Here is a 57,671-nt window from a genome sequence, read left to right on the forward strand (position 1 = left end):
CCGGGACGCGGCCGGCCGGCTCCCGTCCCGCAGGGCGAGCACGGCGGCCAGGACGATCTCCCGTTCGCCGCTCTCCTCGGCGACCCCGGCCGCCGCCCGCTCGTACAGCCGGGCGCCCTCCTCCAGGACCAGCTCGGTGTCCTGGCCCGCCGGAATCTTGATCCGGGCGTGGTGGCGCCAGGTGGCGACCGGATCCGACCAGGCCTCGACCGTGTACGTCCAGTGGCCGGGCTCGCCCGGGGTCACGGTGGCGCCCCACCGGTCGGTGCCGGGCGCCAGCTCGTGCATCGGTGTCCAGGGACCCGGGCGGCCCTGTGGATCGCGCAGGACGACGTTCGCGGCCACGGCGTCGTGGCCCTCGCGGAACACGGTGGCGGTGACCTGGAACGACTCGCCGGTCACCGCCTTGGCGGGCCTGCGGCCGTGCTGGACGACCGGCCGGACGTCGAGCACGGGGATCCGGCCGACGGCGGTGGCGTGGCCGACGGGGTCCCGCTCCGGCGTCGCGGCCGGATCCGGCGACGCGCTCGCGTCCGCCGCCGAGGTCCGGGCCCGCTCGGGGGTCGGGGCCACGGTGTCGGCGCTGCGGGGGTGTGCGCTGCTCGTGCTGGTGGTCGGGGGTGGTGCCGAGTGGTGCGTGGCGGGCATGACCGCTCCTGTCCGCGTCAACGAGGGTGTAGGGCGGATATGTGTGGGGAGGTGGGTCCTGCGGGTCTACTGTCGGTTGTACCGGAGGAGCCTTCCCACCCTATTCGGGTGAGCAATCCGGCACTTTGTTAACTACTCACGCGTATGTCCACACACAAAGTTGGCCTCGTCTTGGCCCGCTCGTCAGGCGCGGCCCCAGCGGCACCCGCACCGGCACCGGTACGGTTTTGTGTGACGGGGCGCACAGTGCCGTGCGTCCTTCCAGCGAAGCGCACCGTGCCGTGCGTCCATCAGCGAACGCGCCGAGGTGGAAAGAGTGAAGGCGATCCGTCGGTTCACCGTCCGTCCCGTTCTTCCCGAGCCCCTGCAACCCCTCAGCGAGCTGGCCCGCAATCTGCGCTGGTCCTGGCACGCCGAGACGCGCGACCTCTTCCAGTCCGTCGACCCCGAGCGCTGGGCCTCCTCGGGCGGCGACCCGGTACGGCTCCTCGGCAGCGTGCGTCCGGCGCGGCTGGCCGAGCTGGCCGGTGACCGCCGCTTCCTGCGCCGGCTGACCGCCGCCGCGGACGACCTGCACGACTATGTGACCGGCGACCGCTGGTACCAGGGCCGCTCCGACGGCCTGCCGGCCGCCGTCGCCTACTTCTCGCCGGAGTTCGGCATCACGGCCGCCCTGCCGCAGTACTCCGGCGGCCTCGGCATCCTCGCCGGCGACCATCTCAAGGCGGCCAGCGACCTCGGCGTCCCGCTGATCGGAGTGGGCCTGCTCTACCGGCACGGCTACTTCCGGCAGACGCTGTCCCGGGACGGCTGGCAGCAGGAGCACTACCCGGTCCTCGACCCCAACGAGCTGCCCGTCACCCAGCTGAGGGATGCCGACGGCAGCCCCGCCCGGGTCTCGCTCGCCCTGCCCCGCGGCAGGTCCCTGCACGCCCGGATCTGGGTGGCCCAGGTCGGCCGGATCCCGCTGCTGATGCTGGACTCCGACGTCGAGGAGAACGACCTCGGCGAGCGCGGGGTGACCGACCGGCTCTACGGCGGCGGCAGCGAGCACCGGCTGCTGCAGGAGATGCTGCTCGGCATAGGAGGAGTGCGCGCGGTCCGGACGTACTGCCGGCTCACCGGGCATCCCGAGCCGGAGGTGTTCCACACCAACGAGGGCCACGCCGGGTTCCTCGGCCTGGAACGGATCGCCGAGCTGTCCGACGCGGGGCTGGACTTCGACGCGGCCCTGGAGGCGGTGCGCGCGGGCACGGTCTTCACCACCCACACGCCCGTCCCGGCCGGCATCGACCGCTTCGACCGCGAGCTGCTCGCCCGCCACTTCGGGCCCGACGCCGAGCTGCCCGGCATCGATGTGGAGCGTATCCTCCGGCTGGGCATGGAGACCTACCCGGGCGGCGAGCCGAACCTGTTCAACATGGCGGTGATGGGGCTCAGGCTCGCCCAGCGGGCCAACGGCGTGTCTCTGCTGCACGGGAGCGTCAGCCGGGGGATGTTCTCGGGGCTGTGGCCGGGATTCGACCCCGACGAGGTGCCGATCACCTCGGTGACCAACGGCGTGCACGCCCCGACCTGGGTGGCGCCGGAGGTGTTCCGGCTGGGCGCCCGGCAGATCGGCGCGCAGCGCACCGAGGACGCGCTGTCCGTGGGCGGCTCCGACCGCTGGGACGCGGTCGCCGACATCCCCGACGAGGACATCTGGGAACTCCGCCGCGAACTGCGGGAGCAGTTGGTCGTGGAGGTGCGCAAGCGGCTGTGGGCGGCCTGGCGGCAGCGCGGCGCGGGGACGGCCGAGCTGGGCTGGATCGACGGCGTGCTGGACCCGGACGTCCTGACGATCGGCTTCGCGCGCCGGGTGCCCTCCTACAAGCGCCTGACGCTGATGCTGCGCGACCGCGACCGGCTGATGGACCTGCTGCTGCATCCCGAGCGGCCGATCCAGATCGTGGTCGCGGGCAAGGCGCACCCCGCGGACGACGGCGGCAAGCGCCTCATCCAGGAACTGGTCCGCTTCGCCGACGACCCGCGGGTGCGGCACCGGATCGTCTTCCTGCCCGACTACGGCATGGCGATGGCGCAGAAGCTGTACCACGGCTGCGACGTGTGGCTGAACAACCCGCTGCGCCCGCTGGAGGCGAGCGGCACCTCCGGGATGAAGGCGGCGCTCAACGGCTGCCTCAACCTCTCCGTGCTGGACGGCTGGTGGGACGAGTGGTACCAGCCCGACTTCGGCTGGGCCATCCCGACCGCGGACGGCATCGGCTACGACACCGAGCACCGCGACGACCTCGAGGCCGCCGCGCTGTACGACCTGCTGGAGCAGCGGGTGGCGCCCCGTTTCTACGAGCGGGGCCGGGGCGGGCTGCCCGACCGCTGGATCGAGATGGTCCGCCGCACCCTGACCCTGCTGGGTCCGAAGGTGCTGGCGGGGCGCATGGTCCGCGAGTACGTCGACCGCCTGTACGCGCCCGCCGCCCGTGCCCACCGCGCCCTGGACCCGGAGGCGGCGCGGGAACTGGCGGCCTGGAAGGCGCGGGTGCGCGCGGCCTGGCCCGAGGTGACGGTCGACCACGTGGAGACCTCCTCCCCGGTCGCCGAACGCGCGGAGGCACCCTCGTCCGCGGCCTCCGCCGAGTTGGGCTCCACCCTGGGCCTTCGGGTGCGGGTCGGTCTGGGCAGCCTCGGCCCGGACGACGTCGAGGTCCAGGCCGTCTCCGGCCGGGTCGACGAGGAGGACCGCATCACGGACGCCACCACGGTCCCGCTGAAGCCGAACGGCGCCCCCGACGCCGACGGCCGCTGGGTCTACGAGGGCCCCCTCTCGCTGGACCGCACCGGCCCCTACGGCTACACGGTGCGCATCCTGCCCACCCACCGCCTCCTCGCCTCCAGCACGGAACTGGGCCTGATGACGGTGCCCCCCGAGGACACGGGGGAGGCAGCAGGAGTACTCCTGCGCTGACCACTCCTGCGCTGACCGCGGCGCCCGCCCGGCCGGTACCTCCCAGGCTCGGACGTGCCGGGTCCCGGGGCCCGGATTCGCCAGGCCCCTGGGTCCCGGGACCGGGCCGGGTCTCTCCGGTCCCGAGGCGAGTCGGGTCTCCTCGGCTCGGGACCGGCCGGGCTTTCGCGCCTGGGGGCCGGTGGGTCTTGTCGCCCCGGGAGAGAGGCCAGGTTCTTTCACCCCGGGGCAGGCCGGATGGGTTGCCCGTCGGGCCGGACGGGCCTGCCTTGCCCATGGCCTGGGCGGGCCTGCCTTGCCACACGGGCCGGCCGGACCGCCCCTGTTCCGGGCCCCGCCAGGCACCTCGGCCCCCGGATCGGTCAGATCTCTTCGAGTCCGGCGCAGAGTCTGCGCAGGACGGTGCCGCAGCGGCGGGCGTAGGCGTGCTGGAAGCCGCGGGCGGCGGGGCCGGCGGCGCGGGCGTACCACTTGGTGGGGCGGCTGAAGGCGGTGATCGTCAGCCAGACCGTGCCGTCGCCGGTGCGGTCGACGACGAAGGACTCCTCGCCGGTCTCCGGGTGGCCGGGCAGGGTGCCGTAGGCCCAGCCGGCGCGGCGGGGTTCGTCCAGCGTCCACACGATCCGGCAGGGGGCCTTGATCATGCCGGCCAGGGTGAGCGTGACGTCGGCTCCGGGGACGGCGCGGTCGGCGGTCGCGTCGACGCCCACGCCGACGGCGCGGTGCAGCTCCCAGGTCAGCACGGCCTCGGCGGCGCGCCGGAACACCTCCTCGCCCTCGCCGATGCGGGTGCGCACGTGCAGGGGGTGGAAGCCGGGCGGGCAGTGGCCCCGCTCGCGGGTCGCGCCGACCTCCTCGTAGGTGAAGTCCTCCGAAGACATGGGACCCAAGCCTAGGGGGTGTCTTTCAGGGGTCCTTGCACTATGCCCGCCCGGGTCGCGCGGCCTGGCACCGCACCTCGCCGCGTTGCCGAAACGCCCAGGTAGCTCCGCTACCAGGGCGCTCCGGCGCCTTGCGATGCTCTCCCACTGCCTGAACGGCGTGGGAGGTACCCCCAGCACCAGACCACGCGACCTGATCGGACGCTCATAGCGCAAGGACCCCTAAGCGCCCGCGTGGGGCGGCACCCGGGGGGAGTCGTCCCCCGGGTGCCGCCCCACGTCAGCTGCCCCCTGTTCAGTTGACGTTGACCGCGGACCAGGCAGCGGCGACCGCGTTGTACTCGGTGCTGCCGGAGCCGTACAGGGCCGACGCCGCGCTCAGGGTCGCCGTGCGGGCGGCCTTGTAGTTCGTCGTGGACGTCATGTACGTGGTCAGCGCCTTGTACCAGATCTGCAGCGCCTTGTCCCGGCCGATGCCGGTGACCGTGGAGCCGTTGTACGTCGGCGAGTTGTAGCTGACGCCGTTGATGGTCTTGGCGCCGCTGCCCTCGCTCAGCAGGTAGAAGAAGTGGTTCGCGACACCGGACGAGTAGTGCACGTCCTTGCTGCCCACGCCGGAGGACCAGTAGTCGGCGGAGGCGCCGTCCTTGCTGGGCTTGTCCATGTAGCGCAGCGGGGTGCCGTTCCCGTTGATGTCGATCTTCTCGCCGATCAGGTAGTCACCCGGGTCGGAGGGGTTGCCCGCGTAGAACTCCACGCCGGTGCCGAGGATGTCGGAGGTGGCCTCGTTCAGACCGCCGGACTCACCGCTGTAGTTGAGGCCCGCGGTGTTGGAGGTGACGCCGTGGCTCATCTCGTGTCCGGCCACGTCCAGCGAGGTCAGGGGGTGGGTGTCGCCGGAGCCGTCGCCGTAGGTCATGCAGAAGCAGCTGTCGTCCCAGAACGCGTTGACGTAGCTGCGGCCGTAGTGGACGCGCGAGTACGCGGCCTTGCCGTCGTTGCGGATGCCGCTGCGGCCGAAGGTGTTCTTGTAGAAGTCCCAGGTCTCCTGGGCGCCGTAGGCGGCGTCGGCGGCGGCCGTCTGGTCGGAGGAGGAGCTGGAGGCGGTGCCGGTGCCCCACACGTCGTCCGTGTCGGTGAAAAGGGTTCCGGTGCCGCGCGTCTTGCGGGCCAGGTTGTACGTCTTGTGGCCGCCGCGCGAGGTGTCGTACAGCTGGTACGTCGACCCGGACAGGTAGGTGCCGAGCGTCACCGTGCCCGAGTACAGGGTCTTGCCGGTGCCGGTCTCGATGCCCTGGTACTCGAAGAGCTTCTTGCCGGTGGCGGCGTCGGTGATGACGTGCAGCTGGTTCGGGGTGCCGTCGTCCTGGAAGCCGCCGACGACGGTCTCGTAGGCGAGGACCGGCGTGCCGCCGCCCGCCCAGATGACCTTGCGCGGGGCCTGGTCGGCGGCGGTCTTCGCCGAACCGGCGTCCTGGGCGAGGCTCAGCGCCTGCTTCTCCGCCTTGGCGGGGGTGACCTTCGGCGTGAGGGAGGCCACCTTGATGGCCGCCTTGGTGGCCTTGGTGACGCCTGCGGTCTTCCCCGACCCGGTGGTGTGGACGATCAGGTCGCCGCCGAGGACCGGCAGGCCCGCGTAGGTGCGCTCGTAGCGGGTGTGCACCGTGCCGTCGGCGTCCTTGACCACGTCCTTGACGACCAGCTTCTCCTTGGCGCCGAGGCCTATCTCCCGGGCGGTGTCGGCCGCGCCGGACCGGGCCTGCTTCAGGAGGGAGGTGCGCGCCGCGGCGGAGAGCGCGGTCGGGGCGGCGGCGAGTGTGGCGTGGCCCGCGGAGTCGGCGGGAGCCTGGGCGGAGGCACTGGTGGTCAGACCGGTGCTGAGAAGGGCTCCGGCGGCGACGGCGGTGGCGACGGCCAGAGCGGTGCGCTTGTGACGCGCGTAGCGGGGAGTCACACAAGCTCCTTCTGTGGGGGAGTCCGGCGGGCGTGGGGTTGCCGGGCCGGAGAGAGGGTCGGGTTGCTGTGCTCGTGCGGCGGGTGCAGGAAGAGTGGCATCAGCGACGCGTACATGTCATGACCCCGAAGTGATGTTGACCGAAAATCGACGCCGGGAGTTCATTTCGGCGATGTGAACGGGCGCCGTTCCGGGTGCTCCGCCACCGGAACGGCGCCCTGTCCTCGGGGTTCTGCCGCCTACCAGAAGCTCCTAGGGAAAGGTCAGCTTCCAGTCGTCGATGTAGCCCGTGTCCTGCGCGCCCAGGTCCTGGACGCGCAGCTTCCAGGTGCCGTTGGCCGTTTCGGAGGACGCGTTGACCGTGTAGGTCGCGTGCACGTCGGGCGTCGGGTCGTAGCCGCTGTTCTTCAGCCGGTACGTCGACCCGTCCGGGGCGACCAGATCGATCTGGAGGTCACCGCTCCAGGTGTGCACGATGTCGACCGAGACCTGGAGGTTGGAGGGCGCGTTGCCGCTGCGCCCGGAGACCGTGATGGACGAGGTGACCGCCGATCCGGGGTAGTCCGGGATCTGCACGTTGGAGCTGTTCTCGAACGTGGTGCCGCCGCCCCCGCCGCCACCGGAGCGCGAACCGACCGAGACGGCCGCCCAGGCGTCCTGCACCGCCTTGTACTCGGCGCTGGAGGTGCCGTACAGCTCACCGGCCGCGGCCAGGGTGCCGGTGCGGGCGCCCGCGTAGTTGGTGGTGGAGGTGAACTTGGTGGTCAGCGCCCGGTACCAGATCTGCAGCGCCTTGTCCCGGCCGATGCCGGTGACCGGAAGCCCGTCCGACGTGGGCGAGTTGTAGCTGACGCCGTTGATGACCTTGGCGCCGCTGCCCTCGCTCAGCAGGTAGAAGAAGTGGTTGGCGATGCCGGACGAGTAGTGCACGTCCTTGCTGCCGACACCCGAGTACCAGTAGTCGGCGGAGGCGCCGTCCTTGCTGGGCTTGTCCATGTAGCGCAGCGGGGTGCCGTTCCCGTTGATGTCGATCTTCTCGCCGATGAGGTAGTCGCCGACATCCGCGCTGTTGCCCGCGTAGAACTCCACGCCGGTGCCGAAGATGTCGGAGGTGGCCTCGTTCAGACCGCCGGACTCACCGCTGTAGTTGAGGCCCGCGGTGTTGGAGGTGACGCCGTGGCTCATCTCGTGGCCGGCCACGTCCAGCGAGGTCAGCGGGTCGGCGTTGCCCGAGCCGTCGCCGTAGGTCATGCAGAAGCAGCTGTCGTCCCAGAACGCGTTCACGTACGAGTTGCCGTAGTGCACGCGCGAGTACGCGGCCCTTCCGTCGTTGCGGATGCCGCTGCGGCCGAAGGTGTTCTTGTAGAAGTCCCAGGTGACCGCCGCACCGTAGTGGGCGTCGGCGGCCGCGGTGGCGGCGTTCGACGTGGTGCCGTTGCCCCAGGTGTCGCTGGACTGGCTGAACAGCGTGCCGGTGCCGGACGTGCCGTGGTTGAGGTTGTACGTCTTGTGGCCCCCGCGCGAGCCGTCGTTCAGCGTGTACGTCGAACCCGACAGCGTCGTGGTCAGCGGGACCTGGCCGCTGTACTGGGTGTTGCCGACGCCCGTCTCGATGCCCTGGTGGCGGAACAGCTCCTTGCCCGTGCTCGCGTCGGTGATCACGTGCAGCTGGTTCGGGGTGCCGTCGTCCTGGAGGCCCCCGACGACCGTCTCGTAGGCCAGCACCGGCTTGCCGCTCGCCGCCCAGATCACCGTGCGGGACGACTGGTCGGCCGACGCCTTGCTGCCCAGGGCCCTGGCGCGCTGCACGGCCTGCTTCTCGGCGGTCGCCTTCGACACCTTGGGTGTGAGGCTCGCGACCTTCACAGCCGCGCCGGTCGCCTTGAGCACGTGCTCGGTCTTCCCCGATCTGGCGGTGTCCACGACCAGGTCGCCGCCGAGGACCGGCAGGCCGGCGTAGGTGCGCTCGTAGCGGGTGTGCAGGGTGCCGTCGGCGTCCTTGACGACGTCCTTGACGACCAGCTTCTCCTGGGCGCCGAGCCCGAGGTCCCTCGCCGTGCGCGTCTTGGCGCCGTCGGCGTCCCGGATCAGCTCGGCACGCTGCGAGGGTGTGAGCCTGACCGCGACATGGGCCGGGTCGATCTTCCCGGAGTGCGGCGCCTGCGCCGGGCTGGCGCTGGCCGCGCCCGACTGGACGGCCGTGGCGATCAGGGCGGCGACACCGGCCAGGGCGATGCCCGCGGCCCGCCGGTGGGTGGTGTGGGAGGTGCGTCTGCGAGAGCTGCTGCTACTCAACACTGACTCCTTCTGCGTGGCCACGGGTCACGTGGCCAGGGGGAGAACCGGACGCGGGGTGAGACGTCCGGGCAGAACTGCGTGGAACGCGGAACCAGGTGTGCGATGTGCGAGGTGCAGGTGCGAGGTGCCGGGTACGGACTGCGCAGCGCGTGCGGCGTGTGGAGCGCCGGCCGGGTCACCGCCGTGGAACCGTGGGGGATGCTGTGGGGTGGCTGTGAGCGGCCGAGGGGAAGAGTGGCAGGAGAAGGCCGCTCTTGTCAGGGGCGCGTCACGAACTTGGCTGGAAATCGTTCGTTGTCCGGATGTTCATGTTCGGTATACGAACCCGCCACGGGATCGCGTCGCTGTACCGACACAGGTCAGCCACGGTGCCGGCGCCGGTCGTCGAGGAGCGCCGTGAGATCGGTGAGACGGTCGATCCGCCAGTCCGCCGCCGCCACCACCTCCGGGTCGTCCGCCCACAGATGCCCCCACGGCCCCCGCCGCAGGTGCGCCACGCGCAGCCCGGCCGCCTTCGCCGGGAACACGTCGTTCACCGGGTGGTCACCCACGTACAGGGTCGCGCCCGCCTCCGCCCGCCCCGCCTCCACCACGCGCCGGAAGAACTCCCGCCGCGGCTTGGCGACACCCCACTCCCCGGAGGTGGCCACGACGTCCGCCGGGAGGTCCAGGGCGCGCAGCAGCTCACCCACCCGGGCCGTCTGGTTGCCGGCGACGACGACACGCAGCCCCCGCGCCCGCAACTCCGTGAGCACCGGGCGCACGTCGCCGTAGAGGTCGCCCTCGCCGAGCTGCTCGCCGCGGCCCGCGACCTCCCGCGCACGGTACTCGGCCGCGACGTCGAGACCCGGGCGCACCAGCCGCAGGGCCTCGGTGTTGTCCTCGCCCCGCGCGACGACGACGCCGACGAGCGCGGACAGGGTGTGACGCGGGACCTTCAGCCAGTCCGCCCAGTCCGCCCAGTAGCGGTCGTCCCGGGTGATCGTCTCGCCGACGTCGAACGCGATGGTCTCAATCACCCTGCGAGCTTACGGCGGCGCCGTCCCCGTGCCAGGCCCGCCACAGCGCCGCGTACGCCCCGCCCGCCGCCACCAGCTCCTCGTGGGTGCCGAGTTCGGTCAGCCGGCCGTTCTCCATCACCGCCACACGGTCGGCGTCATGGGCGGTGTGCAGACGGTGCGCGATGGCGATGACCGTACGGCCCTCCAGCACAGCCGCCAGGGCACGTTCGGTGTGCCGGGCGGTCGCCGGGTCGAGCAGGGCCGTGGCCTCGTCCAGGATCAGCGTGTGCGGGTCGGCCAGGACCACCCGGGCCAGGGCCAGTTGCTGGGCCCGCGAGCCGTCCGTGCGGCAGCCGTCCGGCCCCAGCTCGGTGTCCAGTCCGTCCGGCAGCTCCGCGACCCAGGCATCGGCGCCCACCGCCGCCAGCGCCGCCCACAACCGCTCGTCGGTCGCCGCCGGTTCGGCGATGCGCAGATTGTCGCGGACCGTGCCCAGGAACACATGGTGCTCCTGGGTGACGAGCACGACCTGGCGGCGCAGCCGCTCCGGCTCCAGACCCGCCACCGGCACCCCGCCCACCGTCACCGAGCCCGCGCCCGGCGCGTCGACGCCGGCGAGCAGCCGGCTCAGGGTGGTCTTCCCGGCCCCGGACGGCCCCACCACGGCCAGCCGTTCCCCGGGCCGTACCGTCAGATCGACCCCGTGCAGCACCTCGCCGCCGTGGTCGTAGGAGTAGTGGACCCCGGTGACGTCGATGCGGTCGTCCGCCGGGGCGGGGGAGCCGGCCGGGGCCGAGCGCGGGGCCCGGGCCAGGCCCTCCACACGGGCGAAGGAGGCGCCGCTGCTCTGCAGTTGCTCCACGTGCATCAGGATCTGGTCCAGCGGCTCGGTGAACTGCCGCAGATACAGGGCGGCGGCCACCACCGCGCCCAGCGTCACCGCGCCCCGCGCGTGCAGCACGCCGCCGACCAGCAGCACCCCGGCCACGGGGAGGATGTACGACACCTCGACCGCCGGGAAGAACACGGTCCGCAGGAACAGCGTGTACAGGCGGGCGCGCCGGGCCGTGTCCAAGGCGTCCCGGCTCGCCGCGACCCGCCGGCCGGCCAGCCGGAACGCCTCGACGGTACGGGCTCCGGAGGCGGTCGCCGCCAGGATCTCGGCGACCTCGGAGCCGGCCGCGCCCTCGGCGAGATAGCCGTCCCGGGCGCGGCGCAGATACCAGCGCAGGGCCACCCAGATCGGCGTCAGCGCCAGCACCCCGACGGCCCCGAGCAGCGGGTCGAGCAGGAACACCGCGACCAGCACGAACAGTGCCTGCGCCACGCAGACCAGCAACTCCGGTCCCACGTCCCGCAGGGTGGTGCCGACGGTGGCCACGTCCGCGGTGCCGCGCGTGGTCAGGTCGCCCGTGCCGGCCCGCTCCACCACCGACGCCGGCAGCGCCAGCGCCCGGTCCACGAACTCCTCGCGCACCCGTGCCAGCGTGCGCTCGCCGAAGCGGTGTCCCACGTACCGGGCCCAGCGCGCCAGCAGCAACTGGGCCAGCGCGCACACCACGATGGCCGGCGCCATCCGGTCGACGGCACCGACCCCGCCCCCGGCCCGGACGTGGTCGACGATCCGGCCCAGCAGCCAGGGACCGGCGAGCCCGGTGCCCGCGGCCAGCGCGTTCAGGACGAGGACCGCCGTGAAGGCCCGCCCGTCCGCCCGGACCAGGCGCACCGCGGCCCGCCGTACGTCCGCCGGTTCGGCGATCGGCAGCCGGCCGCCGGTGCCTGCCGTCGCCCCCGTGCCTGCAGTCCCCGCCGTGCCTGCCGTCTTCGCCGTCATCGCGCGGCCCCCTTCGCGGTGAGCGGGCCGGTGCCCGGGGCCTTGTCGGCGTCCGGCGCCATGGCCTCTTCGGTGTCCCGCGCCACCAGGGCGCGGTAGCCCGGCTCGGCGTCGAGGAGTTCGCGGTGGCCGCCGGTGGCCGCCACCTTGCCGTCGACCAGGTAGTGCACGGTGTCGGCGTGGTCCAGCACCAGCGGCGAGGTGGTCGTGACGAGTGTCGTGCGCCCCGCGCGCGCCCGCCGCAGCCGCTCCGCGACCGCCGCCTCGGTGTGCGCGTCCAGCGCCGACGTCGGCTCCACCGCCAGCAGCACCTCCGGGTCGGCCAGCAGCGCCCGCACCAGCCGCACCCGCTGCCGCTGGCCGCCGGACAGGCTGCGGCCCTGCGCGGTCACGGGCGAGTCGAGGCCGTCGGGCAGCCCCCGCACGATGTCCTCGGCGACGGCCGTGCGGAACGCCCGCGCCACTTCCGCCGGGTCGCGCTCCCGGTGCCCGGACACCAGGTCCCGCAGCAGACCGGCGAACAGGTCGGCCTCGTTGTCCGCGACCAGGATCCGCTCCCGTACCGCGGACAGCCCGATCTCGTCCAGCGGCACCCCGCCCCAGGTGGCCTCGGACGGCTCGTACCGGCCCAGGCGGTCGACGACCGCCGCCGCGTCGGCGGGGCGGGCGCACACCAGCGCCGTCAGCCGGCCCGGTGGCACCCGGACGCCCGAGTCCGGGTCGTGCAGCACGGACGGTTCGGCGGGCGCGTCCCGGGTGTTGGTGTCCTCCTCCGGCTCCACCCGCAGCAGCCGTACGACCCGGCGGGCGGCCACCACACCGCGGCTGAGCTGGTAGCCCGTCTCGACGAAGAAGGCCACCGGTGTCACCAGGACCGCGACATAGCCGTACACCGACACCAGCTCGCCGATGGTGATCCGTCCCTCGGCGGCCAGCCGCGCCGCCGGCCAGGTCACCACGGCCAGGAACAGCGTCGGCAGCCCCGCCCCGAGCGCCTGGAGCCAGGAGGCCACCGCGCCCACCCGGTAGCCCTGCGCCCGCAGCCGCTGCGAGTCCCGGCGGAACGCCTCCGCGAACAGCCCTTTGCCGCCGAGCCCGTTGAGCACGCGCAGCCCGCCCGCGAGGTCGCCGATCCGCGCGGTGAGCACCCCCTGCCGCTCCCGGTACTCGCCCTCGGCGCCCTGGAGCCGCCGCATCAGCGGCCCGACGAGCACCGCGGTCAGCGGCACCCCCATCAGCACCACGGCCGCCAGCGGTCCCGAGATCGACAGCAGCAGCCCGGCCACCACCGCGTAGACGACGACCGCGCCGACCCCGGGGCCGACCACGGTCAGGCACTGGCTGATGGTCTGGACGTCGCCGACGCCGATGGTGACGACCTCCCCGGCGCCGATCCGGCGCGGCAGCGCGGCGCCCAGCCGGACCACATGGCCGACGACCACCTTGACCGTGCGGAAGTTGGCGTCCATCCGCACCCGGGTCATCGTCCGGTGCCGCATGATGCTCAGCCAGGCGTTGAACGCCCCGACCGCGAACAGCGCGCCCGTCCAGCCCGCCAGCGCCGCCGTGTTCCCCGGCGCGAGGCCGTCGTCGATCGCCCGCGACATCAGATACGGCGTCGCCGCCAGCAGCACCATCCAGACGCTGGCCAGCAGCGCCCCGGCCGCCGACCGCCCCGGCTGGCACCTGACCAGCCACCACAGATACCGCCAGCCGCCCCGGCGGTCGGGCGTACCCGGGTCCTCGTACGCGTCGATCACGTCGCCCCCGTCTCGTCCGTCAAGGCCGCAACCCGTCTCGTCCGCTCGGGTCGGACCGGTCTCCTCCGCTCATGCCAGACTGTCGCGCCAGGCCCGGTGCAGACGCGCGAAGCGCCCGGTGCCCGCGATCAGGTCGGACGGGGAGCCGTCCTCCACGACGCGGCCGTGCTCCATCACCAGCACCCGGTCGGCGATCTCCACGGTGGACAGACGGTGGGCGATCACCACGGCCGTACGTCCCCGCAGGACCGTGTCCATCGCGCGCTGCACCGCCTGCTCCCCCGGGATGTCCAGGGAACTGGTCGCCTCGTCCAGGATCAGCACCGACGGGTCGGCGAGCAACGCCCGCGCGAAGGCGACCAGTTGCCGCTGTCCGGCCGAGATACGGCCGCCCCGCTTGCGTACGTCCGTGTCGTAGCCGTCGGGCAGGGTGCTGATGAAGTCGTGGGCGCCGATGGCCTTCGCGGCCTGCTCGATCTCCTCGCGGGTCGCCTCCGGGCGGCCGATGGCGATGTTCTCGGCGACCGTGCCGGAGAACAGGAACGCCTCCTGCGTCACCATGACCACCCCGCGCCGCAGTTCGGGCACGGCGAGCTCGCGCAGGTCCACCCCGTCCAGCAGCACCCGGCCGTCCGTCGGGTCGTACAACCGCGCCAGCAGCTTGGCCAGGGTGGACTTGCCCGCGCCGGTCGAGCCGACCACCGCCACGGTCTGGCCGGCCGGAACGGTCAGGTCGAAGCGGGGCAGCACCTCGCCGCCGGTGCGGTAGCCGAAGCGGACGCCGTCGAAGACCACCGCGCGGCCGGGGAGGGTGGACGCGAGCGGCGGGAGCCGCCGCGGCGCCGACGGCTCCGGCACCGACGGGGTCTGGGCCAGCAGACCCGCGATCTTCTCCAGCGAGGCCGCCGCCGCCTGGTAGGAGTTGAGGAACATGCCGAGCCGGTCGATCGGGTCGTACAGCCGGCGCAGATACAGCACCGCCGCGGCCAGCACGCCCAGCTCCAGCGAGCCCTCCGTCACCCGCCAGGCGCCCCACAGCACGATCGCCGCGACCGCCGTGTTGGCCACCAGCCGGGAGCCGACGACATAGCGGGCCATCTCCAGAAGGGCGTCGCCGTTCGTACGCTCGTGGCGGCCGTTGAGGACGCGGAAGTCGGCGTCGTTGGCCGCCTCGCGGCGGAACGCGCGCACCGGCCGGATGCCGTTCATCGTCTCCACGAACTTCACGATCACCGCCGCGATCGCCGTGGACCGCTCCCGGAACACCTGCCCCGCGCGCCTCCGGTAGAGCCGCACCAGCAGGTACAGCGGCACGAAACTCGCCACCGCGACCGCGCCGAGGCCCGCGTCCAGCCACAGCAGCATCGCCGAGATGGAGACGAAGGAGAGGACGACCGTGACCAGTTCCTGGAGGCCCTCGCTGAGCAGTTCGCGCAGCGACTCCACGTCCGTGGTGGAACGGGAGATGAGCCGGCCCGAGGTGTACCGCTCGTGGAAGTCGACGCTGAGCGCCTGGGCATGGCGGAAGATCCGGCCGCGCAGATCCAGCAGCACGTCCTGGTTGATCCGGGCCGCGGCCACGATGAACGCCCATTGCAGGGCGCCCGAGGCCAGCGCGCACAGCAGATAGCCGACGGCCACCGCGATCAACGGCCCGCGGTCGTGGTCGCGCAGCGCCGGTACGGCGGTGTCGATGGCGTACGCCACCAGCAGCGGGCCCGCCTGGACCGCCGCCTGCTGGAGCAGCAGCAGGAGCGTGGTGCCGGCCACCCGGGCCCTCATGGGCGCCAGCAGTGAGCGGAGCAGGGCGGCGGTGGCGCCCGGGGGAGTGGGCAGGACGTCCCGGTCGAAGGGATCGCCCTCGTCCCGGGGCAGTGGCGGGTCCGCCTGGTCCTCGGTGGTGGGGGCGGAGGCCGTGGGGGCCGTCATCGGTCGTCGTCCTCCTCGTCTCCCGGAGCGCCCGACATCAGCCGGGCGTACTCGGCGTTGGTGCGCAGCAGTTCCTGGTGGGTGCCCACGGCGGTGATCCGGCCGTCCGACAGCAGGGCGACGCGGTCGGCCAGCAGCACCGTGGACGGGCGGTGCGCCACGATCAGGGCGGTGGTGCCGGTGAGGACCTGGCGCAGGGCCGCCTCCACGGCCGCCTCCGTGTGCACGTCCAGGGCGGACAGCGGGTCGTCCAGGACCAGGAAACGGGGGCGGCCGACGACCGCGCGGGCCAGCGCGAGACGCTGCCGCTGGCCGCCGGAGAGGCTGAGACCCTGCTCGCCGACCTGGGTGGCGGTGCCCTGCGGGAGGGCGCGCACGAAGCCGGCCTGCGCGACGGACAGGGCGCGGTCCAGCTCGACGGTGCCCGCGGTGCCGTCAGCGCCCATGAGAACGTTGTCGGCGACGCTCGCGGAGAACAGGGTGGGGTCCTCGAAGGCGACGGCGACCAGCGTGCGCAGTTCCTCGCGGGGCATGGCGGTGATGTCCCGGCCGTCGAGGGTGATCCTGCCCTCGGTCACCTCGTGCAGGCGGGGGACGAGCGCGGTGAGCGTCGTCTTCCCGCTGCCGGTCGCGCCGACCAGGGCCATGGACTCGCCGGGGCGGATGTGCAGGTCGATACGGTCGAGGAGGGGCGGGGAGTCGTTGGGGGCGTCGGGGTAGCGGAAGCGGACGTTGTCGAACCGCAGACCGTCCGGGTGCCCGGAGCCGGGGCCGAGCCGGGGGAGGTCGCGCAACCCGGCGGTAGGAGGTGCCGTTTCCGGCTCCGCGTCCATCACCTCGAAGTACCGCTCCGTAGCCGTGGCCGCCTCCTGGCTCATCGCCAGCAGGAAGCCGATCGACTCCACCGGCCACCGCAGCGCGAGTGCCGTGGAGAGAAAGGCGACCAGCGTCCCCGCGGACAGCGACCCGTCGGAGACCTGTACCGCGCCCACCACCAGCGTGCCCCCGATGGCCACCTCGGGCAGGGTCATGATGACCGCCCAGATCGTCGCCAGCAGGCGGGCCTTGCGCAGTTCGGTGGAGCGCAGGGTGGCCGACAGCTCGCGGAACGCCCGGGCCTGACTGCGGTGCCGGCCGAACCCCTTGATGATGCGGATGCCGAGCACGCTCTCCTCGACCACCGTCGTCAGGTCCCCCACCTGGTCCTGCGCCAGCCGGGCCGCGTGCGCGTACCGCTTCTCGAAGAGCGCGCTCAGGGCGATCAGCGGCACCGCGGGTGCCAGCATCACCAGCCCCAGCGTCCAGTCCTGGAGCAGCATGATGACCACGCCCACCAGGATCGTCACCCCGTTGACCAGCAGGAACGTCAACGGGAAGGCGAGGAACTGGCGCAGCAGCATCAGGTCGGTCGTGCCCCGGGAGAGCAACTGCCCGGAGGGCCAGCGGTCGTGGAAGGCGACCGGAAGCCGCTGGAGATGCCGGTAGAGGCCCGCCCGCATCTCCGCCTCGACACGGGAGAGCGGGCGGGCCACCAGCCACCGCCGCAGCCCGAACAGCAGCGCCTCGGCCACACCGAGCAGCAGCAGGTACAGCGCGCCGAGCCACACGCCCCCCGGGTCACGGCCCGCGACCGGGCCGTCCACGAGCCACTTCAGGACGAGCGGGATCACCAACCCCACGCAGGAGGCGACGATCGCGACGAGCGCGGCGAGGAACAACCACGTCCGTGCCGGCCGGACGTACGGCCACAGGCGCAGCAGCGAGCCGACGGCCGACCGGTCGGCAGGGCCGGCGGGGTCAGGGGCGGTGGCGGGTGTGGTGGGCATCATGAGCGAGCGTACGGATCGCCACTGACATCGCCCACCGAGTTTTCGCCGGACCTCACTCGGCCGTTGGTCCTACGACCTGCGCGTTCGACCGCCCGGACTCCTGTGGCCGCCGTCCGGTCGTAGCGCCGTATCAACCGATCGGCTGATGCCGCCTCGAGCGCGTCGGCCGATGCCCGCCGGCCCCTCCTGCCGGGACCCTGATGCCATGTCCGTCATCGAAGTCAGCGAACTGCGCAAGTCCTACGGCGCCCGGAACGTCGTCGACGGCGTCTCCTTCGCCGTCGACGAGGGTGAGATCTTCGGCATCCTCGGCCCGAACGGCGCCGGCAAGACCACCACCGTCGAGTGCGTCGAGGGGCTGCGCGTCCCCGACGCGGGCCGGGTCCGGGTCGCCGGCCTGGATCCCGTCGCCGACCACGACGAGGTCGCCGGGATCCTCGGCGCCCAGCTCCAGCAGAGCGAGCTCCAGCCCAAACTGACCGTGCGCGAGGCACTGGAGCTGTACACCTCCCTCTACCCGAACCCCGCCGACTGGCGGCCCCTCGCCGAGCGCCTCGGCCTCACCGCCAAGCTCGGCACCCGGTTCGCCAAGCTCTCCGGCGGGCAGCAGCAGCGCCTGTTCATCGCGCTCGCCCTCATCGGCAACCCGCGTGTCGTCGTGCTCGACGAGCTCACCACCGGCCTCGACCCGCGAGCGCGCCGCGACACCTGGCAGCTGATCGAGGACGTCCGGGCGGGCGGGGTGACCGTCCTGCTCGTCACCCACTTCATGGAGGAGGCGCAGCGGCTGTGCGACCGGATCGCCGTGATCGACCAGGGCCGGATCGCCGCCCTGGACACCCCCGAGGGGCTGATCCGGCGCTCGGCCCGGGCCACCGTCATCAGCTTCACCCCGTCCGCGCCGCTGGACGAACGTGACCTGAACGCCCTGCCCGAACTGTCCTCGGTGGCGCACAAGGACGGCCGGATCACGCTCTCCGGGACCGACGCGACCGTCAACGCCGTCATCACCCTCCTCGCCCGCCACCACATCACCGCCCACCAACTCCGCGTCAGCGACGCCACGCTCGACGACGCGTTCCTGGACCTGACGAAGACCGACGACGCCGACACCAAGGAGGCAGCGGCATGAGTACCGCCGTACTGAGGACCGAGGTCCGCCTCTTCCGCCGGGAGCCCGGCGCCATCTTCTGGATCCTGTTCTTCCCGACCCTCCTGCTGGTGATCCTCGGCTCCATCCCGTCCTTCCGGGACCACCAGGCCGACCTCGGCGGCCTGCGCACCATCGACGTCTACGTCCCGGTCGCCGTGCTGCTCGGCATGATCGTCGGCGGTCTGCAGTCGATGCCGCAGACCCTCACCGGCTACCGCGAGCGCGGCATCCTGCGCCGGATGGCCACCACGCCGGTCCGGCCGAGCGCCCTGCTGGCCGCGCAGATGGTGGTGTACGGCGGCGCCGCCCTCGCCTCCGCGCTGCTGGCCCTCGCGGTCGGACGGCTCGGCTTCGGCGTACGACTGCCGAAACAGCCCTTCGGATACGCCCTCGCCCTGCTGCTGGCCGTCCTGGCCGCCCTCGCTCTCGGATCGGTGGTGTCGGCGCTGTCCCGTACGACGAAGATCGCGAGCGCGATCGGTTCGGCCGTGTTCTTCCCGTCGATGTTCTGCGCGGGCGTGTGGCTGCCGACGCAGTCCATGCCGGACCTGATGGCCCGGATCGTGGGGTACACGCCCTTCGGGGCGGCCGCGCAGGCGCTGAACGGAGCGGCTGTAGGGCACTGGCCGGGCTGGGGGCACCTGGGCGTGCCGGCGTTGTGGATCCTGCTGCTCACGGGTGCGGCGAGCCGCTGGTTCCGCTGGGAGTAGGCGGTCGGCCTTGCAGACTGGGGACATGAGCGTGGTGGACAGCCAGATCGACCGGCGCTGGGACCAACTGCACACCTGGGGGCCGTACGGGCTGCTCGTCATCGGTCTCGTCCCCGCGGTCGCGACCGCCGACCCGCATGCCGCTCCGGCCAAGTGGTACACCGGCTGGGCCCTGGTCGGCGTCGCGGTCGTGCTCCAGTTGGGGTGGCACGGCATCCGGCTGCGCCGGCCGGGTCGCGGCCGGACGCCGTCCCGGACCGGGGCGGTGTACTACGTCGTCCGCTGGGCCCTGGCCTTCGTCCTCACCTGGCTCAACCCGTTCTTCGCGTTCTACGCCGCATCCGGCTACATGGACGCCGACGAGACGATCCCGGGCAGGCGGTGGCAGCGGCTCGGGCTGCTCGCGAGCGCGGCCACCGTGGCCGGTGCGCAGGCCGGCGGGATGCCGTTCGGCAGCGCGGTCCAGTGGGCCGTCTTCGCCGCGCTGCTGGTCGCCAACTCCGGCCTGCAGATGGTGGTCGCGCATCTCACCGACCAGGAGGCGCAGCGCTCCCGCGAGCGCACCGCGACCATCGCCGAACTCGAACGCACCAACGCGGCCCTGCAGCAGGCCCTCGACGAGAACGCCGCCCTGCACGCCCAACTCCTCGTCCAGGCACGGGAAGCCGGAGTCGCCGACGAGCGGCGGCGGCTGGCCGCCGAGATCCACGACACCCTCGCCCAGGGCCTGACCGGCATCATCGCCCAGCTCCAGGTCGTCGCGAACACGCCCGACCGTCAGGCGGCCCGCGAGCATGTGGACCGCGCCGTGGACCTGGCCCGGCACAGCCTCGGCGAGGCCCGCCGCTCCGTGCACAACCTGGCGCCGGTGGCGCTGGAGAACGACGGACTGCCCGAGGCCCTCAAGAAGACGGTCGCCGAATGGGGCGAACGGACCGCAGTGCGCGCCGAGTTCACCGTCACCGGCACCGCCGAACAACTGCACGAGGAGGTCGCGGCCACCCTGCTGCGCATCGCCCAGGAGGCCCTGTCGAACGCCGCCCGGCACGCCCACGCCACCCGGGTCGGCGTCACCCTGTCCTTCATGGGCGACGAGGTGTCCCTCGACATCCGCGACGACGGCCGCGGCTTCGACCCGCTCGCCCTCCCCGCCCGCACCCGTGCCGGCGGCTTCGGCCTGGACGGCATCCGGGCCCGCGCCGAGCGCATCGCGGGCTCCCTCACCCTCGAGTCGGAGCCGGGGCACGGCACGGCGGTGTCGGCTCGCGTACCGTTGGTGCGCGATGACCGCTGACACCCCCATCTCCCTGCTGATCGTCGACGACCATCCGGTCGTCCGGGACGGCCTGCGCGGCATGTTCGACTCCGCCCCCGGCTTCCGGGTGCTCGGTGAGGCCGCGAACGGAGTGGAGGCGGTCGACCGTGCCACCGCCCTGGACCCGGACGTCGTTCTCATGGACCTGCGCATGCCCGGCGGCTCGGGCGTGGACGCCATCCGCGAGCTGGCCCGCCGCGGCGCCCGGGCCAAGGTGCTGGTGCTGACCACGTACGACACCGACTCCGACACCCTGCCCGCGATCGAGGCGGGCGCCACCGGCTACCTCCTCAAGGACGCCCCGCGCGAGGAGCTGTTCACCGCCGTCCGGGCCGCCGCCGAGGGCCGTACGGTCCTCTCCCCGGCCGTCGCCTCCCGCCTGGTCTCCGCCGTCCGCGCCCCCGCCCCCGGCAACGAGCCCCTCTCGGCCCGTGAACGCGAGGTGCTGGCGCTGGTCGCCAAGGGCACCTCCAACCGGGAGATCGCCCGCGAACTGTTCATCAGCGAGGCCACCGTCAAGACCCACCTCACCCACCTCTACGCCAAGCTCGGCGTCAACGACCGGGCGGCGGCCGTCGCGGTGGCGTACGACCGGGGGATCCTCGGCTAGCCGAAGGCCACTCCGCGGCCTTCAGCAGCCTCAGCCCACGACCTTGAGCAGCAGCACCGACCGGGCCGGGACCGTGATCCCGGTCGCCGCCCGGTGCGTGGACCCCGGCGCGTCCGCCTGGTCCTCCCGAGAGGTGTCCACGATCACCTCGTAGTGGTCCGCCCACGGCGGGCCGGGCAGCGTGAAGGGCACAGGACGGTCCCCGGCGTGCAGGACGGCCAGGAAGCTGTCGTCGCGGACGGGGGCACCGTGTTCGTCGCGGCCCGGGATGTCCCGGCCGGACAGGTACATCGCCAGCGTGGCAGCGGGGGCGTACCAGTCGCCCTCCGTCATCTCCGTGCCGTGCGGGGTGAACCAGGCCAGGTCCCGCAGGCCGTCCGCCGAGTGTGCCCGCCCCGAGAAGAAGGCCCGGCGGCGCAGGACCGGGTGGCGGTGGCGCAGGGCGATCAGCCGGGAGGCGAGCTCGAACAGGGCCCGCCAGCCTGGGTCCTCCAGCAGGGACCAGTCCAGCCAGCCGATCTCGTTGTCCTGGCAGTAGGCGTTGTTGTTGCCGCGCTGGGTGCGGCCCAGCTCGTCGCCCGCCACCAGCATCGGCACGCCCGTGGACAGCAGCAGCGTGGTCAGCAGGTTGCGCAGCTGTCTGCGCCGCAGTGCCCGTACCTCCTCGTCCTCGGTCTCGCCCTCCGTCCCGCAGTTCCAGGAGCGGTTGTCGTCGGTGCCGTCCCGGTTGCCCTCGCCGTTGGCCTCGTTGTGCTTGCGGTCGTAGCTCACCAGGTCGCGCAGGGTGAAGCCGTCGTGCGCGGTCACGAAGTTGACGGAGGCGTACGGGCGGCGGCCGCCCCAGGCGTACAGGTCGCTGGATCCGGACAGCCGGTAGCCCATCTCCCGCACGTCCGGCAGGGCGTGCCGCCAGAAGTCCCGTACGGCGCCCCGGTAGCGGTCGTTCCACTCCGTCCACAGCGGTGGGAAGGCGCCCACCTGGTAGCCGCCCGAGCCGACGTCCCACGGCTCGGCGATCAGCTTCACCCGGCGCAGCACCGGGTCCTGGGCGATCACGGCGAGGAACGGGGAGAGCATGTCCACGTCGTGCATGGAGCGGGCCAGCGCGGCGGCCAGGTCGAAGCGGAAGCCGTCCACGCCCATCTCGGTGACCCAGTAGCGCAGCGAGTCGGTGATCAGGCGCAGCACGTGCGGCTGCACGACATTCAGGGTGTTGCCGCAGCCGGTGTAGTCGGCGTACCGGCGGGCGTCGGGCGTCAGCCGGTAGTAGCGCTGGTTGTCGATGCCCTTCAGGGACAGCGTCGGGCCGAACTCGCTCGCCTCCGCGGTGTGGTTGTAGACCACGTCGAGGACGACCTCGATGCCGGCCGCGTGCAGCGCGCGCACCATCCGCTTGAACTCGCCGACCTGCTGACCGGTGGTGCCGGAAGCCGCGTAGCCGGCGTGCGGGGCGAAGTAGCCGATGGAGTTGTAGCCCCAGTAGTTGCGCAGGCCGCGGCGCAACAGGTGGTCCTCGTGCGCGAACTGGTGCACCGGCAGCAGCTCCACCGCCGTCACGCCCAGCTTCACCAGGTGCTCGATCGCCGCCGGGTGCGCCAGACCCGCGTACGTCCCCCGCAGCTCCTCCGGGATGCCCGGATGCCGCCGGGTGAAGCCGCGCACGTGCAGCTCGTAGATGACCGAGTCCGCCCACGGCGTCTTGGGGCGGCGGTCGTCGGACCAGTCGTCGTCGTCATGGACGACCACGCCCTTGGGCACGAAGGGCGCGGAGTCGCGGTCGTCGCGCACGGTGTCCGCCACATGCTGGTCCGGCCAGTCCCGGACGTGCCCGTACAGCTCCGGCGCCAGCCCGAAGGCGGCGTACTCGCCGTCCACCGCGCGCGCGTACGGGTCGAGCAGCAGCTTCGCCGGGTTCCAGCGGGCGCCGGTCCACGGGTCCCAGCGGCCGTGCACCCGGTAGCCGTAGCGCTGACCGGGCATGACCCCGGGGACGAAGCCGTGCCAGATCTCGTGCGTCAGCTCGGTGAGCCGGGCGCGGGTCTCCTTGCCCGCCTCGTCGAACAGGCACAGGTCGACCGCCTCCGCGCCGCCCGCCCACAGCGCGAAGTTGGTGCCGGCCACCCCGTCCGGGCCGACCCTGAAGCGGGCGCCCAGCGGCGTCGACGCGCCCGGCCGCACGGGCACGGCGGGCGGCGGCGCGGCGCGGCGCGCACCGTTCACGACGGCGGACGGGCGCCGTTCGTCGAGGGCACGCCCGTTCCCGGTGGCGTGCCCGCCCGCCACCGCCTCCTGTTCGGCTGCGCTGGACACCTGGTCGGCCCCTTTTCGGCTGTCGCGGCTCGTTCGCCTCCGGCCCGCCCCAGTGTTCTCCTCCCGTGTCCGTCTCCCGGGTGCGGCTCCCCGTCGCTCGGTCCTCCCCACTGTTCTGCCCAGAGCGTGGCTCGCACTCACGTTTCCCTGGAGCGGGCCGGGTGCCGGGCAGCCCATGAGGCCCGTACGACGGCGCGGACGGCGCACGGGGGCCGCACCGGACCGCCCCGCCGACGGCCTCGGCGGCGGCAACCGCGCAGGGAGCCCGGACTGGGGGCGGCGGAAGGCGGACATGCTGTCAAGTGAGCAGTCCGGTAGCAGGGGTTGAGGCTCGGCCGGGAACGTTGCCGTCAACTGTTGAAGTTGGGACGGAACAGTGACAATTGCCTGACATCCTGCCTCTGACCTTGTGGTTACGATGCGCGAGTGTGCGGCGCGCAGGACGCGCTGGGGTGCGCCGGGGTGCGGGTTCGACCGGCCCGGGGAGGGGAGACCAACGTGAACGTGCGGCCGATATCGGGGGCGTCGGTTGACGCGCGGGAACGCAGGGCACCGGGCGCGGCCGGCGGACGCAGGGCGCTGCTGGCCCTGGTGTCCGGAGCGCTGCTCCTCGCCGTCACCGCGTGCGGGGGAGGCGATTCGGACTCCGAGTCGGGCAAGAGCCAGGGCAAGGAAACCGGCGCGGCGCAGAGCAAGCAGTCGGAGGCGGTCGTCACCATCGCCCCCGAGGACGGCGCGAAGTCCGTCGACACCAGCGGCGCCCTCAAGGTCGCCGCGAGCAAGGGCACGCTCACCCAGGTCGTCGTCAAGGACCCCAAGGGCACGGCGATACCCGGGCAGATGGGCGCCGGCGGCACCTCCTGGACCCCGTCCACCCATCTGGCCGCCTCGACCCGGTACACGGTCCACGCGGTCGCCAAGGACTCCGCCGGCCGTCAGGCCGCCGAGGACTCCAGCTTCACCACCCTCACGCCGAAGAACACCTTCGTCGGCAGCTTCACTCCCGAGGACGGCTCCACGGTCGGCGTCGGAATGCCGTTCTCCGTCAACTTCACCCGGGGCATCACCCACCCGGAGGACGTCGAGAAGGCCATCCAGATCAAGACCGAACCGGCCGTCGACGTCGAGGGTCACTGGTTCGGCAACGACCGCCTCGACTTCCGCCCCGAGCACTACTGGAAGGCCGGCACCAAGGTCACCGTCAAGCTGAACCTGGACGGCGTCGAGGGCCGCCCCGGCGTCTACGGCAAGCAGAGCAAGACCGTCACCTTCACCATCGGGCGCAGCCAGGTCTCCGTGGTCGACGCCGAGAAGCACACGATGAAGGTCGTGCGCGACGGCAAGGTCATCAAAAACATCCCGGTGACCACCGGCAAGCCCGGCTACGACACCTGGAACGGCAAGATGGTCATGAGCGAGAAGCTCTCCGTGACCCGCATGAACGGCGAGACCGTCGGCTACGGCGGCGAGTACGACATCAAGGACGTCCCGCACGCCATCCGCCTGACGACCTCCGGCACCTTCATCCACGGCAACTACTGGGGCGGGGGCGCCTTCGGCAACTACAACTCCAGCCACGGCTGCGTCGGCCTGCGCGACGTGCGCGGCGGTTACGACAGCAAGGTGCCGGCCGCCTGGTTCTTCAACCACTCCATGGTCGGCGACGTGGTGGAGGTCAAGAACTCCCACGACCGGACCGTCGCCCCGGACAACGGGCTCAACGGCTGGAACATGTCGTGGGCCGACTGGAAGAACTGACTCCCTCCTGAGGGACGGGCCCGGTGCTGTGACGGACGGCACCGGGCCCACTGTCGTTAGTGCCCGTTAACCTGCTTCCATGACCGTAACTCTGGAAGTCGCCGAGGGCGTCGGCACGCTGCGCCTGGACCGCCCGCCCATGAACGCGCTCGACGTCGCCACGCAGGACCGGCTCAAGGAGCTCGCCGAGGAGGCCACCGGCCGCGAGGACGTGCGCGCCGTGGTGATCTACGGCGGCGAGAAGGTGTTCGCGGCCGGCGCGGACATCAAGGAGATGCAGGTGATGGACCACGCGGCGATGGTCCTGCGTGCCCGCGCCCTCCAGGACTCCTTCACCGCCGTGGCCCGCATCCCCAAGCCGGTGGTCGCCGCGATCACGGGCTACGCGCTCGGCGGCGGCTGCGAACTCGCGCTCTGCGCGGACTACCGCATCGCCGCCGACAACGCCAAGCTGGGCCAGCCGGAGATCCTGCTCGGCCTCATCCCCGGCGCGGGCGGCACCCAGCGGCTGTCCCGGCTGATCGGCCCGTCCAAGGCCAAGGACCTCATCTTCACGGGCCGTCAGGTCAAGGCCGACGAGGCGCTCACGCTCGGCCTGGTGGACCGCGTGGTCCCGGCCGCCGAGGTGTACGACGCGGCCCACGCCTGGGCCGCGAAGCTCGCCCAGGGCCCGGCGATCGCGCTGCGCGCCGCCAAGGAGTCGATCGACACCGGCCTGGAGACCGACATCGACACCGGTCTCGCCGTGGAGCGGAACTGGTTCGCGGGACTGTTCGCCACGGAGGACCGCGAGCGCGGGATGCGCAGCTTCGTGGAGGAGGGCCCGGGCAAGGCCAAGTTCCTCTGAGGAGCGGCCGCTCACCCCTTGCTGTTGACGTGACGTCTGATCTCGGGTCCCCCGATGGGGCGGTTGTGCGGGCCTCAAGGCAGCCTTGAGGCCGATCCGTCGGGGGAGCGGGGCGATTGCCGCCGGGCGGGCCGTCCGCGCAGGTCGGCTGGGGTGTTCCGGGGGCTGATGTGTCGTCGGCATATGCCGGGCGCATGGGGGACAACAGGGGCGCTCGGGGGGCGTATTCCGCCGGAACGGCCACGGAGGCCGCCGCGGGCGGCCATGATGGGGGCATGGCGGGGCTGGAGGGCATCGAACAGCCGCGGGGACAGGGACGTTCGGCCGCGGCACGCTGGTCGCCCGCGGTCGAGGACGACCGGGCGCTGAACGCGCTGGAACTGTACGGCAATCCCACGGAAGCCGAGGTTCCGTTGCCGTCCCGTCCCGAGTCCGCGGCCAGCGCTCGCCGGCTCGTCCAGGTCGTCGTCCTGCGCCAGTGGGGCCTGACTCCCAAGCTGACGGAGGACGCGGTCCTCCTCGTCTCCGAACTCGTGGGCAACGCCGTACGGCACACCGGCGCCCGGGCCTTCGGCCTGCGGATGCGCCGCCGCCGCGGCTGGATCCGCATCGAGGTCCGCGACCCCTCGCGCGGCCTGCCCTGCTTGATGCCCGTTCAGGAACTGGACATCAGCGGCCGGGGCCTGTTCCTGGTGGACAAACTCGCCGACCGCTGGGGAGTGGACCTACTGCCCCGGGGCAAGACCACCTGGTTCGAGATTCGGGTCGCAGACCGCTGACCCCGCGGCCCGGCCGAACCCGCCAGGCTTGACCGAACCCATCGGGCCTGGCTGGACCCGTCGTGGGTCTCCTGGCCGGACCGGGCGAGGGTCGCCTGGTCGGACCCTGGCGGGGGGCGTCTGGTCGGACCCGGGTGGGGAGGCGTCTGGCCGGACCCGGCACGGGCCGCTGGCCGAATCCGCTGGGTGGGGTCCAACTCGTCGGGCTTGGCTGGACGCGGCGTGGGTCGCCGTGCTGGACCGGGCGGGGGCGCCTGGCTGGACCCGGCGAGGGTCGCTGGCCGAATCCGCTGGGTGGGGTCCAACTCGTCGGGCTTGGCTGGATCCGTCGTGGGTCGCCGTGCTGGACCCGTCGTGGGTCTCCTGGCCGGACCGGGCGAGAGCCGCCGGCCGGACCTCGGCGGGGGCCGCCTGGCGGAGTCCGCCGGGCCTGGCCGGACCGGCTGGACCTGACCCGACCCGCTGTGGGCTGCCTGGCCGGACCCCGGCGGGGGTCGCCTGGCCGAACCCGCTGGGCCCGACCCGACCCGCTGTGGGTCGCCTGGCCGGACCCCGGCGAGGATCGCTTGGCTGGATGCGGCGAGGGCCGTCGGCCGGCCCTGCCGAGGGTTGCTTGGTCGGGCCCGCCGGCCTGGGCGGACCCGGCGAGGGGTGTGGCTGACCGGCCCTCACCACCCCGGCCGCGCGTGTGAATCGCCCGTTTTCTTACCCTGCGCCTCTTAAATGGTGTGGGTGACCACCACCGATCGCCGTGGCGTGCTCCGGGCCGGTGCCGGACTCGTCGCCGGGGGCGCACTCACCACCGGGTGCTCCTCCACCGGTGCCGCCCAGCACTCCGCCGCGTCCGACGCCGCCCCGGACGCGCCGTCCTCCGCCTCGCGCGCCGCCGCCCCCGCCCCGCGCGCCTTCCCCCGGCAGCCCGCGCAGATCACCCACGGCCCGCGCGACAAGCCCCGCGTCGCTCTTACCTTCCACGGCCAGGGAGACCCCGCGCTGGCCCGCGCCCTGCTCACCGCGGCCGAGAAGCACGGCGCCCGCCTCACCGTGCTCGCCGTCGGCACCTGGCTCGACGAGCACCCCGAGATGGCGCGCCGGATCCTGGACGGCGGCCACGACCTCGGCAACCACACCCAGCGTCACCTGGCCGTCAACGCCCTGTCCGAGACCGACGCCCGCGCGGAGATCACCGGCTGTGCCGACCGACTCACGCGGCTCACCGGCTCCATCGGCACCTGGTTCCGTCCCTCGCGCGCCCCCACCGCCTCCCCGCTGGTCCAGCGACTTGCCCGCGCCGCCGGATACCCGCACGTGCTCTCCTACGACGTCGACTCCCTCGACTACACCCGTCCCGGCGCCACCGCCGTCACCCGCAAGGTCATGGCCGAGGTCCGCGACGGATCCGTGGTGAGCCTGCACTTCGGGTACGCCGACACGGTCGCCGCCCTCCCCGACGTACTCGACGAACTCGACCGCCGTGGCCTGCACGCGGTCACCACCACGGAGCTGCTGAGCTGATGCACCGTCCTTCACTGACCCGTACCGCCCGGGCCCTGCTCGCCGGGGCCGCCTGTGCCGCGCTGGCCGCGCTGCCCGCCTGCAGCGGCGGCGGCTCGGGGCACCACGCAGACGAAGCCCTCGGCAGCAAGGCGCCCGCCCAGCCCCAGCCGAAGCGGCCGGCCGTCGACGGCCTGCCCGGCATGCCGCCCGTCCTGGACCCGAAGGACGTCTACGCCGCCGACCGTCCGAACAAGCTCTCCCCGGTGGTCAAGGACTTTCCCTCACGGGTCTACGTCCCCAACACCATCTCCAACACCGTCACGGTCATCGACCCCGCGACGTACAAGGTCATCGAGACCATCCCGGTGGGGCGCCAGCCCCAGCACGTCGTGCCGTCCTGGGATCTGAAGACGCTCTGGGTCAACAACGACCTCGGCAACTCCCTCACCCCCATCGATCCGAAGACCGGCAAGGCGGGCAAACCGGTCGACGTGCACGACCCGTACAACCTCTACTTCACGCCCGACGGCAAGTACGCCGTCGTCATGGCCTCCAAGGACCGCCAGCTCGTCTTCCGGGACGCGCACACCATGGACCGGGTGAAGACCGTCGCGGTCCCCTGCGCCGGGGTCAACCACGCCGACTTCTCCCTGGACGGCCGCTACTTCATCGTCTCCTGCGAGTTCAGTGGCGAACTGCTCAAGGTCGACACCGCGCAGATGAAGATCGTCGGCAAGCAGAAGCTGGACTTCCGCGGCGCCATGCCCCAGGACGTGAAGGTCTCGCCCGACGGCAAGAAGTTCTACATCGCCGACATGGTCGCCGACGGCCTGTGGATCCTGGACGGAAAGACGTTCGGCAAGCCGGTGTTCCTCCCCACCGGCAAGGGCGCCCACGGCCTCTACATCAGCCGCGACTCACGCGAGATGTACATCTCCAACCGCGGCGAGGGCACCATCTCCGTCTTCGACTTCACCAAGGGCAAGCTCACCAAGAAGTGGCGCCTGCCGCAGGGCGGCAGCCCCGACATGGGCGGCGTGTCGGCCGACGGCACGGTCCTGTGGCTGTCGGGCCGCTACAACTCCGAGGTGTACGCCATCGACACCCGCACCGGCCGGCAGCTCGCCCGCATCAAGGTCGGCAGCGGCCCGCACGGCCTCGCGGTCTACCCGCAGCCGGGCCGCTACTCGCTCGGCCACACGGGCATCTTCCGCTGAGGGCGGTTGGGGAGCACGTCGTTCCACCGTTCCTGGACGGCGAGCGCCACGGCGGCCGCCCACCGGCGCGGCCCGAGCGAGTGCCGGAGCAACCCGCACTACCTGTCGTGGCACTGAGCGGCAGCTCCTCCGCTTGAGTCTCCACCCACTGGAAGGCCCAGACTCCCAGACGTGAGCGAAGACAGCACCGGACTTCTCACCATCGGCGAGCTGGCCCGGGCCACCGGACTGACCGTGCGCACCATCCGCTACTGGTCGGACGAGGGTGCCCTGCCCCCGGTGGCCCGTTCCGCCGGCGGCTACCGGCTCTACGACGCCGCCTGCGTGGCCCGGCTCGAGCTGATCCGCACCCTGCGCGAGCTGGGCCTCGGCCTGGACGACGTGCGCCGGGTGCTGGCCGGGGAGCGGACGGTCGCGGAGGTCGCCGCCGCGCACGTGGTGGCGCTGGACGCGCAGATCCGGTCGCTGAAGGTGACCCGCGCGGTGCTGTCGAGCGTGGCGCGACGCGGATCGAGTGCGGAGGAGACGACCCTGATGAACAGACTGGCACGGCTGTCGGCGGCCGAGCGCAGGCGGATCATGGAGGAGTTCGTGGAGGAGATGTTCCACGGGCTCGACACCGTGGACCCGGACATCCGCGAAAGGATGCGGAACACCGCGGTGAACCTGCCGGACGACCCGACGCCCGAACAGGTCGACGCCTGGGTGGAACTGGCCGAGCTGGTGCAGGACCCCGAGTTCCGGGCGCAGATGCGCAGGGCGGCCGAGCTCAATCACTCCGACCGCGCGGCCGACACGCCCGCCGGGGCGTCCCGGTGGTTCGCCAAGAGGCTGGTCGAGCTGGTCGGGAAGGCACGCGAGCGCGGGATCGCCCCCGAGACGCCGGAGGCCGACCAGGTCCTGCGCGAGCTGCTCGGGGACGCCGATCCGGCGGCGGTCCTGGAACGCATCAGGGCGACCCACAACGTCAGGCTCGCCCGTTACCGGGAACTGCTGGGGATCCTCAAGGGGACACCCGTGCACTCCTACGCCGACGAGTTCTCCTGGGTGGCCGCTGCGCTTCAGGCCCGCACGGGCAGCTAATCTGACCTGCGACAGCACGACAGTCAGGTACGACAAGAGGGGCGGATCGGTGGCCGACATCGAGGAAGCACGCAAGCAGTTCCAGCGGATCGATGCGGACGGTGACGGTTTCATCACCGCCGCCGAGTTCAAGTCCGCCCTGGCCCAGGGGGGCGACTGGAACGTCACCGAGACGGTGGCGGAGGCGATCATCAGGACCCGCGACCTGAACGGCGACAAGGTTCTGTCGTTCGACGAGTTCTGGGCCTACCTGAGCAAGTGACGCGTCCGGCACGGACCTGAGGGGCGCCCACCGCTCGGCGGCGGGCGCCCTTCGCCGTGTGCCGGTCCCCGTGTGCTCCCCGCCCGGCATCCGTACGCCCTTCGCCGTACGCCCGGAATAGCCCACGCCGCCCGGAGGTTGCACGTGGCCTGCAAGGCCTGTGCAAGGACACCAGAACCGAGCTCCGGGACCCCGGAAGAGCGAGGCGAGCAGAGATGAAGATCGGCATCATCGGCGCGGGCAACATCGGCGGCAACCTCACCCGGCGGTTCACCGCCGCCGGGCACGACGTCTCCGTGGCCAACTCCCGCGGTCCGCACACCCTGACCGCGCTGGCCGAGGAGACCGGCGCGACCCCCGTGCGCGTCGAGGAGGCGGCACACGGTGCCGAGGTCGTCGTGGTCACCGTCCCCCTGAAGGCCGTGCCCGGCCTGCCGTCCGGCCTGTTCGACGAGGCCGCCGACGGCGTGGCGGTCATCGACACCGGCAACTACTACCCGCGGGAGCGGGACGGCAGGATCGCCGCGATCGAGGACGAGGGCCTCACCGAGAGCCGCTGGACCGAACGGCAGCTCGGCCACCCCGTGATCAAGGCGTTCAACGGCACGTACGCCCAGGACCTCCTCGAGCGTCCGCGGCCGGCCGGCGACCCCGACCGCATGGCGCTCCCGGTCGCGGGCGACGACGAGGCGGCCAAGGCGAGGGTCCGCGCGCTGATCGACGGGATCGGCTTCGACACCGTGGACGCCGGCGGCATCGACGACTCCTGGCGCCAGCAGCCCGGCACCCCGGTCTACGGCCTGCGGGCCGGCGCCGACACCGTGACCAAGGCCCTGGCGGAGGCTTCCCCGGAACGCCCGGCCGACTTCCGGGGCTAGGGCGTGTTTCGAAAGTAGCGTCGTCCGCCCGAAGGGCGGGGGCAGGGCCGGGCCGTCAGGGTCTGGCCCACTCCCGCAGCGCGGCCGCGGTGGAGAAGTTCGCCACGTCCTTGTCGTGCGGGTCGTCGGTGTACTGGTGGAAGCGCCACTTGGCCTTGATGCGGGGGTGGCCGGCGGTGACGTAGTCGGCGATCCACAGGCCGTCGCCCGCATAGGAGGTCGTGTCGATGTTCAGCCAGAAGTTGCGGTTGGTGTACAGCACGACCCGGTTGTGCGGGCGCAGTTCCTTGACCCTGCGGATGAAGTGGTCCTTCTCCGCGTTGGACGCGTGGGTGCCCTCGCCCGTGGTCTCCCAGTCGACGGCGAGGATGTCGCCGGCCTTCTCGGGGGCGTGGGAGACGAAGTACTCGGCCTGGGCGGTGATGTTGCCGGGCCACAGGAAGTGGTAGAAGCCGACCACCAGACCGGCGTCGCGGCCGTGCTTGGTCTGGGCGTTCAGCCGTGAGTTGACGTACGAACGGCCCTCCGTCGCCTTGATGAAGACGAAGGAGAGGCCGTGCGTGTCGTACGTGGCGGACTGATAGGCGCTCACGTCGATGCCGTGCAGCATGGGAACTCCCTCAAGGTGCCGTGGGGGGAGGAGTCGTCGGTGGTGTTCTGCCCCGTCTCCCCGGCGGCCGATCCTCGGGAGCGCTCGAACATCAGCGTCATTCGTCTACGGACGGGTGGGGTTCGCCTGCGGCCGCACCCCTTGGGTGCCACGGCCACCGGACACGCGATCGGCCCGGCGGCACAGCCGCCGGGCCGGTCGAACCCGAGTCCTCAGCACTCGATGATGTTCACCGCGAGTCCGCCGCGGGCGGTCTCCTTGTACTTCACGTTCATGCTGGCCCCGGAGACGATCAGCCCCGTGACGTGCGGGTTCGGTCTCACGTTCTTGATCGACCCGGCTGCTGGGGAGTTCTTGGCGAGAATCCGCCGATCCGCCGATCCGACGCCGGATTCCGGGGCCGGATGTACGTACGTCGGCCTTACTGATCGTTTCGGAACGAGATCGGTGTGCCGGATGCGCACTGACAATGCCCCCGCGGGACGTGTCGTCCCGCGGGGGCATCGACCGGGCGTCGGGCGTCAGCCGAACGCCTTGACCGCGTTCCAGTCCACGTGCAGGACGATCGACACGGGCGCGTTCGTGTTCGTCCGGGACGGATAGTAGATCCGCGTGTATCCGTCGGAGGCGAAGCGGGCCCAGATGTCGGGGATTCCGTCGCCGTTGACGTCGGGGATGCCGAGCGCCGTCGGTACGTTCGCCTCGGTCCAGCCGGTGCCGTAGGAGACGTCGCCGTTGAGGGAGTTGGCGGCCAGCTTGATCGAGTCGAGGTCGACGCTGCCGCTGACGGAGCCGGGCTTGCCGTGCCGGACGTACATATTGCCGTTGTCCAGGTTGCGCCACAGCAGGTCGGGCGTGCTGTCGCCGTTGATGTCGGCGACGTTGACGATCTCCCGGCGGGCCCAGGCACTGCCTTCCATCAGGGTGGCGGTCTGGAAGCCGGCGCCGGTGTATCCGGACAGGGTCCAGAACGCGGTGCCCGCCCGCAGGACCAGGTCGGGGTGCTTGTCGCCCGTGATGTCGCCGACGGCCTTGATCTGGGTCCAGGTGGAGGGGGCGGGGGCGTTGTCCGGCAGCCGGACGCTCAGGCGCTGGTCGACGTTGAAGCTGCCGTACCCGTCACCGGGGTAGAGCCAGAACTTCCCGTCCGGGGTGACGGCGAACAGGTCCGTGGAGCCGTCGCCGGGGTAGGCGTCGTCGAAGTGGGTGATCAGCGCCGCCTTGCCGGTGGCAGGGTCGAACCAGTGGTTGGCCGGGCTCAGGTTCAGGTCCGACGTGTACGCGGCCTGCATGCACCCGTACAGCTCGCCGCCGGGGGCGCCGGGGCAGTTGAACAGGGTGCCGTCGGCGTCCACGATCAGCAGGTCGGGGATGCCGTCACCGCCCGTATCGCCGGGGGCGTCCGCCTTGTCCCGCGGCGGGACGTAGAACTTGTAGTCGCTGCGGACGCTCTGGTTGCCATACTGGTCGTAGGCGTAGACGTTGAGCGTGGTGGGGCCGGCGTGCGGCGGCTTCAGGGCGGAGACGGTGGCGTCGCCGTTGGCGTCGGCCGCGATCTCCGTGTAGTCGATGCCCTCGAAGGCGTACGTGAACTTCGTCGCGCCCGGGGAGCTGAACGTGGCCGCGCCGGTCGAGCCGAACTTGACGTTCGCCCAGGTCTGGCCGTCGTCGGTGGCGGCGGGGAAGTCGGTGCTCTCCACGTCGGGCTGCGGCGGGGCGCTGGCGTCGATGGTGATCCGGCACGGGTCGGTGCCGGGCGGGAAGAACGTCGAGACCAGGCCGCCGGAGTCCTCCGAGCGCACGTCCCACGAGTAGAGCGTCTTGTCCGTGAGCGGAAACGTGGTCGGGATGGTCGTCGTGGCGGTGCCGCTGCTGTTCGGCGTGATCAGGTATTCCTTGCGGGTGGTGGAGTCACCGGTCACCCAGAAGCGGAACCGCAGCTTGGAGAGGTTGCCGTCGGGGTCCTTGGCGTTGGCCGTCAGGACGATGTTGGTCTTGCCGACGGTCACGCCCGCGCCGCCGACGGAGCAGGTGCCGCCGGGGGTGGACTTGCCGCCGGTGGGCTGGGACGGCGGGCGGTTGTAGACGACCTCCAGAGTGGCGGAGGTGGCCTGGAACTTGCGCCAGGTGTAGGAGTCCGACTCGCTGGTGGCGCGCATGCCGAGGGTGATGTTGGACCAGCCGTCGTCCGCGCCCTTCTGGGCGGCGGTCTTCACGTTGAACGACTCGTAGTCGTCCGGGCAGGACGAGGAGTAGCCGTGCGCGAAGGACTTGCGCTGGAGTTCCGTGGACCAGCTCGGCTGCTTGTTCCACGTGGTGCCCGAGGAGATCGACCCGGTCAGCCAGAACTGCATCTCCCGCGTGGTGCAGGACCAGGAGTGGTTGTTGAGCACCTTGAAGTACGCCGAAGAGATCGTCGCGCCCTTCAGGCTGCTGCTGTAGCCCATCCGCCAGAAGGAGCGGGCGGTGCCGCCGGTGTCGCTCTCGTGGCCGACGCGGGCGTCGGAGGTGCCGGAGCTGAAGTTGGTGCCGTTCCAGAAGCTGGTGTTCGGGTACGGCTTGTACGCCACCGTCCAGGCCTGCCAGCCCGAGTTGAGCGTGGGGTCGACGAAGACGGGGAAGCGGACGTCCTTGCCGGTGAGCAGATCCATCCCGCCGACCGGCAGCTTGACACGGGCGGTGCCGGTGCCGTCACCCGCCAGGTGGACGGGGATCGGGGCGCTGTGCGCGCCCGGCTCGATGCCGGTCAGGCCGGACAGCTTCAGCACGTCGGCCGGCGTGGCGACCGAGGTGCGGGGGGTGCCCTTGCCCTCGGGGGGCTCGGGGTCACGGCCGTTGGAGTCCCAGGCGAAGGGCGTGGGGATCGCGCCGATCTCCTTGCCCGCCTTGTCGAGCACCTGGACCCGCTCGGCGGCCTTGTCGTACCGGAACGAGGCGGTCTTGGAGCGCAGCCCGTACGACACCGTCGCCAGGGCCTTGCTGTGCGCGGCCTGTTCGGTCTTGACGATGAGCAGCTGGGCGAAGCCTCCCTCCTCGCGGGCGACCAGCAGCAGGTCGACGCCCGGCAGCACCTCGGAGTAGAGGGCGCGCGGGCCGTCGAGCACCGGCTCGGGCAGGGTGCCCGGCCAGGTGTAGGTGACGGTGTGGCCGCCGATCTCCATCTCGGCCAGGACCGTCTCGCCGCTGTCCTGACCGGCCGTCAGGGGCTTGCGGGCGTAGGAGCGGTCGGCGTGGGCGGTGCTGCTGCCGCTGGAGAACCGTACGGGCGCCGCCGGGTTGGCAGGGGCGATGCCCAGGCCGTCGGCGGCGTCGGTGCGGTGCAGCCGGTTGTCGATCGGGGCCCACGTGCCCCCGGCGGTCTTCGCGCGCACCGCAGTGGCGTTGATCCGCGAGTGCAGTTGCCCGTCAGGACGGGCCCAGGTGATCGACGTGGCGGTGGTGGCCGTGTCGACGACCACCTCCTTGCCGGTGCGCCTGGCCTCGGCCGCCGCGGCGCCCTCGTCCCGCGGGCCGGTTGCTGCCTGCCGTGCGTCGGTCGCCCGGCCTGCCTGGGTTGCTGACGTGTCGTCAGAATGCCACCAGGGCAGCAGGGCGGTGATCAGGGCGGCCAGTACGAGGCCGAGGGTGAGTGACAGCCGGGTTCGTGTGCGCACGAACGGGCTGAGAATTCTTGGCGGCGCGGACACGGCGACGGTCTACTCCCGTGTGGACCAGGCGGATCAGGACATGGGCGCGCACACGATCACACGATTTACACAGAGGGTCCATGTGTGAGGAATTTATAAAGTCGTGATGAACACTTGGTAGTCCCTTGATCCGCGACAGCCGCCGCCGACTCTGTCCTTTTTGATCACCTGATCCATGCCGATGACGCAGGGATATCGGCATACTCCGCGTTCCTGGCCAGAAATGACGTTCTGTCACCAGATAGCCCATGGCGCAGATCACAGCAGACCTCTTCGGCCTCCCCTCGCCGATCTTGTGGTCTGTGCGGGCCATGACAGAGGGTGCGCTCGACCTGTGTTGTTTTTCATTGCCTGGGGTGGGAGTCGACGACGCGTATGCGTGTTCAAGGTCCGCTGTCATGGCTGGGGCGGGGACGCCTGGCCACGACGGAGTCGGAACGGAGGCGCCGGCGGCAGGGCCGCCTGGCGACCGTCCTTTTGCTGTCCTCGGCCCTGACGGTGACAAGTCTGGGCGCGGAGGCGTGGGCGGTGCCCGGCCCAGGGATGACCCGTGAGGAGGTCAAGCTCCCGGATCTGCCCGATCCCACGCTGGTCGAGAAGGACGCGCAGGCGGAGCAGAACCTCACCACGGCGCCCGAGGTGCCCGTGGACCCGTACGCGCCGGTGGCGGTGACGCCGTGGGCGGAGAGTACGGGTACGGCGACGCTGGATGCCACCACCGCGCCCGGTACGACCGTCCCGGTCTCCAACGGCCTTCCGGTCGCCGTCGGCGTACCCGCCGGCACCGACCCGACGGCCATCGACGGTGCCTGGCAGGTCGACCTGGCCGCGCCCACGTCCTCGCAGGACACCGGTGTCTCGGGCCTGATCATGCAGATCACGCCGCCCGCCGACGCCGACCCGACGGCGCAGGTCACACTGGCCGTCGACACCACCAACTTCGCCGACCTGTACGGCCCGCAGGCCGCCGACCGCTTCGGTCTGGTGCTGCTGCCGGACTGTGTCATGAACGACCCGAACGGCGGCGACTGCGCCACCGGCGGCACGACGACCATGTCAGGCAAGGCCGACCCCAAGGGCGAGCGGTTGCCGAGCCAGGTGGTCGAGGTCCCGGCCGCGAAGGCGCCGACCAAGTCCGCCGTCAAGAAGAAGACCGCCACCCGCAAGATCCTCACCGGCTCGGTGCCGGTGTCGCAGCTGCTCGGCGGCGACACGACCGGCACGTCCGGCGGGAAGGCCTCCGGCGCGTCCGTGCGCACGGCGTCCTTCAAGACCGGCACCGACGTCCTGCCCGCCGTGGACGCCTCCGGCCCCCAGGTGATCGGTGCCATGGACACCGGCTCCTCCGCCTCCGGCGACTTCACGGCGACGCCTCTGCTGTCCTCGGGCTCGTGGGCGGCCGGCTCGTCGTCGGGTGCCTTCACCTACTCGTACGACGTCCAGGTGCCCGAGACGGCCGGCGGGCTGAACCCGAAGATCTCGCTGGGCTACTCCTCCCAGTCGGTCGACGGGCGCACCTCGGCGTCGAACAACCAGGCCTCCTGGATCGGTGACGGCTGGGACTACAACCCCGGCTCCATCACCCGCACCTACGCCAACTGCCGCCAGGACTCCAAGAAGGCCGGCTCCAACAACGCCACGCACCGCACCGCGGACCTGTGCTGGGGTTCCAACAACGCCACCCTCTCGCTCGGCGGCCAGACCACCGAGCTGGTCTGGGACTCCACACAGAACAAATGGTTCACCGCCAACGGCGACGGCTCCCGAATCGAGCAGGTGACCGACCCGAACACCGCCAACGGCGCCAAGGACGGCGAGTACTGGGTCGTCACCACCCGGGACGGCACCCGCTACTACTTCGGCCTGAACAAGCTGCCGGGCTGGGCCGGCGGCGACGCCACCACCGACTCGGTGCTGACCGTTCCCGTCTACGGCAACCACGCCGGTGAGCCCTGCTACAAGTCGGGCGACTGGCCGAACTCCTGGTGCACGCAGGGCTGGCGCTGGAACCTCGACTACGTCGAGGACATCCACGGCAACGCCATGTCCCTGTGGTGGAAGAAGGAGAAGAACTACTACGCCCGGAACTTCAACTTCAAGGATCCGGTCGTCTACGACCGCGGCGGCTGGCTCGACCACATCTACTACGGCCAGCGCAAGGACAGCATCTTCTCCGCCGAGGCCCCGGCCCGGGTCAGTTTCACCGTCGCCGAGCGCTGCCTCGACGAGGGGACGCTGACCTGTTCGGACGCCAACTTCGAGGACAAGGACCCGGGCAAGTACCGCATCTGGTACGACACCCCGGCCGACCTGAACTGCAAGCAGGTCACCTCCACCTACACCCGTAAGTGCTGGAACGCCGGCCCGTCCTTCTGGACCCGCAAGCGCCTCACCCAGATCCAGACCTCGGCGCAGCGCCGTACCGACACTACCGCCCGCCAGGTGGTGGACCGGTTCGCCCTCAAGCAGAGCTTCCCGGTCCTGAAGACCGGACCCAACACCGCGCTGTGGCTGGAGTCGATCCAGCGCACCGGCTACGCCCGCAACGGCTCGACGGACGCCAGCGTCACCCTCAACCCGGTGCGCTTCGAGTCCAACGCCGAGGACATGCCCAACCGGGTCATGCGCGGCACGACCGACCCGCGCCCCGGCTTCTCCCGGCTGCGCGTCGCCCGTGTCATCAACGAGTACGGCGGCGAGACCGTCGTCACCTACAAGCAGCCCACCGGTGACTGCGCCACCGGCACCAACCTGCCCGGCAAGACGGACACCGCGGCGCTGAAGTCCAACACGCGTCTGTGCTACCCGATGTTCTGGAACCCCGACCCCGAGGTCGAGGACATCGACTGGTTCCACAAGTACGTGGTCGACTCCATCGAGGAACTCCCCAACGTCGACGGCGCCTTCGCCACCAAGACGGCCTACACGTACAAGAACGCCGGCTGGAAGCTGGCCGAGGCCGAGTTCACCAAGAAGTCCACGCGCACCTACTCGGAGTTCGCCGGGTTCGAGCAGACCACGGTGATCACGGGCGCGGACGACACGAACATCGGCAGCAAGCGCTCCAAGTCCGTCACCCGCTTCTTCCGCGGCATGGGCGACACGGTCTCGGTGAAGGACATCACCGGCACCGAGATCGCCAAGGACCTGGAGCCGTTCGCCGGCCGCATCGCCGAGGAACTCACCTACACCAACGCCGACGACGCCGACACCGACTGGCTCTCCCGCAGCGTCACGGTCCCGGCCGCCACCGAGCTGGCCCACCGGGACCGCGACGACGGCCTGACGCCGCTGATCGCCTGGCGGGTCACCGAGCCCGACGAGATCGCGTACACCAAGTCCTCCGGGACGGGTGACGACACGCGGACCGAGCGGGTCGTCAAGACGCACACCACGTACGACCCGACGTACGGCCTGCCGATCGAGGTGGAGTCGCTCGGCGACACCGGCAAGTCCGGCGACGAGTCGTGCTCGAAGATGGACTACCTGCACCAGACCGGCAAAAACCTGATCGGCCTGACCAAGCAGGTTCTGACGTCGCCGACGACGTGCGCGAACGCCGACTTCGCCGACCTGTCGACGCTGGCCAGTGCCGTGCGCACCGCCTACGACCACCAGGGGTACGGCACCGCGCTCGCCGACACGACCCTCGGTGAGGCCACCCAGTCCTGGACGCTGAACGGCGCCGGCACCGGGTTCCAGCCGGGCGAGACCACCGACTTCGACGCGATCGGCCGCGTCGTCAAGGAGACCGACCCGGACGGCAACTACGGCACCATCACCTACTCGCCCTCCACCGGCCAGGTCTTCTCGGTCACCACGGCCAACGCGCTCGGCCACACGGAGACGCAGGAGCTGGAGCCGGGCCGCTCGACCACGCTCAAGACCACGGACGCCAACGGCCTGGTCAGCGAGGCCAAGTACGACCCGCTGGGGCGCCTGCAGGAGGCCTGGGCTCCGGGCCGTACCCCGTCGTCCTCGTCGGTGCCGGACTTCCGGGCCGTGTACACGGTCCCGGAGTACGACCCGAACGACCCGACCAAGACCGACCACAAGCCCCCGTACGTCACCACCTACGCGCGCGGCCACAACGACCGCGTCGAGACCTCCGTCACCCTCTACGACGGCCTCGGCCGTGAGCGGCAGACGCAGGAGGAGGCCGACGGCGACAGCGGCTGGCTGATCACCGACACGCTGTACAACAGCTCCGGCGAGATCTGGCAGACCAACAACGCCTACCTGGCCAAGGACGTCACCCCGGGCCAGCTGTTCACCCCGCTCGCGGACACCACCGTCCCCAACATCACCCGCTACACCTACGACGGCCAGGGCCGCGTCCTGCAAGAGACGCCGGTGCTGAAGGTCAAGGACCCGCTGACCGGCGAGGCCACCTCGCAGCCGGTCGACGCGCGCGCCGTCCGCTACGAGTACGGCACCGACTGGTCGAAGGTCATCCAGCCGGAAGGCGCCTCGTCGTACCGCGTGTGGACCGACGCCCTCGGCCGCACCGTGCGCACCGACACCTTCAACCCGGCGGCGCCGGGCGGGTTCACGTCGATGCGGTACACCTACGACGCGTTCGGCCAGATCGTGAAGGCGACCAGTTCGGCCGACGCCGCGCACTCCTGGTCGTGGACCTACGACCACGACGGTCGGCAGACCAGCGCCACCGACCCGGACACGGGCACGACGTCGACCACGTACGACAAGTACGACCGGCCGTCGACCACCACCGACTCCCGTGGTGTCACGGTGTGGAACGGCTACGACGTCCTGTCGCGGCCGACCGAGCAGCGCCTGAACGACTCGGCCGGCACCCTGCTGGCCAAGTACACCTACGACAGCGTCCCCGGCGGCAAGGGCCTGCCCGCCACCGCCACCCGCTACACCGACGGCCTGGCCTACACCCAGGCGGTCAACGGCTACACCAACGACTACCAGCCGACGTCGACGACGCTGAGCCTGCCGTCGTCGCTGGCGGCCACGTGGGGACTTCAGTCCTCGTACACCTACAGCTACACCTACGACGACACCGGCTCGCTGAAAGAGAGCCAGCTCCCGGCGGTCGGCGGCCTCGACGCCGAGAAGCTCGTCGTCCGCTACAACAAGGACGGCAAGCCGCTCTCCATCTCCGGCAAGGACTGGTACGGCGCCGAGACGGTCTACGACCCCTACGGCCAGGTCCTGCGCTCGACGCTGGGCGCGCAGCCCTACCGGGTGTGGACGCAGAACGACTACGACGAGTCAAGTGGTGAGCTGAAGGACCAGCAGGTCTACCGGGAGCAGACCGGCGACCAGAGCGTGGTCCCCGGCAACCTCGTCTCCAACCGCTCCTACACCTACGACCCGGCCGGCAACGTCACCTCCATCCAGGAACACGCCACCGGCATCGCCGAGCGGCAGTGCTTCATCTACGACCCGCTCGGTGAGCTGAAGACGGCCTGGACCTCCAAGGACCAGACGGCCTGCAGCACGCCGAAGCTCAGCGACGGCACGCTCAACGTGCAGGCGGGCAACGACAAGTCCGGCTACTGGCAGGAGTACGAGTACGACCTGCTGGGCAACCGCACCAAGCTGACCGAGAAGGACCTCACCGGCGACAGCGCCAAGGACGCCGTCACCACCTACGGCTACGGCAAGTCCGACGGCACCCAGCCGGACACGCTGACCAAGGTGTCCAAGACCTACACCACCCCCGCGGGTGCGCAGGTCAAGGCCGAGGCCGAGCGGCTGTACGAGCTGACCGGTGACACCAAGTCGATCACGTCCGTCCAGAACGGCGACAAGCAGGAGCTGTCCTGGACCTACGACGGCCAGGTCGAGCGGATCACCGGCGAGGGCAGCGGGGGCAAGACCCCCTACGTGGGTCTGGCCGACAAGTGCCTGGACCTTTCCAGCGGTATGGCCACCGCGGGCCGGGCCATCCAGCTCTACTCCTGCAACTCCACGGTCGCGCAGAACTGGCACTTCGCCGTCAAGCAGGGTGCCACGCAGACCGACCCGAGCCTTGGCACCCTGACCGTCTACGACAACTGGTGCGTCCAGCCCGCCGGCAGCACCGCCGGCTCGGCGATCCAGCTCCAGAAGTGCGACGGCTCGGCCGCTCAGGAGCTCAAGCGCAACGCCTCGGGCCAGCTGGTCCACGTCGCCTCGGGCATGTGCCTGGCGGTCCAGGGCGCCAACAGCGCGAGCGGCACCCCGATCGTGCTGGCCACCTGTGACAGCACCAAGGCCGAGCAGCAGTGGGCCGCGCAGAACGACACCCGCTACATCTACGGTCCCGACGGTGCCTGTCTGCTGACGATCAAGGGCAAGCAGGCCACCCTCCACCTCGGTGAGTCCGAGGTGACCGTCCAGGCCGGCGGCGTTCTGGTGAACACCCAGCGCACGTACTCGGTGCCCGGTGGCGCGGTCATGCGCTACGCCTACGGCAACGCCAGTGACCGCCTGGTCGCCCTGACCGGCGACCACCAGGGCAGCACCTACGCCGAGGTCGCCCTCGACGGGTCGATGTCGGTGCGGATCCGCAAGCAGGACCCGTTCGGCAACCAGCGCGGCACCGACACGGTCGGCGTGAACGTCCAGGCCCACACCGGCTTCCTGGGCGCCGTCCGGGACGACTCCTCGGGCTTCACCCAGCTGGGGGCTCGCCTGTACGACCAGGTGGTCGGACGCTTCCTGTCCGCCGACCCGGTGATGGACCTCAACGACGTCCTCCAGACCAACGGCTACGCCTACGCCCACAACAACCCGGTGACGATGTCCGACCCCACGGGTCTGGCCATCTCGCTGACCGCCTCCGAGCGGGCAGCGGCGCTGGCGGGCGCGGGCCTCTCGGCGGCGCAGGTCGCCCAGGCCCAGGCGATGCAGGGCAAGTCCCTCGGTTCGATCATCCTGGCCGTGGCCTGGGAGACGCTGAAGGACTTCATCGGCATCAACGACGCCCTGTCCTGCTTCGGCGGTGACATGTGGTCCTGCGTGGGGCTCGTCGCCAACGCGATCCCCTGGTACAAGCTCGGCAAGCTGCCGAAGGTCGTCAAGGCCGTCAAGCGCACCATCGAGGCGGTCAAGGCCTTCCGCAAGGCCAAGGCGGAGGCGTCCCGGGTCCTGAAGCTGGCGAAGGCGGCCGAGGCCATCGCCATGAAGATGAAGAAACTCGCCATCGAAAGGGCGAAGAAGAAGGCCGCGCAACGCGCCAGGAAGAAGGCCGCGGAAGAAGCCAAACGAATATCCGACGAGGCCGCCGCCAGGGCCAGGAAGACCGGTAACCCGCGTCAGAAGCGCGCTCAGGCGGAAGCGGCTCCTAAGTCCTCGTCCCACGGCTCGGGCGGCAAGCGCTCCGAAGGCGGGGGTGGCAAGTCCGGCGGCGACTCGAAGCCGGGCGGCAAGGCCGGCGGCTCCTCCAAGAGCGAGGGCGGATCGAGCGGTGGCGGCGGCTCCGGCAAGTCCGGCGGCGGCGAGAGCGGCGGCACGTGCAACAGCTTCGTGCCCGGCACCAAGGTCCTGATGGCCGACGGCACCACCAAGTCGATCGAGAAGGTCAAGACCGGGGACAAGGTCGTCACCACCGACCCGAAGACCGGTGCGACCCGTGTCGAGACCGTCACCGCCGAGATCAAGGGCCATGGCCTGAAGCACCTGGTCAAGGTCACGATCGACACCGACGGCAAGAAGGGCGGCAAGACGGCCCAGGTCACCGCGACCGACGGCCACCCCTTCTGGGTCCCGGCCCTCCACACCTGGATCAAGGCCACCGACCTTCACGCCGGCGAGTGGCTCCAGACCGGCGCGGGCACCTATGTCCAGATCTCGGCGATCAAGCGCTGGACCGTCCAGGAAGCCACCGTCCACAACCTCACCGTCGGTGACGTCCACACGTACTACGTGGTGGCCGGGGCCACGCCTGTCCTCGTCCACAACTGCAACGACCTCGCTGATGCGACGGACCTGGACCTGAGCGCCGCGGCGCTGCGGCCCATCCCGCCGAAGGGCGGCAAGCCGTTCCAGTACGACTACCATCTGACCGAGGCGGGAAGGGCTCTGCAGAAGCACACCGACCCGGTGAAGCGGACCGCGGACCACGTGGCCAAGTACACGCCGTTCCTCCGGGGAGCCAACCGCCTGAACGACAAGGGCGCCCTGAACCGAGGCGGAGCGGAACTCCTGGGAGAACTCCTCGGGAACCCGAGCGCCACCAGAACCGTCAGCGCGTCGACGGCCCACTACGGTGGTTCCGTGCTCGACATCGTGGATGACGTCACCAAACGTGGCGCCCGGTGGAGCTTGCGCGGTGGCGGGCTCCAATTCGAGGGATGGCTATGAGGACATTCACCGTCGAGGGACGCGACTACGCCGCTCTGATCATCCTGAGCGACCACGACGACTACGAGTCGATGGAGGTCGTCGAGATGACCAACGGCGTGAGGGGTGAGCTGCTGCTCGAGTTCCGATTCGACGGCAACTCCGCTCGCCTGAGCCACATCCGTCCTGAGATCGAGATCCCTCTGCTCAGGGCCTCCCTGGAGGTATTCAGGGAGGAGTTCCTGGAGCCGAGAAGGGCGGCAGGCCTGCCCTGCCCCCCGTGGTAGGACAGGCGCCGCGGCCCGTGTGATCACTGCGGGCCCCACACACAGACGGCCCCGCCGGACCCAAGGTCCGGCGGGCCCGTCGGCTTGGGCGAACTGTGGCGGGACCAGGGGCTGTATACGACCGAGGCTTGCGAGAAACCGTGATGGAGTTGACGAGTGATGACCAAAGACCAGGCAGTCGCGGCCGCGGCCCGCTATCTGAAGGCGCTGGCCTGTCCGGACCGCGCCGACCCCGTGATCACGCTGCCGGACCTCGCCGAGGAATTCCCCTACGGATGGACCGTCCGTTTCGACTGCGGTCTCAGTACCGTTCAGCGGTCGGCGATGCCTGGTGGCACCACCCACTCGGTGGGTTGGCCGGTGAGGGAGGCGATCATCTCGAAGTCGCCGTCGTAGTGGAGTACGGTCAGCCCGTTCAGCTCCGCTGTGGCGGCGATGAGAAGGTCGGGGAGTGACAGTGCCCGGTGGATGCCTGCGTTGAGAGCGTGGCGCTGGACCTCCAGGGCGTGTTTCGAAAGTCCCGTCTGGCCCGCGACAGCCAGGTGCTGATTCGCGTTGCCGGACGGTGGTGGGGCCTGCCCCTGTAGAACCGGGTGATGCCGGTCGCGGCCTGCTGGCGCATCAACCTGACGTTGCGGCAGCTCGCGCCGCCGTCTGGGGTGTCCGGCCGGCGGCCGACCGGATCATTGACCAGACCGCGCGGCGGAGAACTGACCGAGTGGCAGGCCGGGCACAACCGCGAGCACGAACAGGTCCGCGTCGAGCATGTCTTCACCCGCATGAAGACCTGGAAGATCCTTCGCCACTGCCGTCTCAAGGGCGACGGCGTCCACCATGCGATGCTCGGCATCGCGCGACTCCACAACCTGAGCCAAGCCGCGTAGTGGGACGGCCGGTGGCCGGCCGGCCCTGTCCAGACCCCTCAAAGATCAATTACGGGACGGACCGGGACTTTCCGCCGCGTGAGCAGGGAAGGCCCCCACAGCGCTGAAAGTGACGGACGCGCTGGTCAGGGCCCACCCTTCTAGCACTCGATGATGTTCACCGCGAGTCCGCCGCGGGCGGTCTCCTTGTACTTGACCGACATGTCGGCGCCGGTGTCCTTCATGGTCTTGATGACCTTGTCGAGGGACACCTTGTGGGAGCCGTCGCCGCGCAGGGCCATGCGGGCGGCGGTGACGGCCTTCACGGCGGCCATGCCGTTGCGTTCGATGCAGGGGATCTGGACCAGGCCGCCGACCGGGTCGCAGGTCAGGCCGAGGTTGTGCTCCATGCCGATCTCGGCGGCGTTCTCCACCTGCTCCGGCGTGCCGCCCATCACCTCCGCCAGCGCCCCGGCGGCCATGGAGCAGGCGGAGCCGACCTCGCCCTGGCAGCCGACCTCGGCGCCGGAGATGGAGGCGTTCTCCTTGAACAGCATGCCGATCGCGCCCGCGGCGAGCAGGAAGCGGACCACGCCGTCCTCGTCGGCGCCGGGGATGAAGTCGATGTAGTAGTGCAGGACGGCGGGGATGATGCCGGCCGCGCCGTTGGTGGGGGCGGTCACCACCCGGCCGCCGGCCGCGTTCTCCTCGTTGACCGCCATCGCGTACAGGGTGATCCACTCCATGGCGTGCGCCAGCGGGTCGCCCTCCGCGCGCAGCTGGCGGGCCGAGACCGCGGCCCGGCGGCGGACCTTCAGACCGCCGGGCAGGATCCCCTCACGGGTCATGCCGCGCCGGACGCACTCGCGCATCACCCGCCAGATCTCCAGCAGACCCGCACGGATCTCCTCCTCGGTGCGCCAGGCCCGCTCGTTCTCCAGCATGAGGGAGGAGATCGACAGGCCCGTCTCCTTCGTGAGGCGCAGCAGCTCGTCGCCGGTGCGGAAGGGGTACTTCAGCACGGTGTCGTCGAGCTTGATGCGGTCCGCGCCGACCGCGTCCTCGTCCACGACGAAGCCGCCGCCGACCGAGTAGTACGTCTTCGACAGCAGCTCCGTCCCGGCGGCGTCGTACGCCCAGACCGTCATGCCGTTGGCGTGGTAGGGCAGGGCCTTGCGGCGGTGCAGGACCAGATCGTCGTCGAAGGAGAAGGGGATCTCGTGCTCACCGAGGAGGTTCAGGCGGCCCGCCGCCTTGATGTCCTCCACCCGCTCGTCCGCCGTCTCCACGTCCACCGTGCGCGGCGAGGCGCCCTCCAGGCCGAGCAGGACCGCCTTGGGGGTGCCGTGGCCGTGCCCGGTGGCGCCGAGCGAGCCGTACAGCTCGCAGCGCACGGACCCGACGGAGGCCAGCAGGCCTTCGTTGCGCAGTCGGCGCGCGAACATCCGCGCCGCGCGCATCGGGCCGACCGTGTGGGAGCTGGACGGGCCGATGCCGATCGAGAACAGGTCGAAGACCGAGATGGCCACGGTCACTCCTCAAGACAGCAGAAACGCACAAACAGGGGGTGGTGGGGCACCCTCACGGGTGCCCCACCGGCGAGTCACTTGTTCAGAGACGGGTACAGCGGGTGCTTGTCGGCCAGGGCCTTCACCCGGGCCCCCAGCGCCTCGGCGTCGTAGGACGGCTTCAGAGCCTCGGCGATCACGTCGGCGACCTCGGCGAAGTCCTCGGCCGTGAAGCCTCGGGTCGCCAGGGCCGGCGTACCGATCCTGAGGCCCGAGGTGACCATGGGCGGACGGGGGTCGTTCGGCACCGCGTTGCGGTTGACCGTGATCCCGACCTCGTGGAGGCGGTCCTCGGCCTGCCGGCCGTCCAGCTCCGAGTTCCGCAGGTCCACCAGGACCAGGTGCACATCGGTGCCGCCGGTCAGCACGTCGACGCCGGCCGCCCGGGCGTCGTCCCGCACCAGGCGCTCGGCCAGGATGCGGGCGCCGTCCAGGGTACGACGCTGGCGCTCCTTGAAGTCGTCGCCGGCCGCGACCTTGAAGGCCACCGCCTTGGCGGCGATCACGTGCTCCAGCGGACCGCCCTGCTGACCGGGGAAGACCGCGGAGTTGATCTTCTTGGCCAGCTCGGCGGTGGACAGGATCACACCGCCGCGCGGGCCGCCCAGCGTCTTGTGGGTCGTGGTGGTGACGACATGGGCGTGCGGCACCGGGTTGGGGTGCAGGCCCGCCGCGACCAGGCCGGCGAAGTGCGCCATGTCGACCATCAGGTAGGCGCCCACCTCGTCCGCGATCCGGCGGAAGGCGGCGAAGTCCAGCTGGCGCGGGTAGGCCGACCAGCCGGCCACGATCAGCTTCGGCCGGGACTCCTTCGCCAGTCGCTCCACCTCGGCCATGTCGACCAGGCCGTCGTCGCCCACGTGGTAGGCGACGACGTCGTAGAGCTTGCCGGAGAAGTTGATCTTCATGCCGTGGGTCAGGTGCCCGCCGTGCGCGAGGTTCAGACCCATGATCGTGTCGCCGGGCTGGAGCAGCGCGAACATTGCGGCCGCGTTCGCCTGGGCACCGGAGTGCGGCTGCACGTTGGCGTGCTCGGCGCCGAACAGGGCCTTGATGCGGTCGATGGCGATCTGCTCGACCACGTCGACGTGCTCGCAGCCGCCGTAGTAGCGGCGGCCCGGGTAGCCCTCGGCGTACTTGTTGGTCAGGACCGAGCCCTGGGCCTCCATGACGGCGACCGGGGCGAAGTTCTCCGAGGCGATCATCTCCAGCGTGGACTGCTGGCGGTGCAGCTCGGCGTCGACCGCGGCGGCCACCTCCGGGTCGAGCTCGTGCAGGGGCGTGTTCAGAACAGTCATGTGCTTGTGTCCGCTCCTCAGCCGGCGGTCTCGGCGGCGTACTCGTCGGCGGAGAGCAGGTCGGCCGGCTCCTCCGTGACACGCACCTTGAACAGCCAGCCGCCCTCGAAGGGCGCGGAGTTCACCAGCGACGGGTCGTTCACCACGTCCTCGTTGACCTCGGTGACCTCACCGCTGACCGGGGAGTACAGGTCGGAGACCGACTTGGTCGACTCCAGCTCGCCGCAGGTCTCGCCCGCGGTCACCGTGGTGCCGGCCTCCGGCAGGTCGGCGTAGACGACATCGCCGAGCGCGTTGGCCGCGAACTCCGTGATGCCGACCGTCGCGACGCCGTCCTCGGCGGGCGACAGCCACTCGTGCTCCTTGCTGTAGCGCAGCTGCTGGGGGTTGCTCATGGCCTGAATTCTCCTGTACGCGGGGGACTGCTGGTGACTGAGGACTGCTGAAAACGCTGGTGAGCAGGGTGATGTGCCGGGCGTCACACGCGCGGGCACGACACGCGGGCACATGGCGTCCGGGCACCCGGTGCCGCACGGGTGCCGCCGGCGCCCTGCCGGACCAGTCTTACTTCTGCCGCTTGTAGAAGGGCAGCGCCACGACCTCGTACGGTTCGTGCCTGCCCCTGATGTCCACGCCGACGCCCGGCGTGCCCGGCGCGGCGTGCGCGGCGTCGACGTACGCCATGGCGACCGGCTTGCCCAGGGTGGGGGAGGGGGCGCCGGAGGTGACCTCGCCGATCAACTCTCCGCCCGCCACGACGGGGTACCCGGCGCGCGGCACGCGACGGCCGTCGGCGACCAGGCCGACGAGCACCCGGGGCGGCTGGGAGGCGGCGCGCTCGGCGGCGGCCAGCAGCGCCTCGCGGCCCACGAAGTCGCCTTCCTTGTCGAACTTGACCACCCGGCCGAGCCCGGCGTCGAACGGGGTGAGCCCGGTCGTCAGCTCGTGCCCGTACAGCGGCATGCCGGCCTCCAGGCGCAGCGTGTCGCGGCAGGACAGCCCGCACGGCACCAGCCCGGCGTCCGCTCCGGCGTCGGTCAGCGCCTGCCACAGCTTCTCGGCGTCGGCCGGCGCGACGAACAGCTCGAAGCCGTCCTCGCCGGTGTAGCCGGTGCGCGCGATCAGCGCGGGCACCCCGGCGACCGTGCCGGGCAGGCCGGCGTAGTACTTCAGGCCGTCCAGGTCGGCGTCGGTGAGGGACGCGAGGATGCCGGGGGACTCGGGTCCCTGCACGGCGATCAGGGCGTAGTTGTCCCGGTCGTCGCGGACCTCGGCGTCGAAACCGGCCGCCCGCTCGGTGAGCGCGTCCAGCACGACCTGGGCGTTGGAGGCGTTGGCGACCACCATGTACTCGGCCTCGGCCAGCCGGTAGACGATCAGGTCGTCCAGGATGCCGCCGTCCTCGCGGCAGATCATGGTGTACCGGGCCCAGCCCACGCCGACGGAGGCGATGTTGCCGACCAGGGCGTGGTTCAGCAGGGCGGCGGCCTGCGGTCCGGTGACGGTGATCTCGCCCATGTGGGAGAGGTCGAAGAGCCCGGCCCGGGTGCGCACGGCGATGTGCTCGTCACGCTCGGAGCCGTAGCGCAGCGGCATGTCCCAGCCGGCGAAGTCGGTCATCGTCGCACCGAGCGCGCGGTGCACCGCGTCGAGCGCGGTATGGCGGAGCGGACGGGGTGCGGAACTGCTCATCGGGCGTGTCTCCCAGGCGGTGGGGGTCCCCCCGCGCGAGTGAGGCCGAGCGTGGGGAGGGCGAGGACGGATCGGTGTCCTCCCCATCTGTCATCGGAACCTGAGAGGTTCGCCATGACCGCCGTAGGACGGATGATCACGGCTTGCACCTTGGGTGGAGCCACTGCGGCAGCGGCCCGCTTTTCAGATGTGCCTCGCCCGCGCGGTAACGGGGCCTGAGAGATTCAAGGGAGGGACTTGCTCCTTCGGCGCCCCAGCGAGACGGCTGCTGGGAACTCTCCCGCGCGGATTCAAGCGGCCTGTATGCAGTTGGCGCGCACATCATTGCACGCCGGGCCGGATCACGTCAGGCCGCATCTGTGACCGACCCGTGGCAGAACGCGCACGAAATCACCGGACCCTGGGCATTACCTTCTCTTTACACTCGACGGGGAACCGTCACCACCCAGGGGAGGACGATGACGGTGAACAGGACCGCGCCGGCGTACGCCACGACCCGGGCCCTCGCCCTGCCCGGCCGGCCCGGGGCCCGGAGGCCGCTCGCCCCGGCCCGCGAGCACGGCGGTCGCCCCGTGCCCGTGGTGCGCGACCTGCGCGAGCGGGCCGGCCGCGGCCCGCACGCGCTGCTCTTCGGCCCGCACGACCTGGCCGTGGTCACCGGCCTGCCCGGCAGCGGCAAGTCGACCCTGATGCGGCGTGCGGTGCGCGGCCCGAGGATCGACTCCCAGGACACCCGCGACCGCTGGGACGCCCGCCTTTCGCCCCGCCTGCCCTACGTGCTCTACCGCCCCCTGGTCCGCCTCGCCCACTACGCCGCGCTGCGCCGCGCGCTGCGCTCCGGAGAGGGGCTCGTGGTCCACGACTGCGGCACGCAGAGCTGGGTCCGCGGCTGGCTGGCCCGCGCCGCCCGCCGCCGCGGCGGCACGCTCCACCTCATCCTGCTGGACGTCACCCCCGAGACCGCCGTGGACGGCATGCGCCGGCGCGGCCGCGGTGTCTCCCGCTACGCCTTCCTGCGCCACCGCAGGGCCGCGGCCCGCCTCCTGCGCGCCGTGGAGCGGGGTGAGCTGCCGGGGGGCTGCGGCTCGGCCGTCCTGCTGGACCGCGAGGCGGCGGCCGCGCTGCGCCGGATCGGCTTCACCGGCCCGTCCCGCACCGGCACCCGATAGCCTTTCGGTCACAACAGCGGTTCCCAGCAGGTGGTAGGCGAATGGACATTCCGGCGGACTTCTCCGGGGGCTACCCCGCGGACTTTCCGGCACAGGCGCATCCCCAGCCGCACGGCGGATGGCCCGGCAACGAGCTGGAGGAAGTGCTCTCGGCCTCCCTCGGCATCCCTTCGGCCGGCGGCCGGATCATCGAGGTGCTGGGCCGCAGCTTCCTTTGGGTTCCGCTGCCCAGCGGCGGTGGCCCGCACAGCGGTCCGCTCGACCTGCCCACCCTGGAGATCGACGGCCAGGCCTATGTCCCGGTCTTCAGTTCCGAGGAGCAGCTCCGCCAGGTCGCCGGCCCTCACATGCCCTACGTCATCGCGCCCGCCGTCGAGTTCGCGCGCGGGCTGCCGCCGCAGGCCGGCATCGCGCTGAACCCGGAGGGCGTGGTCGGCATCCCGCTGCCACCGCCGGCCGTGGCCGAACTGTGCCGGGCCGGGCGCACCGAACTGGACGGCCCCGGCGGCGGCCGCGTCCGTCTGTTCGAACCCGACTGGCAGGACGACCCGGTGGACTTCCTGGCCTCCGCCTCCGCCGAGTTCGCCGAGACGGGCGTGGTCCTCGCGGCCCGCCGCTGCCTGGCCGCCATAGAGACGGCCGACCCGGTGATGTTCATAGGCGTCGAGCTCTCCCAGTGGGACGGCGACCTGCGCGCCCGTCCCCTGGAGGCCCTGGGCCGGGCCCTCGCCGAGGTCCCCGTCCAGTGGCCCGTCAACCTGGTCCTGCTGGACGTGACGGACGACCCGGTGGCGGGCTGGCTGAGGGAGAAGGTCCGGCCGTTCTACCAGTACGGCCACTGAAGATCCTCCAGGGCGGCGGGACGGCGCCGGCATGCGGCCGGGCCGCGGAGCGCGACAGGCCGTGACCTCCCCGCACCCGCGGGACGACACCACGCACCGGGCTCGCGGGCGGGCTCTAAGCTGGACCCACGGCTCGGTCGAAACGTTGCTTGTACGAAGGGGCGGTAAAAAGTGAGCGCGAGCGGCACGGCCGCGGCCGGGCACGTGGAGCAGACGCTGCGCCAGGTGACGCCCGGACGCTACGACGCCTACGAGGCGCTGCTGCGCGCCCTCGCGACCCCGACCTCCGGCCAGGTCTGGATGCTGCTCTGGCACGGCCAGGCGGGTTCCCCCGACGCCCAGTACGGCCACATGGACGTCGAGGGCCACGGCTACGCGCCCTGTGTCACCTCCGCGCAGGAGCTGTCGGCCAGCGGCTGGAACCGGTCGTACGAGGTGGTGGACGCCCTCGACGTCGCCCGCGTCCTGTACCCCGACCGCTACGGCCTGTGGCTGAACCCGCACGCCCCGGGCGGCGGCGTCGGCATCCCCTGGCTGGATCTGCGCCGCATCGCCACCGGCCTCGACCGCCAGCCCGCCGGACCGCTCAGACTGTCCGAACCGGCCATCGAGATCCCTCACTTCTACGCCCTGCTGACGCAGAACGCCCACCGGACCCCGGCGGTCCGCTCGCTGCGGCGCGCCTGGGTGCAGCCCGCGCTCGGGGCGCCGTACCTCGCCGTCGGCCTGGACGTGTACGACACCTCCCCGCCCGCCGTCGACTCGGTGCGGGCGATGATGCGGCAGTCCGTCGGCGCGGTCCCCGACGGGCTGCCGGTGTCGACCGTGGCGATGTCCGACGAGTTCGACCCGGTGGCGATGTGGCTGCGCGCCAACGCCCGCCCGTTCTACGACCGCGAGGCCCACGCCGCCCCGGCGGTCCAGAACCCGCCGGGCGGCTACGGCTACCCGCCGGCCGGGGGCGGATACTGATCCGGAAGTACCGGTTCCGCTGACCTCGACCGGCTCCTCGATCGGGTCGCGGAAAGGACTTCTGCGCGCGTAGATGGGGGCGGAAGGTCCGGTTCTGACACGGAAAGGCCTAACTGGCCCATGTCCGACCCCCGTTACCCACTGTCCGGATAACGGAACCCTTCTGCCTGCATCACGTTTACGCATCCATTCACCGTCAAGTCTGGCAACAGATCGCCAATGCGTTGAAGACTCCCGCACCAAGGGGGCTTCGCCCCTGTGTACGACGGACTGATGATGCCGCTACAGCGGCAAGTGCGGGCCGGCTACCGCCGGTTGAGAGGGGTCCCTGCCTAATGACGGCACCATTGCACGAGCCGACCGCGGAAGCGGCCCCCAGCGCGGCCGACGAAGCGGCGGTTGCCACCGCGGGCGTGAAGGCCGTCCAGGGCCGCTCCCTGGGACGGATCGCCTGGGAGCGCCTGAAGCGGGACAAACTCGCACTGACGGGTGGCGTCGTCGTGCTCGTCCTCATCGCGATCGCGCTGCTCGCACCGGTGATCGCCAATCTCGTCGGGCAGGACCCGGACGCCTATCACGAGAACCTGATCGACCCGCTGTTCGGCACCCCCAGGGGGTCGCTGGGCGGCATCAGCGGTGACCACCTGCTGGGCGTCGAGCCGGTCAACGGCCGCGACATCTTCGCCCGCATCGTCTACGGCGCACGCGTCTCGCTCCTGGTCGGCTTCCTGTCCGCCATGGTCGCCGTCATCCTCGGCACGGTCCTGGGCATCCTGGCCGGCTTCTTCGGCGGCTGGGTCGACTCGGTCATCAGCCGTGTGATGGACGGCCTGCTGGCCTTCCCGCAGCTGCTGTTCACCATCGCCCTGGTCTCCGTGATGCCGAGCAACATGCTGGGGCTGACCGGTTCCAGCGTGCGGGTCTTCGTGATGATCCTGGTCATCGGCTTCTTCGGCTGGCCCTACATCGGACGTGTGGTGCGCGGCCAGACGCTCTCGATGCGCGAGCGCGAGTACGTCGAGGCCGCCCGATCACTGGGCGCCGGGCGGTTCTACATCCTGTTCAAGGAGCTGCTGCCCAACCTGGTCGCGCCGATCATCGTCTACACGACGATGATGATCCCCACCAACATCCTCACCGAGGCGGCACTGAGCTTCCTGGGCGTGGGCGTCAAGCCGCCCACGTCGTCCTGGGGGCAGATGCTCTCGAGCGCGATCGACTACTACGACTCGGACCCCATGTACATGGTGGTCCCGGGTGTGGCGATCTTCATCACCGTTCTTGCCTTCAACCTCTTCGGCGACGGCGTGCGGGACGCGCTCGACCCGAAGGGCGCCCGCTGATGCGCCAACCCCAAGCGTCCCGTGGCACCAACACGGGGTCTCTCATCAAATCCGGAGGATCCGAGATCGTGACTACCCAACGCACCTCAGGGCGGCGCAAGCAGGCGTTGGCCGCCGCTGCTGCGGTCGCCGCACTGCTGACCACGGCGGCGTGCGGCGGCGGCAGCGACGACAAGGGCGGGTCGAAGACCGGCGCCGCCGGCTACGACGCCGCGAACAACAAGGTCGCCCAGGCCTCGCTGGTCAAGAAGGGCGGCACGCTGAAGTTCGGTGGTGCCCAGGACGCCGACTCGTGGGACACCACGCGCGGCTACTACGGCTTCATGTGGAACTTCGCCCGCTACTACAGCCGCCAGCTGGTCACGGGCAAGACGGAGCCGGGCAAGGCCGGCGCCCAGCTCACCCCGGACCTCGCCGACGGCCTGGCCAAGGTCACGGACAACGGCAAGACCTACACGTACCACCTGCGTGACGGCATCACGTGGGAGGACGGCAAGCCGATCACGTCCAAGGACATCAAGTACGGCATCGAGCGCGTCTGGGCGCAGGACGTGCTGTCCGGCGGTCCGACCTACCTCAAGGACTTCCTGGACCCCAAGGGCGAGTACAAGGGCCCGTACAAGGACAAGTCCGCGGACCACCTGGGCCTGAAGGCCATCGACACGCCGGACGACAAGACGATCGTCTTCCACCTGCCGAAGGCCAACTCGGACTTCGAGGAGGTGCTGGGCCTGGTCTCGGCCTCCCCGGTCCGCCAGGACATGGACACCAAGTCCAAGTACGGCCTGCACCCCTTCTCCTCCGGCCCGTACAAGTTCCAGTCGTACAGCCCGGGCAAGAGCCTGACCCTGGTGCGCAACACCAACTGGAAGCAGGCCTCGGACCCGATCCGCAAGGCGTACCCGGACAAGATCACCGTTCAGTTCTTCTCGGACGCCAACCAGCTCGACCAGCGTCTGCTCAACGGTGACCTGGACCTGGACATCAACCAGACCGGCATGTCGCCCCAGGGCCGTACCACCGCCCTGAAGCAGCACAAGGCCAACCTGGACAACCCGGTCTCCGGCTACATCCGGTACGCGGTCTTCCCGCAGAGCGTGAAGCCGTTCGACAACATCGAGTGCCGCAAGGCCGTCATCCTCGGCGCCGACCACGTCTCGCTGCAGACCGCCCGAGGCGGCCCCGTCGCCGGTGGTGACATCGGCACCAACATGCTCCCGCCGTCCGTCCCGGGCGCCGAGGGCCAGCAGTACGACCCGTACGGCATCTCCGGCGCGAACAAGAACGGCAACGTCGCCGAGGCCAAGAAGGCGCTGAAGGCCTGCGGTCACCCCAACGGCTTCTCCACCACCATCGCGGTGCGCAACAACAAGCCGGTCGAGGTCGCCACGGCCCAGTCGATGCAGGCGTCGCTGAAGAAGATCGGCATCAACGCGCAGATCGACCAGTACGACGGCTCGCAGACCACCGGCATCATCGGCAGCCCTTCGAACGTGAAGAAGAAGGGCTACGGCATCATCATCATGGGCTGGGGTCCGGACTTCCCGACCGTCCAGGGCTTCGGTCTGCCGCTGTGGGACAGCAAGTACATCCTGCCGAGCGGTAACAACAACTACGCCCTGATCAAGGACAAGGCGCTGGACGGCCTCTTCGACCAGTACGTCACCACGCTGGACGACGCCGGCAAGACCAAGATCGCGACCGAGATCAACCACAAGGTCATGGAGGGCGCGTACTACCTGCCCTTCACCTTCGAGAAGTTCATCAACTGGCGCTCGGACAACCTGGCGAACGTCTACACGACCGACAACTACAGCGGTATGTACGACTTCGTCAACCTCGGCCTGAAGAACCCGAAGTAAACCCGGCACACCCGCCGTACGGCACGAAAGGCAGGTGAAGGCCGGCGCGGCGTGGTCGCGGGCCACCCGGGGAGCCCCCCACGGTCCACAAGACAGTGGAGGGAGACCGCAGGTGGCCCGCGGTCCCGCGGCGGGCCGTAAGCTGTGCTCGCTTACCTCATCAGGCGGCTCTTCGCCGCCGCAGTGATGCTCGTGGTCATCGTCATGGTGGTCTTCGGCATCTTCTTCCTCGTCCCCAAGTGGGCGGGCGTCGACATCGCCCTGAGCTTCGTCGGCAAGCAGGCAGACCCGGCCGCCGTCGAGGGGGTCCGGCAGAAACTGGGCCTGGCCGAACCGATCTACTGGCAGGTGTGGGAGTTCTTCAAGGGCATCTTCGCGGGCCGCACCTACTCGGGCGGCGGCGACGTCACCCACTGCGCCGCGCCCTGCTTCGGCTACTCCTTCAAGAGCGAGCAGGCCGTCTGGCCGGTGCTCACCGACCGCTTCCCGGTGACCCTGGGACTCGCGCTCGGCGCCGCCGTGCTGTGGTTGATCTTCGGTGTCGCCGCCGGTGTGCTCTCCGCGCTCAAGCGGGGCAGCATCTGGGACCGCGGCGCGATGGTCGTCGCCCTGGCGGGTGTCTCCCTCCCCATCTACTTCACCGGCCTGCTCAGCCTGGCGATCTTCGCTTTCGGACTGCACTGGCTCGACGCGCAGTACGTGCCCCTCTCCCAGAGCGTCGGCGGCTGGTTCGGCGGCATGATCCTGCCCTGGATCACCCTGGCCTTCCTGTACGCGGCGATGTACGCCCGGATCACCCGCGCCACCATGCTGGAGATCCTCGGTGAGGACTACATCCGCACGGCACGCGCGAAGGGCCTCAAGGAGCAGACGGTCATCGGCAAGCACGCCATGCGCTCCACGATGACCCCCCTCCTGACCATGCTCGGCATGGATCTCGGCGCGCTCATCGGCGGCGCCATCCTGACCGAGTCCACGTTCAACCTGCCCGGTCTCGGCCGCGCCGTGCTCGACGCCATCAGGAACCAGGACCTGCCCATCATCCTCGGCGTCACCCTGATCACCTCCCTCGCGGTGCTCATCGCCAACCTCGTGGTGGACGTCCTGTACGCCGTGATCGACCCCCGAGTGAGGCTGGCATGACCGAACTCAGCAAGACCGGAGCGGCCGTGGGCGAGCCCAGCACCGCCTCGCCCGCCCCCACTGCCTTCCTGGAAGTGCGCGACCTGAAGGTGCACTTCCCGACCGACGACGGCCTGGTCAAGTCCGTCGACGGACTCAGCTTCCAGCTGGAGAAGGGCAAGACCCTCGGCATCGTGGGCGAGTCCGGCTCCGGCAAGTCGGTGACCTCGCTCGGCATCATGGGCCTGCACACCGCCGGCCAGTACGGCAAGCGCAAGGCGCAGATCTCCGGCGAGATCTGGCTGGACGGCACCGAACTGCTGTCCGCCGACCCCGACCACGTGCGCAAGCTGCGCGGCCGGGAGATGGCGATGATCTTCCAGGACCCGCTGTCCGCGCTGCACCCCTACTACACGATCGGCGCGCAGATCGTCGAGGCGTACCGCATCCACCACAAGGTCGACAAGAAGACCGCCCGCAGGCGGGCGATCGAGATGCTCGACCGGGTGGGCATCCCGCAGCCGGACAAGCGCGTGGA

At 71.1% G+C, this 57,671-nt stretch carries 39 protein-coding genes, 2 pseudogenes and 1 riboswitch (1 of these 42 running past the window's edge); of the genes and pseudogenes, 24 read left to right on the forward strand and 17 right to left on the reverse strand.

What is annotated here, in order from left to right; all coding sequences use genetic code 11:
* A partial coding sequence (locus R2S09_RS13235; RefSeq protein ID WP_306188102.1) for a maltotransferase domain-containing protein occupies positions 1-648 on the reverse strand: 648 nt, incomplete at its 3' end.
* 316 nt (positions 649-964) lie between these two features.
* Here R2S09_RS13235 and R2S09_RS13240 point away from each other — a divergent pair.
* Positions 965-3,613: a glycosyltransferase family 1 protein gene (locus tag R2S09_RS13240; protein WP_306188103.1), complete on the forward strand. Its 2,649-nt coding sequence runs from the start codon at positions 965-967 to the stop codon at positions 3,611-3,613.
* A gap of 362 nt (positions 3,614-3,975) precedes the next feature.
* Here the strand turns inward: R2S09_RS13240 and R2S09_RS13245 are convergent, their stop codons facing one another.
* The 8 genes from R2S09_RS13245 to R2S09_RS13280 all read right to left on the reverse strand — a co-directional run bounded on the left by R2S09_RS13245 (position 3,976) and on the right by R2S09_RS13280 (position 17,096).
* Positions 3,976-4,494 carry a DUF1990 family protein gene (locus tag R2S09_RS13245; protein WP_306188104.1) on the reverse strand — a complete coding sequence of 173 codons (519 nt, stop codon included), beginning with the start codon at positions 4,492-4,494 and terminating at the stop codon, positions 3,976-3,978.
* A 295-nt stretch (positions 4,495-4,789) separates the two neighbouring features.
* Positions 4,790-6,448, reverse strand: coding sequence for a M4 family metallopeptidase (locus tag R2S09_RS13250; protein ID WP_316741113.1), 1,659 nt, complete (start codon positions 6,446-6,448; stop codon positions 4,790-4,792).
* Positions 6,449-6,700: 252 nt separating this feature from the next.
* Positions 6,701-8,743 carry a M4 family metallopeptidase gene (locus R2S09_RS13255; protein WP_316741114.1) on the reverse strand — a complete coding sequence of 681 codons (2,043 nt, stop codon included), beginning with the start codon at positions 8,741-8,743 and terminating at the stop codon, positions 6,701-6,703.
* Positions 8,744-9,105: 362 nt separating this feature from the next.
* Complete coding sequence (locus tag R2S09_RS13260) at positions 9,106-9,765, reverse strand: HAD family hydrolase (RefSeq protein WP_316741116.1); 660 nt, start codon at positions 9,763-9,765, stop codon at positions 9,106-9,108.
* Entirely contained in the window at positions 9,758-11,581 is a 1,824-nt protein-coding gene (locus R2S09_RS13265; protein ID WP_316741117.1) for an ABC transporter ATP-binding protein, read from the reverse strand. Before R2S09_RS13265 ends, R2S09_RS13260 begins: the two co-directional genes overlap by 8 nt.
* Positions 11,578-13,341 carry an ABC transporter ATP-binding protein gene (locus R2S09_RS13270; protein WP_316741119.1) on the reverse strand — a complete coding sequence of 588 codons (1,764 nt, stop codon included), beginning with the start codon at positions 13,339-13,341 and terminating at the stop codon, positions 11,578-11,580. Before R2S09_RS13270 ends, R2S09_RS13265 begins: the two co-directional genes overlap by 4 nt.
* 69 nt (positions 13,342-13,410) lie before the next feature.
* A complete protein-coding gene (locus R2S09_RS13275; RefSeq protein ID WP_316741120.1) occupies positions 13,411-15,270 on the reverse strand; it encodes an ABC transporter ATP-binding protein in 1,860 nt (619 codons plus the stop codon).
* On the reverse strand, positions 15,267-17,096 hold the full coding sequence (locus R2S09_RS13280) for an ABC transporter ATP-binding protein (RefSeq protein ID WP_316741121.1): 1,830 nt from the start codon (positions 17,094-17,096) through the stop codon (positions 15,267-15,269). Before R2S09_RS13280 ends, R2S09_RS13275 begins: the two co-directional genes overlap by 4 nt.
* Positions 17,097-17,304: 208 nt before the next feature.
* Here R2S09_RS13280 and R2S09_RS13285 point away from each other — a divergent pair, with 208 nt between their 5' ends.
* The 4 genes from R2S09_RS13285 to R2S09_RS13300 are packed head-to-tail and all read left to right on the forward strand — an operon-like array spanning position 17,305 to position 20,887.
* Positions 17,305-18,231 (forward strand): ABC transporter ATP-binding protein, encoded by a 927-nt coding sequence (locus tag R2S09_RS13285; RefSeq protein WP_316741124.1) that lies wholly within the window; start codon positions 17,305-17,307, stop codon positions 18,229-18,231.
* Positions 18,228-18,962 carry an ABC transporter permease gene (locus tag R2S09_RS13290; protein WP_306188118.1) on the forward strand — a complete coding sequence of 245 codons (735 nt, stop codon included), beginning with the start codon at positions 18,228-18,230 and terminating at the stop codon, positions 18,960-18,962. The genes R2S09_RS13285 and R2S09_RS13290 overlap by 4 nt, the downstream gene beginning before the upstream one ends.
* A 25-nt stretch (positions 18,963-18,987) precedes the next feature.
* Positions 18,988-20,256 carry a sensor histidine kinase gene (locus tag R2S09_RS13295; RefSeq protein ID WP_316741127.1) on the forward strand — a complete coding sequence of 423 codons (1,269 nt, stop codon included), beginning with the start codon at positions 18,988-18,990 and terminating at the stop codon, positions 20,254-20,256.
* Positions 20,246-20,887: a response regulator transcription factor gene (locus R2S09_RS13300; RefSeq protein WP_306188122.1), complete on the forward strand. Its 642-nt coding sequence runs from the start codon at positions 20,246-20,248 to the stop codon at positions 20,885-20,887. The genes R2S09_RS13295 and R2S09_RS13300 overlap by 11 nt, the downstream gene beginning before the upstream one ends.
* Positions 20,888-20,917: 30 nt before the next feature.
* On the opposite strand, the gene glgX is transcribed toward R2S09_RS13300, so the two are convergent.
* On the reverse strand, positions 20,918-23,197 hold the full coding sequence (glgX, locus tag R2S09_RS13305) for a glycogen debranching protein GlgX (RefSeq protein ID WP_316741129.1): 2,280 nt from the start codon (positions 23,195-23,197) through the stop codon (positions 20,918-20,920).
* Between the two features lie 498 nt (positions 23,198-23,695).
* Between glgX and R2S09_RS13310 the strand changes: the two genes are divergently transcribed.
* The 8 genes from R2S09_RS13310 to R2S09_RS13345 all read left to right on the forward strand — a co-directional run bounded on the left by R2S09_RS13310 (position 23,696) and on the right by R2S09_RS13345 (position 31,518).
* Positions 23,696-24,955, forward strand: coding sequence for an Ig-like domain-containing protein (locus R2S09_RS13310; protein WP_316741130.1), 1,260 nt, complete (start codon positions 23,696-23,698; stop codon positions 24,953-24,955).
* A gap of 79 nt (positions 24,956-25,034) precedes the next feature.
* On the forward strand, positions 25,035-25,802 hold the full coding sequence (locus R2S09_RS13315) for an enoyl-CoA hydratase/isomerase family protein (protein ID WP_306188126.1): 768 nt from the start codon (positions 25,035-25,037) through the stop codon (positions 25,800-25,802).
* A 275-nt stretch (positions 25,803-26,077) separates the two neighbouring features.
* Positions 26,078-26,581, forward strand: a complete 504-nt coding sequence (locus R2S09_RS13320) for an ATP-binding protein (RefSeq protein ID WP_306188127.1) — start codon at positions 26,078-26,080, stop codon at positions 26,579-26,581.
* A gap of 723 nt (positions 26,582-27,304) precedes the next feature.
* Positions 27,305-28,096, forward strand: coding sequence for a polysaccharide deacetylase family protein (locus R2S09_RS13325; RefSeq protein WP_316741133.1), 792 nt, complete (start codon positions 27,305-27,307; stop codon positions 28,094-28,096).
* Positions 28,096-29,295, forward strand: a complete 1,200-nt coding sequence (locus R2S09_RS13330; protein WP_306188131.1) for a beta-propeller fold lactonase family protein — start codon at positions 28,096-28,098, stop codon at positions 29,293-29,295. The genes R2S09_RS13325 and R2S09_RS13330 overlap by 1 nt, the downstream gene beginning before the upstream one ends.
* A 171-nt stretch (positions 29,296-29,466) precedes the next feature.
* Positions 29,467-30,378, forward strand: a complete 912-nt coding sequence (locus tag R2S09_RS13335; RefSeq protein WP_316741134.1) for a MerR family transcriptional regulator — start codon at positions 29,467-29,469, stop codon at positions 30,376-30,378.
* A gap of 49 nt (positions 30,379-30,427) precedes the next feature.
* A complete protein-coding gene (locus R2S09_RS13340; protein ID WP_306188134.1) occupies positions 30,428-30,640 on the forward strand; it encodes an EF-hand domain-containing protein in 213 nt (70 codons plus the stop codon).
* 158 nt (positions 30,641-30,798) lie between these two features.
* The gene (locus tag R2S09_RS13345) at positions 30,799-31,518 is read left to right on the forward strand and encodes an NADPH-dependent F420 reductase (protein ID WP_306188344.1); all 720 of its coding nucleotides are present in this window, start codon (positions 30,799-30,801) and stop codon (positions 31,516-31,518) included.
* A gap of 55 nt (positions 31,519-31,573) precedes the next feature.
* On the opposite strand, the gene R2S09_RS13350 is transcribed toward R2S09_RS13345, so the two are convergent.
* Positions 31,574-32,128 (reverse strand): glycoside hydrolase family 25 protein, encoded by a 555-nt coding sequence (locus R2S09_RS13350; RefSeq protein ID WP_306188135.1) that lies wholly within the window; start codon positions 32,126-32,128, stop codon positions 31,574-31,576.
* 521 nt (positions 32,129-32,649) lie between these two features.
* A complete protein-coding gene (locus tag R2S09_RS13355; RefSeq protein ID WP_316741136.1) occupies positions 32,650-35,781 on the reverse strand; it encodes a DNRLRE domain-containing protein in 3,132 nt (1,043 codons plus the stop codon).
* Positions 35,782-36,357: 576 nt separating this feature from the next.
* Here R2S09_RS13355 and R2S09_RS13360 point away from each other — a divergent pair.
* The 3 genes from R2S09_RS13360 to R2S09_RS13370 all read left to right on the forward strand — a co-directional run bounded on the left by R2S09_RS13360 (position 36,358) and on the right by R2S09_RS13370 (position 44,798).
* Entirely contained in the window at positions 36,358-44,136 is a 7,779-nt protein-coding gene (locus R2S09_RS13360; protein WP_316741138.1) for a ricin-type beta-trefoil lectin domain protein, read from the forward strand.
* Positions 44,127-44,402, forward strand: coding sequence for a hypothetical protein (locus R2S09_RS13365; protein WP_306188139.1), 276 nt, complete (start codon positions 44,127-44,129; stop codon positions 44,400-44,402). The genes R2S09_RS13360 and R2S09_RS13365 overlap by 10 nt, the downstream gene beginning before the upstream one ends.
* A 159-nt stretch (positions 44,403-44,561) precedes the next feature.
* Entirely contained in the window at positions 44,562-44,798 is a 237-nt protein-coding gene (locus tag R2S09_RS13370) for a hypothetical protein (RefSeq protein ID WP_316741140.1), read from the forward strand.
* On the opposite strand, the pseudogene R2S09_RS13375 reads toward R2S09_RS13370, so the two are convergent.
* A pseudogene (locus R2S09_RS13375) lies at positions 44,714-44,961 on the reverse strand (PIN domain-containing protein); the annotation flags it as partial. The gene R2S09_RS13370 and the pseudogene R2S09_RS13375 overlap by 85 nt on opposite strands.
* Before the next feature lie 133 nt (positions 44,962-45,094).
* On the opposite strand from R2S09_RS13375, the pseudogene R2S09_RS40555 reads away from it, so the two are divergent.
* A pseudogene (locus R2S09_RS40555) lies at positions 45,095-45,286 on the forward strand (IS5/IS1182 family transposase); the annotation flags it as partial.
* A 140-nt stretch (positions 45,287-45,426) separates the two neighbouring features.
* Here the strand turns inward: R2S09_RS40555 and R2S09_RS13385 are convergent.
* From R2S09_RS13385 to gcvT, 4 genes are all read right to left on the reverse strand, one after another.
* The gene (locus R2S09_RS13385) at positions 45,427-46,794 is read right to left on the reverse strand and encodes an L-serine ammonia-lyase (protein WP_306188141.1); all 1,368 of its coding nucleotides are present in this window, start codon (positions 46,792-46,794) and stop codon (positions 45,427-45,429) included.
* Between the two features lie 74 nt (positions 46,795-46,868).
* A complete protein-coding gene (gene glyA / locus R2S09_RS13390) occupies positions 46,869-48,131 on the reverse strand; it encodes a serine hydroxymethyltransferase (RefSeq protein ID WP_306188142.1) in 1,263 nt (420 codons plus the stop codon).
* 17 nt (positions 48,132-48,148) lie between these two features.
* Positions 48,149-48,526 carry a glycine cleavage system protein GcvH gene (gene gcvH, locus R2S09_RS13395; protein ID WP_306188144.1) on the reverse strand — a complete coding sequence of 126 codons (378 nt, stop codon included), beginning with the start codon at positions 48,524-48,526 and terminating at the stop codon, positions 48,149-48,151.
* Positions 48,527-48,695: 169 nt separating this feature from the next.
* Positions 48,696-49,823, reverse strand: coding sequence for a glycine cleavage system aminomethyltransferase GcvT (gene gcvT, locus R2S09_RS13400; protein ID WP_316741143.1), 1,128 nt, complete (start codon positions 49,821-49,823; stop codon positions 48,696-48,698).
* Positions 49,824-50,016: 193 nt separating this feature from the next.
* Positions 50,017-50,116: riboswitch (glycine riboswitch) on the reverse strand.
* Between the two features lie 165 nt (positions 50,117-50,281).
* Here gcvT and R2S09_RS13405 point away from each other — a divergent pair.
* From R2S09_RS13405 to R2S09_RS13435, 7 genes are all read left to right on the forward strand, one after another.
* The gene (locus R2S09_RS13405) at positions 50,282-50,992 is read left to right on the forward strand and encodes an AAA family ATPase (RefSeq protein WP_316741145.1); all 711 of its coding nucleotides are present in this window, start codon (positions 50,282-50,284) and stop codon (positions 50,990-50,992) included.
* A 41-nt stretch (positions 50,993-51,033) separates the two neighbouring features.
* Positions 51,034-51,834: an enhanced serine sensitivity protein SseB gene (locus R2S09_RS13410; RefSeq protein ID WP_316741146.1), complete on the forward strand. Its 801-nt coding sequence runs from the start codon at positions 51,034-51,036 to the stop codon at positions 51,832-51,834.
* A 171-nt stretch (positions 51,835-52,005) separates the two neighbouring features.
* Positions 52,006-52,806, forward strand: coding sequence for an enhanced serine sensitivity protein SseB C-terminal domain-containing protein (locus R2S09_RS13415; protein WP_316741148.1), 801 nt, complete (start codon positions 52,006-52,008; stop codon positions 52,804-52,806).
* 335 nt (positions 52,807-53,141) lie between these two features.
* A complete protein-coding gene (locus R2S09_RS13420; RefSeq protein WP_306188152.1) occupies positions 53,142-54,149 on the forward strand; it encodes an ABC transporter permease in 1,008 nt (335 codons plus the stop codon).
* A gap of 68 nt (positions 54,150-54,217) precedes the next feature.
* On the forward strand, positions 54,218-56,011 hold the full coding sequence (locus tag R2S09_RS13425) for an ABC transporter substrate-binding protein (RefSeq protein WP_316741150.1): 1,794 nt from the start codon (positions 54,218-54,220) through the stop codon (positions 56,009-56,011).
* A 144-nt stretch (positions 56,012-56,155) separates the two neighbouring features.
* The gene (locus R2S09_RS13430; RefSeq protein WP_306188155.1) at positions 56,156-57,154 is read left to right on the forward strand and encodes an ABC transporter permease; all 999 of its coding nucleotides are present in this window, start codon (positions 56,156-56,158) and stop codon (positions 57,152-57,154) included.
* Positions 57,151-57,671: the 5' portion of an ABC transporter ATP-binding protein gene (locus R2S09_RS13435; protein WP_316741151.1), read on the forward strand. Its footprint extends 577 nt past the window's final position; only the first 521 of its 1,098 coding nucleotides appear in the window; it begins with the start codon at positions 57,151-57,153; the stop codon falls past the right edge of the window. Before R2S09_RS13430 ends, R2S09_RS13435 begins: the two co-directional genes overlap by 4 nt.

The organism is Streptomyces sp. MK7, from assembly GCF_032658145.1.
GTDB classification, from domain to species: domain Bacteria; phylum Actinomycetota; class Actinomycetes; order Streptomycetales; family Streptomycetaceae; genus Streptomyces; species Streptomyces spiralis.

Coding starts and splice junctions, on each gene's coding strand:
- R2S09_RS13245 (WP_306188104.1), bottom strand. CDS start 4,494: ATGTCTTCGGAGGACTTCACCTACGAGGAGGTCGGCGCGACCCGCGAG.
- R2S09_RS13265 (WP_316741117.1), bottom strand. CDS start 11,581: ATGACGGCGAAGACGGCAGGCACGGCGGGGACTGCAGGCACGGGGGCG.
- R2S09_RS13275 (WP_316741120.1), bottom strand. CDS start 15,270: ATGACGGCCCCCACGGCCTCCGCCCCCACCACCGAGGACCAGGCGGAC.
- R2S09_RS13280 (WP_316741121.1), bottom strand. CDS start 17,096: ATGCCCACCACACCCGCCACCGCCCCTGACCCCGCCGGCCCTGCCGAC.
- R2S09_RS13285 (WP_316741124.1), top strand. CDS start 17,305: ATGTCCGTCATCGAAGTCAGCGAACTGCGCAAGTCCTACGGCGCCCGG.
- R2S09_RS13290 (WP_306188118.1), top strand. CDS start 18,228: ATGAGTACCGCCGTACTGAGGACCGAGGTCCGCCTCTTCCGCCGGGAG.
- R2S09_RS13295 (WP_316741127.1), top strand. CDS start 18,988: ATGAGCGTGGTGGACAGCCAGATCGACCGGCGCTGGGACCAACTGCAC.
- R2S09_RS13300 (WP_306188122.1), top strand. CDS start 20,246: ATGACCGCTGACACCCCCATCTCCCTGCTGATCGTCGACGACCATCCG.
- R2S09_RS13315 (WP_306188126.1), top strand. CDS start 25,035: ATGACCGTAACTCTGGAAGTCGCCGAGGGCGTCGGCACGCTGCGCCTG.
- R2S09_RS13320 (WP_306188127.1), top strand. CDS start 26,078: ATGGCGGGGCTGGAGGGCATCGAACAGCCGCGGGGACAGGGACGTTCG.
- R2S09_RS13325 (WP_316741133.1), top strand. CDS start 27,305: ATGGTGTGGGTGACCACCACCGATCGCCGTGGCGTGCTCCGGGCCGGT.
- R2S09_RS13330 (WP_306188131.1), top strand. CDS start 28,096: ATGCACCGTCCTTCACTGACCCGTACCGCCCGGGCCCTGCTCGCCGGG.
- R2S09_RS13350 (WP_306188135.1), bottom strand. CDS start 32,128: ATGCTGCACGGCATCGACGTGAGCGCCTATCAGTCCGCCACGTACGAC.
- R2S09_RS13360 (WP_316741138.1), top strand. CDS start 36,358: ATGACCCGTGAGGAGGTCAAGCTCCCGGATCTGCCCGATCCCACGCTG.
- R2S09_RS13365 (WP_306188139.1), top strand. CDS start 44,127: ATGGCTATGAGGACATTCACCGTCGAGGGACGCGACTACGCCGCTCTG.
- R2S09_RS13370 (WP_316741140.1), top strand. CDS start 44,562: ATGACCAAAGACCAGGCAGTCGCGGCCGCGGCCCGCTATCTGAAGGCG.
- glyA (WP_306188142.1), bottom strand. CDS start 48,131: ATGACTGTTCTGAACACGCCCCTGCACGAGCTCGACCCGGAGGTGGCC.
- gcvH (WP_306188144.1), bottom strand. CDS start 48,526: ATGAGCAACCCCCAGCAGCTGCGCTACAGCAAGGAGCACGAGTGGCTG.
- gcvT (WP_316741143.1), bottom strand. CDS start 49,823: ATGAGCAGTTCCGCACCCCGTCCGCTCCGCCATACCGCGCTCGACGCG.
- R2S09_RS13405 (WP_316741145.1), top strand. CDS start 50,282: ATGACGGTGAACAGGACCGCGCCGGCGTACGCCACGACCCGGGCCCTC.
- R2S09_RS13410 (WP_316741146.1), top strand. CDS start 51,034: ATGGACATTCCGGCGGACTTCTCCGGGGGCTACCCCGCGGACTTTCCG.
- R2S09_RS13420 (WP_306188152.1), top strand. CDS start 53,142: ATGACGGCACCATTGCACGAGCCGACCGCGGAAGCGGCCCCCAGCGCG.